General features: G+C 59.1%; 57 protein-coding genes (1 of these 57 only partly in view). 26 read left to right on the plus strand and 31 right to left on the minus strand.

Features of this window, described 5'->3' with window-relative positions; translation table 11 throughout:
- The 8 genes from B149_RS0106115 to B149_RS17855 all read left to right on the plus strand — a co-directional run.
- Positions 1-193: the 3' end of a MauE/DoxX family redox-associated membrane protein gene (locus B149_RS0106115; protein WP_018124296.1), read on the plus strand. It extends 296 nt beyond the left edge of the window; only the last 193 of its 489 coding nucleotides appear in the window; the start codon falls outside the window, past its left edge; it ends in the stop codon at positions 191-193.
- Positions 190-714, plus strand: coding sequence for a rhodanese-like domain-containing protein (locus B149_RS0106120; protein WP_018124297.1), 525 nt, complete (start codon positions 190-192; stop codon positions 712-714). Before B149_RS0106115 ends, B149_RS0106120 begins: the two co-directional genes overlap by 4 nt.
- 224 nt (positions 715-938) lie before the next feature.
- Positions 939-1,988: a glycosyltransferase family 9 protein gene (locus B149_RS0106125; protein ID WP_018124298.1), complete on the plus strand. Its 1,050-nt coding sequence runs from the start codon at positions 939-941 to the stop codon at positions 1,986-1,988.
- Positions 1,981-3,123, plus strand: a complete 1,143-nt coding sequence (locus B149_RS0106130) for a glycosyltransferase (protein ID WP_018124299.1) — start codon at positions 1,981-1,983, stop codon at positions 3,121-3,123. Before B149_RS0106125 ends, B149_RS0106130 begins: the two co-directional genes overlap by 8 nt.
- A 42-nt stretch (positions 3,124-3,165) precedes the next feature.
- Entirely contained in the window at positions 3,166-4,338 is a 1,173-nt protein-coding gene (locus B149_RS0106135) for a glycosyltransferase family 4 protein (protein WP_018124300.1), read from the plus strand.
- A gap of 49 nt (positions 4,339-4,387) precedes the next feature.
- Positions 4,388-5,365 (plus strand): NAD-dependent epimerase/dehydratase family protein, encoded by a 978-nt coding sequence (locus B149_RS0106140; RefSeq protein ID WP_018124301.1) that lies wholly within the window; start codon positions 4,388-4,390, stop codon positions 5,363-5,365.
- Between the two features lie 60 nt (positions 5,366-5,425).
- Positions 5,426-6,340 (plus strand): hypothetical protein, encoded by a 915-nt coding sequence (locus tag B149_RS0106145; RefSeq protein ID WP_018124302.1) that lies wholly within the window; start codon positions 5,426-5,428, stop codon positions 6,338-6,340.
- Positions 6,341-6,362: 22 nt separating this feature from the next.
- On the plus strand, positions 6,363-7,106 hold the full coding sequence (locus B149_RS17855) for a class I SAM-dependent methyltransferase (protein WP_083909164.1): 744 nt from the start codon (positions 6,363-6,365) through the stop codon (positions 7,104-7,106).
- 113 nt (positions 7,107-7,219) lie between these two features.
- Here the strand turns inward: B149_RS17855 and B149_RS0106155 are convergent, their stop codons facing one another.
- From B149_RS0106155 to B149_RS0106210, 12 genes are all read right to left on the minus strand, one after another.
- Positions 7,220-8,404, minus strand: coding sequence for an NAD-dependent epimerase/dehydratase family protein (locus B149_RS0106155; RefSeq protein ID WP_018124304.1), 1,185 nt, complete (start codon positions 8,402-8,404; stop codon positions 7,220-7,222).
- Between the two features lie 104 nt (positions 8,405-8,508).
- Positions 8,509-9,213 carry a sulfotransferase family protein gene (locus B149_RS0106160; protein ID WP_156816765.1) on the minus strand — a complete coding sequence of 235 codons (705 nt, stop codon included), beginning with the start codon at positions 9,211-9,213 and terminating at the stop codon, positions 8,509-8,511.
- A gap of 213 nt (positions 9,214-9,426) precedes the next feature.
- Complete coding sequence (locus tag B149_RS0106165) at positions 9,427-10,476, minus strand: polysaccharide biosynthesis protein (RefSeq protein WP_018124306.1); 1,050 nt, start codon at positions 10,474-10,476, stop codon at positions 9,427-9,429.
- 419 nt (positions 10,477-10,895) lie between these two features.
- Positions 10,896-12,701 (minus strand): ABC transporter ATP-binding protein, encoded by a 1,806-nt coding sequence (locus tag B149_RS0106170; protein ID WP_018124307.1) that lies wholly within the window; start codon positions 12,699-12,701, stop codon positions 10,896-10,898.
- 134 nt (positions 12,702-12,835) lie between these two features.
- Complete coding sequence (locus B149_RS17860; protein WP_018124308.1) at positions 12,836-13,489, minus strand: class I SAM-dependent methyltransferase; 654 nt, start codon at positions 13,487-13,489, stop codon at positions 12,836-12,838.
- Between the two features lie 44 nt (positions 13,490-13,533).
- Positions 13,534-16,410 (minus strand): DEAD/DEAH box helicase, encoded by a 2,877-nt coding sequence (locus tag B149_RS0106180; RefSeq protein WP_018124309.1) that lies wholly within the window; start codon positions 16,408-16,410, stop codon positions 13,534-13,536.
- An 11-nt stretch (positions 16,411-16,421) separates the two neighbouring features.
- A complete protein-coding gene (locus tag B149_RS0106185; protein WP_018124310.1) occupies positions 16,422-17,573 on the minus strand; it encodes an ATP-grasp domain-containing protein in 1,152 nt (383 codons plus the stop codon).
- Positions 17,570-18,949, minus strand: coding sequence for a sigma-54-dependent transcriptional regulator (locus tag B149_RS0106190; RefSeq protein ID WP_018124311.1), 1,380 nt, complete (start codon positions 18,947-18,949; stop codon positions 17,570-17,572). Before B149_RS0106190 ends, B149_RS0106185 begins: the two co-directional genes overlap by 4 nt.
- Before the next feature lie 54 nt (positions 18,950-19,003).
- A complete protein-coding gene (locus B149_RS0106195; RefSeq protein WP_018124312.1) occupies positions 19,004-20,644 on the minus strand; it encodes an AMP-binding protein in 1,641 nt (546 codons plus the stop codon).
- Positions 20,645-20,740: 96 nt separating this feature from the next.
- Positions 20,741-21,295, minus strand: a complete 555-nt coding sequence (locus tag B149_RS0106200) for a helix-turn-helix domain-containing protein (RefSeq protein WP_018124313.1) — start codon at positions 21,293-21,295, stop codon at positions 20,741-20,743.
- 170 nt (positions 21,296-21,465) lie between these two features.
- A complete protein-coding gene (locus B149_RS0106205; protein WP_018124314.1) occupies positions 21,466-23,115 on the minus strand; it encodes an AMP-binding protein in 1,650 nt (549 codons plus the stop codon).
- A 14-nt stretch (positions 23,116-23,129) separates the two neighbouring features.
- On the minus strand, positions 23,130-23,693 hold the full coding sequence (locus B149_RS0106210) for a helix-turn-helix domain-containing protein (RefSeq protein ID WP_018124315.1): 564 nt from the start codon (positions 23,691-23,693) through the stop codon (positions 23,130-23,132).
- A 235-nt stretch (positions 23,694-23,928) separates the two neighbouring features.
- Here B149_RS0106210 and B149_RS0106215 point away from each other — a divergent pair, with 235 nt between their 5' ends.
- From B149_RS0106215 to B149_RS0106250, 8 genes are all read left to right on the plus strand, one after another.
- On the plus strand, positions 23,929-24,735 hold the full coding sequence (locus B149_RS0106215; protein WP_018124316.1) for a tetratricopeptide repeat protein: 807 nt from the start codon (positions 23,929-23,931) through the stop codon (positions 24,733-24,735).
- Complete coding sequence (locus B149_RS0106220) at positions 24,728-25,390, plus strand: ABC transporter ATP-binding protein (RefSeq protein ID WP_245533198.1); 663 nt, start codon at positions 24,728-24,730, stop codon at positions 25,388-25,390. Before B149_RS0106215 ends, B149_RS0106220 begins: the two co-directional genes overlap by 8 nt.
- Entirely contained in the window at positions 25,387-26,172 is a 786-nt protein-coding gene (locus B149_RS0106225) for an ABC transporter permease (protein ID WP_018124318.1), read from the plus strand. Before B149_RS0106220 ends, B149_RS0106225 begins: the two co-directional genes overlap by 4 nt.
- Positions 26,173-26,317: 145 nt before the next feature.
- Positions 26,318-26,941, plus strand: a complete 624-nt coding sequence (locus B149_RS0106230; RefSeq protein ID WP_018124319.1) for an acetyltransferase — start codon at positions 26,318-26,320, stop codon at positions 26,939-26,941.
- A gap of 7 nt (positions 26,942-26,948) precedes the next feature.
- Positions 26,949-28,076 carry a DegT/DnrJ/EryC1/StrS family aminotransferase gene (locus B149_RS0106235; protein ID WP_018124320.1) on the plus strand — a complete coding sequence of 376 codons (1,128 nt, stop codon included), beginning with the start codon at positions 26,949-26,951 and terminating at the stop codon, positions 28,074-28,076.
- Complete coding sequence (locus B149_RS0106240) at positions 28,073-29,932, plus strand: polysaccharide biosynthesis protein (RefSeq protein ID WP_018124321.1); 1,860 nt, start codon at positions 28,073-28,075, stop codon at positions 29,930-29,932. Before B149_RS0106235 ends, B149_RS0106240 begins: the two co-directional genes overlap by 4 nt.
- A 253-nt stretch (positions 29,933-30,185) precedes the next feature.
- Positions 30,186-30,602, plus strand: a complete 417-nt coding sequence (locus B149_RS0106245) for an HIT family protein (RefSeq protein WP_018124322.1) — start codon at positions 30,186-30,188, stop codon at positions 30,600-30,602.
- 24 nt (positions 30,603-30,626) lie between these two features.
- Positions 30,627-30,917, plus strand: a complete 291-nt coding sequence (locus B149_RS0106250; protein WP_018124323.1) for an integration host factor subunit alpha — start codon at positions 30,627-30,629, stop codon at positions 30,915-30,917.
- Here the strand turns inward: B149_RS0106250 and B149_RS0106255 are convergent.
- The gene (locus B149_RS0106255) at positions 30,907-31,497 is read right to left on the minus strand and encodes an SPOR domain-containing protein (protein WP_018124324.1); all 591 of its coding nucleotides are present in this window, start codon (positions 31,495-31,497) and stop codon (positions 30,907-30,909) included. The genes B149_RS0106250 and B149_RS0106255 overlap by 11 nt on opposite strands.
- 287 nt (positions 31,498-31,784) lie before the next feature.
- Between B149_RS0106255 and B149_RS0106260 the strand changes: the two genes are divergently transcribed.
- The 7 genes from B149_RS0106260 (at position 31,785) to acs (ending at position 37,191) form a co-directional block, all read left to right on the plus strand.
- The gene (locus tag B149_RS0106260; protein ID WP_026167481.1) at positions 31,785-32,099 is read left to right on the plus strand and encodes an AtpZ/AtpI family protein; all 315 of its coding nucleotides are present in this window, start codon (positions 31,785-31,787) and stop codon (positions 32,097-32,099) included.
- A gap of 49 nt (positions 32,100-32,148) precedes the next feature.
- On the plus strand, positions 32,149-32,490 hold the full coding sequence (locus B149_RS0106265) for an ATP synthase subunit I (protein WP_245533199.1): 342 nt from the start codon (positions 32,149-32,151) through the stop codon (positions 32,488-32,490).
- Positions 32,491-32,516: 26 nt separating this feature from the next.
- The gene (gene atpB / locus B149_RS0106270) at positions 32,517-33,206 is read left to right on the plus strand and encodes a F0F1 ATP synthase subunit A (RefSeq protein WP_026167482.1); all 690 of its coding nucleotides are present in this window, start codon (positions 32,517-32,519) and stop codon (positions 33,204-33,206) included.
- Between the two features lie 74 nt (positions 33,207-33,280).
- Positions 33,281-33,595, plus strand: a complete 315-nt coding sequence (locus B149_RS0106275) for an ATP synthase F0 subunit C (protein WP_018124328.1) — start codon at positions 33,281-33,283, stop codon at positions 33,593-33,595.
- Positions 33,596-33,696: 101 nt separating this feature from the next.
- On the plus strand, positions 33,697-34,332 hold the full coding sequence (locus B149_RS0106280) for a redox-sensing transcriptional repressor Rex (RefSeq protein ID WP_018124329.1): 636 nt from the start codon (positions 33,697-33,699) through the stop codon (positions 34,330-34,332).
- A 188-nt stretch (positions 34,333-34,520) separates the two neighbouring features.
- Positions 34,521-34,940: a flagellar biosynthesis anti-sigma factor FlgM gene (locus B149_RS17865; RefSeq protein WP_018124330.1), complete on the plus strand. Its 420-nt coding sequence runs from the start codon at positions 34,521-34,523 to the stop codon at positions 34,938-34,940.
- Between the two features lie 274 nt (positions 34,941-35,214).
- Entirely contained in the window at positions 35,215-37,191 is a 1,977-nt protein-coding gene (gene acs, locus B149_RS0106290; RefSeq protein WP_018124331.1) for an acetate--CoA ligase, read from the plus strand.
- 77 nt (positions 37,192-37,268) lie between these two features.
- Here acs and B149_RS0106295 read toward each other — a convergent pair whose 3' ends face one another.
- Both B149_RS0106295 and B149_RS0106300 read right to left on the minus strand, forming a co-directional pair.
- Complete coding sequence (locus B149_RS0106295) at positions 37,269-39,764, minus strand: multiheme c-type cytochrome (protein ID WP_018124332.1); 2,496 nt, start codon at positions 39,762-39,764, stop codon at positions 37,269-37,271.
- Between the two features lie 3 nt (positions 39,765-39,767).
- A complete protein-coding gene (locus B149_RS0106300; RefSeq protein ID WP_018124333.1) occupies positions 39,768-40,808 on the minus strand; it encodes a hypothetical protein in 1,041 nt (346 codons plus the stop codon).
- 146 nt (positions 40,809-40,954) lie between these two features.
- Here B149_RS0106300 and B149_RS0106305 point away from each other — a divergent pair, with 146 nt between their 5' ends.
- Positions 40,955-41,725: a type III pantothenate kinase gene (locus B149_RS0106305; RefSeq protein WP_018124334.1), complete on the plus strand. Its 771-nt coding sequence runs from the start codon at positions 40,955-40,957 to the stop codon at positions 41,723-41,725.
- A gap of 30 nt (positions 41,726-41,755) precedes the next feature.
- Here the strand turns inward: B149_RS0106305 and cmk are convergent, their stop codons facing one another.
- The 3 genes from cmk to B149_RS0106320 all read right to left on the minus strand — a co-directional run bounded on the left by cmk (position 41,756) and on the right by B149_RS0106320 (position 44,032).
- Positions 41,756-42,415, minus strand: a complete 660-nt coding sequence (gene cmk / locus B149_RS0106310; protein ID WP_018124335.1) for a (d)CMP kinase — start codon at positions 42,413-42,415, stop codon at positions 41,756-41,758.
- Positions 42,405-43,508, minus strand: a complete 1,104-nt coding sequence (gene hisC / locus B149_RS0106315; protein WP_018124336.1) for a histidinol-phosphate transaminase — start codon at positions 43,506-43,508, stop codon at positions 42,405-42,407. The genes cmk and hisC overlap by 11 nt, the downstream gene beginning before the upstream one ends.
- An 83-nt stretch (positions 43,509-43,591) precedes the next feature.
- The gene (locus B149_RS0106320; RefSeq protein ID WP_018124337.1) at positions 43,592-44,032 is read right to left on the minus strand and encodes a universal stress protein; all 441 of its coding nucleotides are present in this window, start codon (positions 44,030-44,032) and stop codon (positions 43,592-43,594) included.
- Positions 44,033-44,291: 259 nt separating this feature from the next.
- Here B149_RS0106320 and B149_RS0106325 point away from each other — a divergent pair, with 259 nt between their 5' ends.
- A complete protein-coding gene (locus B149_RS0106325) occupies positions 44,292-44,762 on the plus strand; it encodes a hypothetical protein (RefSeq protein WP_018124338.1) in 471 nt (156 codons plus the stop codon).
- 67 nt (positions 44,763-44,829) lie between these two features.
- On the opposite strand, the gene B149_RS0106330 is transcribed toward B149_RS0106325, so the two are convergent.
- Genes B149_RS0106330 through B149_RS0106340 form a run of 3 tightly spaced genes read right to left on the minus strand, consistent with a single transcriptional unit; the run spans position 44,830 to position 46,534 of the window.
- On the minus strand, positions 44,830-45,480 hold the full coding sequence (locus B149_RS0106330; protein WP_018124339.1) for a hypothetical protein: 651 nt from the start codon (positions 45,478-45,480) through the stop codon (positions 44,830-44,832).
- Positions 45,477-46,043: an RNA 2',3'-cyclic phosphodiesterase gene (gene thpR, locus B149_RS16615; protein WP_018124340.1), complete on the minus strand. Its 567-nt coding sequence runs from the start codon at positions 46,041-46,043 to the stop codon at positions 45,477-45,479. Before thpR ends, B149_RS0106330 begins: the two co-directional genes overlap by 4 nt.
- A 2-nt stretch (positions 46,044-46,045) precedes the next feature.
- Positions 46,046-46,534 (minus strand): CinA family protein, encoded by a 489-nt coding sequence (locus B149_RS0106340; RefSeq protein WP_018124341.1) that lies wholly within the window; start codon positions 46,532-46,534, stop codon positions 46,046-46,048.
- Between the two features lie 101 nt (positions 46,535-46,635).
- Between B149_RS0106340 and B149_RS16620 the strand changes: the two genes are divergently transcribed.
- Positions 46,636-47,034, plus strand: a complete 399-nt coding sequence (locus B149_RS16620) for a hypothetical protein (protein ID WP_156816767.1) — start codon at positions 46,636-46,638, stop codon at positions 47,032-47,034.
- A 65-nt stretch (positions 47,035-47,099) separates the two neighbouring features.
- Here B149_RS16620 and B149_RS0106350 read toward each other — a convergent pair whose 3' ends face one another.
- From B149_RS0106350 to B149_RS0106395, 10 genes are all read right to left on the minus strand, one after another.
- On the minus strand, positions 47,100-48,695 hold the full coding sequence (locus B149_RS0106350) for a sodium:solute symporter family protein (protein WP_018124343.1): 1,596 nt from the start codon (positions 48,693-48,695) through the stop codon (positions 47,100-47,102).
- A 1-nt stretch (position 48,696) separates the two neighbouring features.
- Positions 48,697-48,834 carry a symporter small accessory protein gene (locus tag B149_RS18685; RefSeq protein WP_018124344.1) on the minus strand — a complete coding sequence of 46 codons (138 nt, stop codon included), beginning with the start codon at positions 48,832-48,834 and terminating at the stop codon, positions 48,697-48,699.
- 245 nt (positions 48,835-49,079) lie between these two features.
- Positions 49,080-50,441 carry an FAD-binding protein gene (locus B149_RS16625; protein ID WP_018124346.1) on the minus strand — a complete coding sequence of 454 codons (1,362 nt, stop codon included), beginning with the start codon at positions 50,439-50,441 and terminating at the stop codon, positions 49,080-49,082.
- Complete coding sequence (locus B149_RS0106365) at positions 50,438-51,031, minus strand: flavodoxin family protein (RefSeq protein ID WP_018124347.1); 594 nt, start codon at positions 51,029-51,031, stop codon at positions 50,438-50,440. Before B149_RS0106365 ends, B149_RS16625 begins: the two co-directional genes overlap by 4 nt.
- Positions 51,032-51,178: 147 nt before the next feature.
- Positions 51,179-51,979 carry a tetratricopeptide repeat protein gene (locus tag B149_RS0106370; RefSeq protein ID WP_018124348.1) on the minus strand — a complete coding sequence of 267 codons (801 nt, stop codon included), beginning with the start codon at positions 51,977-51,979 and terminating at the stop codon, positions 51,179-51,181.
- A gap of 33 nt (positions 51,980-52,012) precedes the next feature.
- On the minus strand, positions 52,013-53,137 hold the full coding sequence (carA, locus tag B149_RS0106375; RefSeq protein ID WP_018124349.1) for a glutamine-hydrolyzing carbamoyl-phosphate synthase small subunit: 1,125 nt from the start codon (positions 53,135-53,137) through the stop codon (positions 52,013-52,015).
- Positions 53,138-53,878, minus strand: a complete 741-nt coding sequence (gene kdsB / locus B149_RS0106380; protein WP_018124350.1) for a 3-deoxy-manno-octulosonate cytidylyltransferase — start codon at positions 53,876-53,878, stop codon at positions 53,138-53,140.
- Positions 53,879-53,901: 23 nt separating this feature from the next.
- Positions 53,902-55,191 carry a 3-deoxy-D-manno-octulosonic acid transferase gene (locus B149_RS0106385; RefSeq protein WP_018124351.1) on the minus strand — a complete coding sequence of 430 codons (1,290 nt, stop codon included), beginning with the start codon at positions 55,189-55,191 and terminating at the stop codon, positions 53,902-53,904.
- Positions 55,191-56,099: a D-alanine--D-alanine ligase family protein gene (locus B149_RS0106390; protein WP_026167483.1), complete on the minus strand. Its 909-nt coding sequence runs from the start codon at positions 56,097-56,099 to the stop codon at positions 55,191-55,193. The genes B149_RS0106385 and B149_RS0106390 overlap by 1 nt, the downstream gene beginning before the upstream one ends.
- On the minus strand, positions 56,056-56,697 hold the full coding sequence (locus B149_RS0106395) for an HDIG domain-containing metalloprotein (RefSeq protein ID WP_018124353.1): 642 nt from the start codon (positions 56,695-56,697) through the stop codon (positions 56,056-56,058). Before B149_RS0106395 ends, B149_RS0106390 begins: the two co-directional genes overlap by 44 nt.
- Between the last annotated feature and the right edge of the window lie 87 nt (positions 56,698-56,784).

Raw genomic sequence — 56,784 nt, forward strand, 5'->3', positions numbered from 1 at the left:
GGACGTCGATTGCGGCTGTTTCGGCCCCGGCGATCCGGAAGGGCAGGCATATTCGGGCATGGGCGATTCGATGATTCGCGACCTGATCATGCTTGCAGCCCTTGCCGCGGTGTACTGGCGCCGAAAGGCGATGCAGGAGCCGCCACGCTCCATGGCCGTTATCCTGAAACCATTCGGAGGAGTGAGGCGATGAAGTTGAAAGGAATTTTCGCGGCCCTTGCGGCCATTCTCGTGATGGGTATGCTCACCGGCTGCCTCGGCGAAGACAAGTTCAAGCAGGAAGTTGAGAAGGAAGCCGGAGCCGTCAAACTGGTGCGCGAGGTGCAGCGCGGCGATTACGACGTGATCACCACCGCAGAGCTCAAGCAGCTCATCGACGCCAAAGAGGAAATGGTTATCGTGGATACCATGCCGCTGGAAGCCAGCTACGAAAAGAACCACATCCCCGGCGCCGTCCAGTTCCTGTTCCCGATCCCCGACATGAAGACCTGGAACACCGACGAAACCGCAGGCAAGACCAAGGCCGACTATGAGAAGCTCCTCGGCCCGGACAAGGACAAGCTCATTGTGGTCTATTGCGGATTCGTGAAGTGCACCCGCTCCCACAACGGCGCGGCTTGGGCCCGCAAGCTCGGCTACACCAACGTGAAGCGGCACCCCGGCGGCATCTTCGCATGGAAGGGCGCCGAATACCCCGTGGAGACGGGCAAGTAGCATCCTGACGGTACGATACGACACACAAAGGCCCCGTTCGATGAGCGGGGTCTTTTTCGTTTGCGCGACTCGTCTTGACCTGCAACAAAGCGGCGGGTAATTGAAGCCCTGCGTCGTGCGTGTCCTGCCTGTCCGCCTTTTGGGAGCCGGTTCGGGCTTTGCAGACGCTGTTCCCGCAGCGGTCCGTACCCATAAGCCGCCCGCCTAACCCGTACCACAAGCACATGAAAGATATATCCTCCCTGAATCCCGAGCGAATCCTGGTCTGTCAGTTGCGTCAGATCGGTGATGTGCTGCTTGCCACGCCTTCCATTAGGTTGCTGAAAGAGCGTTTCCCGAACGCGGAGATTGAAGTCTTCACGGAAAAGAAGTGCGCGCCCGTGCTGGAGAACAATCCGCACATATCCAAGGTGTGGGCGCTGGACAAAAACGAGGTTGCCTCTCCGCTGAAGGCTCTCGGGTATTATGCCCGCGTCGGGCGAGGCAAGGATCTGATCATCGATTTCCAGCAGCTGCCGAGAACCCGCTGGGTGGCCATGCTCTCTGGTGCACCCGTGCGCCTGACCTTCACGCCTCCGTGGTACAACAAGTTCGTTTACACGCATTATCGCCGCAACGATGACGGCTATGCAGCCAAATGCAAGGCGAGCATCCTCAAGCTGCTCGGCATAGAATGGGACCGACATCCGCCGGAAATCTTTCTTTCCGATGAGGAAAAGGCCTTTGCCGACGATTTTCTGAAACGCATCGGGGCAACCGAAGGTGTCGTCACCGTGGATCCGAGCCACCGTCGCAAAACGCGCAAATGGCCCGAAGAGCATTTCGCGGGCTTGATCCGTGGCATCCGCGAGGAGCACCCCGGCCTGAAATTCGTTCTGCTCTATGGACCGGGCGAAGTAGACGTCTGCCGCAAAGTGGCCGATCTGGCGGGCGAGGGGGCCGTGATTCCCGAAGACATGCTGTCGCTCCGGCAGATGGCCGCGGTCCAGCAGCGCGCCTTACTGCATATGGGCAACTGTTCGGCCCCGCGCCATATGGCGGTGGCGGTCGGCACCCCATCGCTGGTGGTGCACGGTGCCACCGGGTTCGCCTGGCGGTTCCCGTCCGAAGATCATGTCGGCGTTATCAAGAAGCTGCCGTGCCAGCCCTGCAACGAAAACGAATGCAGCCATATTTCCTGCCTGAAGGAGCTGACGCCTGCCGAATGTCTGCCGCAGGCACTGAAGCTGGTGCGCAACTCGCTTGATGCACAGGCGGAGCAGACTGATGGGTAAACCGGCTACGGAACGGAGACTGAAGGTCGCGCTCGTCATAGGCGGGTTGCCTTACGGCGGCGTGGAGACTTCGTTTCTGCTCGTGGCGAGAAGGCTGCGAGAGCTGGGGCATGAGCCGGTTATCATCAATGTTTCCGGCACAGGCGAGTACGAATCGGTTTACAGGGAATACGGCTTCGACCCCATCCATGCCGGGGAGAGCAAGAAGGTACTCAAGACGAGCCGCCTCGACACGGCGCTGCGGCTTCGCAGGATTTTACGCGACCTGAACCCGGACATCATTCATACCGCGCATTTTTCCGCCAACTATCACGTGCGCATCGGCGCGGTGGGACTCGGCATCCCGGTCATCATGCACTGCCGAAACATCAAGCGGATGAAGTCGTTCCGCCGCTTTGCGGACAAAGTCCTTTCCCGTGTCACCACGAAATACCTTGCCGTATCGAAAGCCGTGGCCGAGGTGGTGCAACAGGATCACAACGTGACGGGCAGGCCGGTTCAGGTGTTGTACAACGCCATTTCGAGTGAGAAAATGAACGTCGAGCCGGCGGACTTGAGTGAATTTCCTCAACTGGAGGGACAGGGGCCGCTGGTGGTCGTCTGCTCGCGTCTGGTAAAGCAGAAGAACGTGGATGTGATTATCCGGGCGTTCGTGCGGGCTCTTGATGCGGTGCCGGACATGCGGATGCTCGTCATGGGTGACGGTTCCGAGCGGGATGCACTCACGGCGTTGGCGGTCGGCGAGGGCGTCGCGGACAAGGTGGCCTTTGCCGGATTCCGCCAGGACGCGCCCGCGTTGCTTCGTGCCGCTGCGGCGAGAAAGGCGGTTTTCGCCATGGTCTCCGACTACGAGGGCTTTTCCAATGCGCTGACCGAGGCCATGTACTGCGGCATCCCTGCGGTGATCAGTGAGCACGTGCCCAACCGTGAGGTGACCGGAGAAGCAGCCAGAGTGGTGCCGATTGATGAAGCATCCGTCGCCGCAAGTCTTGAGACCATCCTGACGGACGCCGAACTCTATGACCGCATGAGTGCCCAAGCCGTCACGGTGGCGGAGCAGTTGACCATCGAACCGCACGTTGACGAGCTGGTTGCCGTTTACCGCGAGTTGGTTGGCGGGGATGGAGCGGCGTAGGCACTTGATCAACTGGCAAGCGACCATCTTTCGGAGGCTGTTTTGAAGATTGCCGGAGTCTTGTGGGATAACCTGTTCAAAGCGGGGGGGCGCGAGGTCTTCACGCTGAACCTTTTCAGCCGTTTTGCAGAAATGGGGCATGATGTCACCCTCTATGTCCCCGAAAGAGAAGGCAGAAAACGAAAGGCGCTTTATGAAAGTCTGCCGTTTGAGGTTCGCTTTTTCCCGCGGTGGCAGAAGCTATCCTTCACCAGGTTTCCATCATTGCTAGGACGTTGGCTGAATCTTGAGCAGCAGCGACACAGGTTTGATGTCTGGCAGGCAATGGGAGCATATCCTGAGGCATTTCTCGCTTCATACGTGAGTTGCCCGAGTACTGTCAGGTTTTACGGAGAGGACATTCAGATTTGCCAGGAGTTGAACTACGGCATTCGGCTTGATCTGAAAAGTGCCGCAAGAATACGATCTTCTTTGCCAAGTTTAGCGGGCATCGTGGCTATGACTCCGTCTCTTGCGAAGGATGCAGAAGCAATGGGGGCCCATAGGGACCGCATCGAGCTGATTCCCAACGCCATTGATTTTCCCCGACTCCAATCCACATCCGATGCGGAATTGCGGCATCGGAACAATATTGGCGAGAACGAAACGGTTTTTTTGACAGTGGGCAGAAACCACCCCAAAAAGGGCTATGATCTGATTCCCGAGATTGCCGCCCGTCTGAAAGGCAGGGGCTGGAAATGGGTTGTGGTCGGAGACAGGGGAGACGGCATACTCGACGAGCTTGAGCAAAAAGGGCTGGCAGAGCAGTTCCGTTTTATTCCCGAGTTGAAGAACGACGATCATGAAATCAGCCAAGGGCGCAGCCAGATGCCGCCTCAGGCACTGATCGATTGGTTCGTGTCTTCGGACGTGATGGTGCTGCCTTCTCGGCTGGAGGGCTTTTCACGTGTCATTGCCGAATCCATGGGTGCCGGCCTGCCGGTGGTGACAACTGATGCTCCAGGGTGCGGCGAGGTGCTGGAGAACGGTGTACACGGTCTTGTTGCTCCAAAAGACGATGTGGATAAGCTTGCTGAGCGGATGAATGCCCTACTGGATTCATCGGAACTAAGATTCAGTCTGGGGGAAAGTGCCCGGCAGTATGCCAACGGAATGGACTGGCCCACGGTTGCAGGACGATATCTGGCGCATTATGAGAAGCTGAGAACATGGTAAGTTTTGACACAAGCTCAATAATCAATTTGAATCCAATGAAGGTGAAGATATGGAAAAATGGCTTATTACTGGCGGATGTGGTTTTATCGGTTTAAACCTTATTAAGCATCTTATAAAACAAGGTGGTGTGACCATCCGCATTGTGGACAACCTTTCTGTTGGTTCTAGGGAGAGGTTACGGCAGGTCGTTGAGTATTCTAATGCAGAACCAGACGAAGAATATGGTCCAGCTGGAAGTGTTCAGCTTGTCGTTGGTGATGTGACTGATATGGAGAGGATGAAAAATATTACAAGAGAAACGGATGTCGTTGTTCACCTTGCGGCGAACACTGGGGTGCCCAAGTCCGTTGATGACCCTCAGATGGATTTTTATCAAAATGTAGAAGGTACTTTTGTTACTCTTGAGGCGGCTCGTTATAATAAAGTAAAAAGATTTATTTTTGCTTCTAGTGGAGCCCCTGCCGGGATTTGTGTTCCACCGATTACAGAACAAATGCCCCCTCGCCCTATATCGCCTTACGGGGCAAGCAAGCTAGCTGGAGAAGGGTATTGCTCCGCATACTATGGTTCTTATGGTATAGAAACAGTTGCTTTAAGATTCAGCAATGTCTATGGGCCATTGTCGGGGCATAAGACAAGCGTTGTTGCTAAATTTATTAATGAGGCCATTCAAAATTCTCCATGGATTGTTTATGGAGACGGGTCACAGACTCGAGATTTTCTTTATATAGATGACTTGGTTCAGGCGATAGTTCAGGCCACCACAGTGGATGATGTTGGAGGAGAGGTCTTCCAAATCGCAACCGGTGTAGAAGTGTCTGTACAGGCTATGCTGGAAAAACTATCTATGGAAATGGTCCGCCATGGATACAAAGGGGCCGAGGTTCAATATCACTCTCCAAGGAAGGGAGATGTGATGCGAAACTATTCTGATGTAACTAAGGCAAACACTCTTTTGAAGTGGAAGGCAGAAACAACTCTTGAGGAAGGTTTGGCAAAGACTTTGGAGTGGTTTTGTAAAAGCTAGAGATAGCTCTTTATGACAATCTTGGTTGCTTGATGACGATAATTGCGTAAAGGAGACCTGATGAATATACTTCTTTCTTTGGATAGGGACTCGAATATAGCCTATGGGTATGAAGACCATGAGTGCAGTTTCGCTGAAATGTATTGGCTTTGGACTAAGATGCTCATACACAGCATCAAGGTGCATCATCCGCAGGCGATTATATATATGAATGGTATAAATTTTAAAGCGAAACATGCGCGTGAACTGCAGGAGGTCAATCCGAATGTAGTCTGTTTATACAGATCTGTGGACATGAGCAGTTGGACCAGAGCTCAGTTTAAGGGCGAAATGCTGATGCTAAGAATGCAGGCTGCTCGGGAGTTGCTTGAGTCCGAAGTTAATAGTCTGTTGTACTTAGATGTTGATGCTTTGATTCGTGACACCCTTGATCCGTTGTATGAAATGGTTGATGGCGTGGATATGTGTGTCTTTACGAGAACCTTTGAGAAGGTAATGAAAGTTGCTGCGGGAACACTTTTATTCCGTAGTACTCAAAAAACATTGGATATGTTTGATACCTACTTTGCAATTATGCCTGATTATAATGATATTTTTGCTGAAGGCAAAAGAGGAGCAGGTCAGTTTTATTTGCACAATGCTATTCAATTGGTCAAACCTGAATTTCGTGAAATGCCCGAAAAATACATTGACATGTTGCGTGTTCCCAGTGGCGTGATATGGCACGCAAATAAAGGAAGTAAAGTGGAAAGATTGCATGAGTTCACCTATGAATTTGAACGCCTTTACGGAGAGACAGAGTTTAGCCATAGAGCTAAAAGCATACTTCCTAAATATATGGGTGATGACTACGTTTATACGACGGGTGATGATGCGGTAAAGTGGGATCGAAAATTAAAGAATGCCATCAAGAACCGTATTGGTGTTTGGAAAATGCGACATTTGTCGGGTGATGCTTCTAATTACCCTTTCTAACGATAGATACTAGGTGTAAAAAATGCATTTAAAAAAAATAAGACCGTATCTTACTGGTGAGCTTTTCCACTCTCCTCTTAATGTGGACCTTCCACAGAAGAAATTTCCAAAGATGGAAAGAGATTCTTTTCTGCGAAAAACTCTAAGCGGTAAGAAAGTTCTCCATGTTGGATATGTGGCACAAAAGAATCTACCAGAGCGAATAGCTAAAGGTTCATGGCTTCATGGGCAACTTTTAGAGGTGACAGAGAGGTGCATGGGGGTTGATATTAACTGTGAAGGTGTGGAGTGGTTAAGAAACGAGCATGATATAGGTGACGCAGTTTGTATTGATGTGGAAAAAGATCACTGTCAGGAAATCGCCGACGGACAATGGGATTATGCTCTACTCGGCGAAGTGTTGGAACATGTCCATAATCCCGTAAGTTTTCTTAAGTCATTCAAGAGATATGATTCTATTAAGCGAGTTCTTGTTACTGTGCCGAACCTGCTAAATATCAAAAACTACCAATTGATGTTTGACTATAAAGAATCAATAAACAGTGACCATAGATTCAGTTTTACACCATTCAATCTGTGCAAGACCTTAACCACTGCGGGTTTCCATGTTGAAGATATTAATTTTTGTGTGCTGACTAAAAACTTACCAGCCCCAGTGAAATGGAAACATAGTTTGGATAAACGAATTGGTAAAGGAGATGGGTACCCTTTTTATGCGTTTGAAAAACTTGTAGTTACTGCTGCAAATGGAATTACCAGTGAATAGAGAATTATGATTGCATACTGATGTCTCTGTGGAGGTTGTTTTGGGGCTTACAAAATAAGGGTTACGCAAGGGCAGAGTTAGGTTTGAGCTTCTTTTGTATTAGAAGGTGATAATCACCACTTAATCCCTTTGAAGATAATCGCTTTTCTGATGGTGGATTTATGCTTTTCCACCACTTCAAACATCTCCCTGACCACCTTTTCGGTAAGGTAGTGCGGGATGACGCCAAGATCGAGAAGGCCTTGATATACTGGGTTGTAGTAGTGCTCTTCGGCTTCTTTTCTTGGGTTTTCAAGTTGCTTGACTTCTACCGCGTGCCCTCGGGTTTTTCCTACGGTTGCGATAAGGTCGGCAATCTGGTTGACGCTCAGTGTTTCCATGATCTGGTTGAAAATGCGCAGTTCGCCAGCCTCAGCTGGAGTCTCCAGCGCTTTGTGGACGCACTGAAGGGTATCCTTGATGTTGAGGTATCCGCGAGTCTGGCCGCCTTTTCCGTAGACGGTGAGAGGATACCCTACAACAGCTTGAACGATGAAGCGGTTCACCACGGTTCCGAAGACTTCATCATAGTTGAAGATTGTTCTTAATCTGGGATCCAGCAGGGACTCGTCGGTATCCACGCCGTATACCGGACCCTGCATGAGGTCGGTCACCTTCAGGTCCCACATACGAACGCCGAACCAGAGCAGATCGGTGTCCATGATTTTGCTCGTGTGATAGATCGACCCGGCCTGTCTCGGGAAAAGAAATTTGTCTTCACGTCCCTTGTGGCTGATGTCAATCCAGCCTTCCTCAATATCAATATTCGGAGTGCCGTATTCGCCCATGGTACCGAGTTTGACAATGTGCACATCGGGGGCCATGTCCTTGACGGCGAACATCAGGTTGTTGGTGACGAGAAGGTTGTTGGTGATCGTGGTGTTCGCGTGATTGTGATCTATCAGCGAATAAGGAGCGGAAGGCTGCTCCGCATAGTGGACAACCGCCTCGGGCACGCCTGTAAAGTTTTCGTTTACAGCCCAGTCGTAGGAAACGTCGCCGGAAAAGAGGTTGCGAACATTCTCGGGCTGGGCCAAATCGGCCAGAACCACCTTGATTTCAAGCCCGGTAAGTTCGTGCCAAATACGTGCGCGCTCAGGCAGCGAGGGGACGTCGTAAAGCATGGCAACATCCAGCTCGCGGCAGCTTTCGCGTCGGAAGTAGTTGTCAACCACGGTTACTTGATGCCCTTTTCTTGAAAGGTACATGGCGGTGGGCCAGCCCAGATAGCCGTCTCCACCAAGAATTACAATATGCATAAGCTGTTCAACCTTTCTTCCGCCTTGGCGGGCTTCGCAAAGGACTGTATGAGTCTTGCTCGTGTTAACGAAAATTTTTAGTAAATGAAGATGGATAATTATGGCTAACCCTGAGAATGCTTTGAAAGGCGAACGTACTTTAAGAGGCTGTATGCCTTACTGTTTTCTGCCGGGTACAAAAAGCCGAGCAAACACCTCATAAGAGAACATAAGAAGCTTTTTCTTTGGCGAGACCGAAACATTCCGGGGTCTCTCGCATCTGTCAATTGGCGGCCCATAAATTTTTGCAGGCGGTTGAACTCTTCGCATCCGTTCATGAACATGCTGTACTCGAAAACGATCACTTGTTCCGGCTGTCGTGTTGCCAAAATGTCATAAATATTAGCATTGTAAAAGGCCCAAGCTCTCAGGACTTTCCAACAAAGGGGAATGAGCCTGTATCCTTTGATAATGCCACTGAAAAAGCTTCGACCAGAAAGAAAGTCGCGTTTGTAACGAAGCCAAAGTTCAACAGGGTCTCGATAAACAGCTATGATGCGATGATTTTCTGGGAGATATGGGAGCCATGCAAAGTATGTCAAACAGGTTCGCGGGTCTTTGAAGCCTTGGTCTCCTTCCTGTATGAAGTCGATTGCATTTTCTATAGTGTTTTTGTCCTTGTTGGCAAGATCCTCCGGATATAACGGATGAAAGACATCGACACTGAACACTCCCCAAGCGTTGAGAAGCGTTTTATTGGCAGCTAAGGTCTCTGCTCGTTCGAATTTGTTACCTTTATCATAAGTTATGCCAGAGTCGAACGTACCCATTTTGACACCGCTCTCGTGCAGAATGCGTGATACGAGTGTCGTCCCTGATTTATGCATGCCAAGAACTATGTATAGCATTCGAAACCTCAATTAATAATAAAGTAGAAGTGGCTAGAGACCAAGATGATTTGATCACTTTAAAAAACCAACCGAAAACTCTTGGTTTAATGATGATGGGAGGTCATGTTTTGTAGTTGAGGCCTCGGCAGAAGTTTAATATTGCGGCAACACATCTATCTCGTTAAGGAAGTCGAGAATTTCATCATGGCTCATGTGCGGCTCATTGCCTGAATGGTATGGGTTGTCTACCTTGTCAGAGACCACTTTCGGGTAATCGAAGCTGATGTCTTTATAGAGCCCCCTGAAGGCGGGCGGGACAACGAAATATTCCTGTAGTTCAATGGCTCTCCTCGTTTCCTCGCCGGTCATGAGTTCTTCGTACATCTTTTCGCCCGGCTTGACCCCTATAACATCTATGGGGATCGAGTCCGGAGAATGCCCATACATGGGCGCGACGGCCTTGACCATCACTTCAGCCAGATCGCGAATGCGCAAGACTGGCATCTTGGTGATGAACACTTCTCCGCCGCAAGCGTGGAATGCGGAATCAATGACGAGCTGAACGGCTCGCTTGATGCTCATGACGAACCGAGTCATGTCGTTGTCGGTCAGAGTGATGGGTTTGCCCTGGCGAATCTGCTCGTGAAAAATGGGAATGACCGACCCCCGGGACCCCATGACGTTGCCGAAGCGAGTAGATACGAGAATTGTGCTGTGCTCGCGCTGGAAGGCGTTGGCTGCCGTTACCAGCCGCTCTCCCATGAGCTTGGAGGTGCCCATCACGTTGGTGGGGTTAACCGCTTTGTCGGAGCTGGTGAAGACGACTTTGGATACACCATTTTCGATTGCGGTTCGGGTAATGTTCTGAACTCCGATGATATTGTTTTGAACCGCTTCGTACGGAGAACGTTCGCAAAGCGTGACGTGCTTGAACGCTGCTGCGTGGAAAACCACATCAATGCCATCCATGATCATGGAGAGGCTATTGAAGTCTCTCACATCAACAAGAAGAAACCGTGCATTCTCAAATTGTTTGAAACGTTGTTCGAGAAAAAACAACTCGGTTTCATTGTTGTCGATACACAGCACTTCAGCCGGAGAGTAGTGATTCAACAGCTGATGTACAAGTTCGTTACCAATAGTCCCGCAGGCTCCGGAAACGAGAATTTTTTTGCCATTCAAAGCCTGTCCAGCGTCTGTCATGAAAAATCCCTTTATATTGGATGATTATATGCAAAATCTATCTTATTCAATTTTTCAAGCACAATGGATTATGTCCAAAAGATTCAAGCGATCAGATATATTGGCACTGTGGGGAGATTCCTTGAATGCCATATGACTGGCAATGTCGATCCGAAGTAAACTGAGCATAAGGCTTCAGGTGTAGACATAAGTGCTTATACTCAGGCGGGGAAAGAGTAACTGTTTCAAAGTTCCTGTTATAATCTGCCAGAGCAAGCAGTCTTGCAATGCTAGTCCTCTATTAACCGGAAACCAGAAGTCCTCAGCTCCAATTGAACCGTCTCGCATATCGAGCTGTCACATGATATCTATCCGTAGAATTCGACGTGTTAGGATGTCGCAAGAGCGTTATTGTTCAGTCATTGCGAACTGTTTCATGCTTACCCCTCATGCTCCATGCCACGCGCCTCTGTTTCCGTCAATTCCGTCTGGAACTGAAGCCGGTGCAGTGTCTGGTAGAGCGAGCAGGACTCGATGAGTTCTTCGTGTCGGCCGGTGGCCACCACTTCGCCCTTGCTCATGACAACGATCTTGTCGGCGTTCAGCACCGTGGAAAGCCGGTGCGCGATGACGATGCTCGTGCGGCTTTCCATGAGGTTGTCCAGCGCCTTCTGGACGATGCGTTCTGCCTGCGTGTCCAGTGCGCTGGTGGCTTCGTCGAGGATGAGCAGCGCCGGATTCTTGAGCAGGGCGCGGGCAATGGTCAGGCGCTGCTTCTGGCCGCCTGAGAGCTTGACGCCGCGTACACCGCAGACCGTGTCGTAGCCTGCCGGCAGACCCTCGATGAATTCGTGCGCGTACGCCGCCTTTGCGGCCTCCTGTACCTGTTCATCGGTGATGTCGTCCTGACCGTAGGCGATGTTGGCCCGGATGGTCGTGTTAAAGAGCATGGCGTCCTGCGAAACCATGCCGATGTTGCGTCTGAGCGAACCCAGTTCGTATTCTTCCACGTTCACGCCGTTGAGGCGGATGGTTCCTTCGTCCGCATCATAGAAGCGGGGCAGCAGGTTCACGAGGGTGGTCTTGCCCGATCCGCTGGGACCAACAATGGCCACGCGCTCGCCGCCGCGCACATGCAGCGTGAGCTCCTTGATGGCGGGTTCCGAGCCCGTGGGATAGGAGAAGCTGATGTTCTCGATCTCAAGGCTCTTGAGCGGTGTTTCAAAGGGTGTGTCCCCGCCTTCTTCGGGCAGGATGGTCTCGGAGTCGAGAAGGCCGAAGACGCGCTCGCCGCTTGCGAGGGACCGCTGGATGGTCTTGTTGGCGTCGTTGATCTTCTTGATGGGCTCGTAAAGCATGATGAGCGCTGCCACGAAGGAGAAGAACGTTCCCGGGGTGGATTCGCCGCTCAGGACACGGGAGCCGCCGTACCAGAGCACGAAGCTGACCGCGACGCCCCCCACCATTTCCATAATGCGAGAAGAGAGTTCGCTCGCCAGCACCTGTTTCTTTGAAAGACGCAGTATGCCGCTGCTTTCCTTGGAAAAGGATTTAATTTCATCTTTTTCTGCGTGGAACGCCTTGATGAGCCGGATGTTGCTGAGGCATTCCTCGGCGACGGAGTTGATGTCAGCGGCCTGCACCTGCAATTTGCGCCCGATCTTCCGCAGCCGCTTGCCGAAGAGAATGACCGGATAGCAGAGCATCGGTAGTACCAGAAGCGCGATGATGGCCATCTTCCAGTCCTGATAGATGACAACGCCGATGAGGCCGATGCAGGTGAAGAACTCGCGGATGACCATGATCATGGCCGGGACGCTCTGGCGGATGCCGTTGACGTCGCCCAGCACGCGCGACATGAGCATGCCGACGCGGCTTTCCTCGAAAAAGCGTATGGAGAGCGTCATCAGCTTGGAGAACAGCTCGCTTCGCAGCTGGTGCAGCACTTTGAAGCCCGTGACGTTCATGATGTACGTCTGGGTGAAGCGCGCGATGTTCTTGAGGGTGATGACACAGAAGTAGGCCAGCGGGATGAGTATCAGCGCGTCCTTGTCGCCCTTGACGAAGATGTCGTCCATGGCGGGCTTGACCAGATACGCTGTGGCGCCGGTGGTTCCGGAAACCACGATGGCCGAAAGGAAGGCCACCAGAATGCGCCAGCGGTACGGCCAGAAATAGGCGACGCACCGTTTCAGCAGGTGTCGGTTACCGAGGTTTTCTATGTTCTTGAGATCGTATTGCGACAAGAGGATGCTCCTCATTCTGTGATAAGATTGGCGGCCGCCGCCAGCCTGAGCCGGGCGCGCGGAACCGGGTGCAGATTTATCGCATCGCACCCGGTGGAGCAACCTTCTTTTTGGTTGCGAAAAAGGGGTGTGATTCAGGGCACGAGCACGTTCAGGCGCAGGGTGTCCGTCATGCCCAGCGGGGAGTCGTTGCCTTTCTGGCCGAGAAAGTCGCGCATTGCCCTTCGTTGGGATTCGTTGTCCTTGACGCCGTAATACCCAAAGGCATAGTCGGCCACATCCTCGAAGTCCTTGAATGTCCAGTCGGTTTCAAAGTGTTCGGTTGCGATGCAGTGGTCCTTCCTGCCTGCAAGCGTGCCCAGCGCGCGCTCAAGCCGATGGTTCTCGTTTTCGAAAATGTTGCAGAGCCGCTGGATTTCGCTCTCGGCGCAAGGTTCCAGTACCAGAATCCTTCCTCCGGGCCGAAGCAGCCTGCAGGCTTCTGCGAGCGCATGGTCCGAATCCGGGTGGTGATGCAGTGAGAGTGTGAAAAGGACGATGTCGAAAGAGGCGTCCGCGAAGGGCGCATCCATGCCGGAACCGCAAAGAATGTGGGTTTTTCTCAAGATGCGCGAGGCGTCGCCAGCAGCGATTTCATCGGGTTCGATACCCACCGTGAGGGCGGGAATTGGCTCATACATGGCGGTGACACGACCGCCGCCGCAGCCGATCTCCAGCACGCGGGCTTGTTCGAAAGCGGCGTGGCGCAGGAGCATGGCCAGTGTTTTGCGTTCCTGATCCTGAATCATGAAGGAACCTTACAGGGGCTGTTGCATAATGGCAAATCGGGCCGCTACCACTGGACCGGCAGCTTGACCTTCTGGCCCGCCTTGTTGGTGAAGAAGACGTGCCCGTGCTCGCGGCCGAAGAGGTACAGGTCGCGCGTCACCGCCACGTCCTGCCGACAGTATTCGGTGATCAGGTCGAGCCTGCCTTCCTGCCACCACTTGAGGGCCTGAAGCCCGTCCGCAGACTTGGCGGCGTCGAGGGTGGCCTGTGCCGCGTTGTCCAGTTTGATGGCGTAGCCGAGCCGGTTCCTGATGTCCGCGCACAGGTCCAGCGAAGGCAGCTGCCGGAAGCGGAACGGGTGCAGCCCGCCCAGCACGGCGTAGTCGAACTTGATGTGGTTGTAGCCGATGACCAGATCGAACTTGCGCAGATGCTCCACCAGTTCGCCCATCTGGTGCTGCTCGTAGTCGAAAATCCTGTCGTGCTTCTGGTCGTAGAGACAGGCGATGGAGACGCCCATGCGGTCGGCACGGCCCCAGCCGCCCACCTCCTGGGCGGAAAAGCGGGTTTCAATGTCCAGCACGCCGTAGCGCTTGGGCGCGGGTGTTTCGGAAACGGTCTCGCCGACTTCGATCTCCCGCAGCTGCACCGAGTCGGGGTCGCCGCTGCGGATTGCTTCAAGGGTGAAGATGGCCGCGCTTTTGTCGATGGGGCGGTTGCCCGATCCGCACTTGGGCGAATGGACGCAGGATGGGCAGCCCAGATCGCAGGGACAGTCGCGAACTGCCTTGAGAGTGGTCTCCACCAGCTCATCTGCCTTGTGGAACGCCTGACGCGTCAGTCCGGCACCGCCGGGAACGCCGTCGTAGACGAAGACTGCCGCACCTCCGGCCTGCTCGTGATACGGCGTGGAGATGCCGCCGAGGTCGTTGCGGTCAGTCATGACCAGAAGGGGCATGATGCCGATTGCCGCGTGCTCGAAAGCGTGGATGCCGCCCATGAAGTGGCGGTAATCCTCCTCGCAGCGACGCCGGATTTCCTCGGGGATGTCGAACCAGATGCCCTCGGTGGTGAAGACGCTCGGCGGCGCGTCCAGCGGGATGACGCCCATGAGCTTGCTGCCGCGCACGCTGCGCTTCTCGTAGCCCGTGACCTGTTCGGTGACGCGCAGCTTGCCAAGAAAGACCCGCGTACCGAAGCAGACGCGCTGGTCGAGCACTTCGAGGATTTCGGTGGATTTCTCCCGTCGCACGCGGGTGTAGTAGCCGACCTTGCGCTTGAGGGCGCGCACCGTGCCGTGGGCGTCATCCACTTCCTGAATGACGTAGGTATTGCCGCGATGCAGATACACCGCGCCCGGATGCGTTTCCAGCCATGCGCGGTGGTTGTCGGTGGTGCCGATGACCGGCGCCTTTTCCGCACCGCGCGTGATGTCCTCGATGTGCAGCGTCTTGCCGGAGCTGCGCAGGTCCACCTCGCGGTGCGGGCGCTTGCGGCTGGTGACGATACCGGCCGGGAGTCCCGGCGCGTCCGGCTCCGCCTCAAAGAGCGCGCCCTGTTCGATCATGGTCTCCACGCGCTCCAGCACCTGCGGCTCGGCGAGGAATTCGTCGCTACGATACAGGCTGAGTTCTGCGGCGGCGCAGACCAGATGCCGGTCCATCACCGCAGGGTTGAACGGATTGAGCATGACGGATTCGGGCGGACGGGAGAAGAAATCGTCGGGGTGGCGCATGAAATACTGGTCCAGCGCGTCCTCCTGCGCCACGAGGCAGACGGCGGAGTCCTGCCGGGCGCGCCCCACGCGTCCGCCGCGTTGCTGGGTGGCCATGACCGTGCCCGGGTAGCCCACGAGGATGCACAGGTCGAGCCCGCCGATGTCGATGCCAAGCTCCAGGGCGCTGGTGGAGATCACGGCCAGCAGGTCGCCCTCTGCCATGCGGTGCTCGATGTCACGCCGTTCCTCGGGCAGAAATCCGGCGCGGTATGCGGAGATGCGGTCGCGATACTTGCCGGAGCGTTCCGCGCACCACAGGGAGATGAGCTCCGTGAGTTTGCGTGACTGGCAGTAGACGATGGTTCGCATCTCGCGGGCCAGCGCGGCCTGCAAGAGTTGGATGGCGGATTGGGAGGGGCCTGCCTCGGGGTTGAGGAAGACCATGTGCCGCTGGCCGGTTGGTGCGCCGGATTCGCGGATTTCCTTGACGTCCAGCCCGGTGAGCATGGTGCACAGTTCGGCCGGGTTGCCAACGGTGGCGGAGCAGAAGATGAACGTCGGGTTGGAGCCGTAATGGCGGCACAGCCGGATGAGCCGTCGAAAGACCATGGCCATGTGCGAGCCGAGCACGCCGCGATAGGTGTGAACCTCGTCCACCACAATGTGCGTCAGGTTGCCGAGCAGCTCGGCCCAAGAATCGTGATGCGGCAGCACGGAGAGGTGCAGCATCTCCGGGTTGGTCAGCAGGGCGTTTGGCGGACTGGTGCGGATTTTCTTGCGGAAATGCGGAGTGGTGTCGCCGTCGTAGGTGGCGGCGGTGGGCCGCCGATGCTCGGGCATGTACGTGGCCAGGTCATTGAAATTCTTGAGCTGATCCTGCGCCAGCGCCTTGAGCGGGAACAGGAAGATGGACCGCGAGTCGGGATCGCGCAGCACCTGTTCCAGAATGGGCAGGGTGTAGGTCAGGGTCTTGCCGCTTGCCGTGGGTGTCGCCACCACCACATGCCTGCCCGCGCGGATATGATCGTGCGCCTGCACCTGATGCGAATACAGGTCGTCGATGCCCATCCGGCCGAGCGCGTCCACGATGGGCCGGGGCCACGGTTCGCGCGGCTTTTCAAAGTGCGCATCACCGCCCGGAAGGACGCGGTGGTGCGCCACCTGGTGGCCCAGCCGCTCGGAGTCGAGCAGGGCGCTGACGTATTCCTGAACCGGCGACTGCATGGCTGCGCAGTCTACAGCAACAGCTTGCGGAAGTCTTCCCTGAGGATGTTGAACAGCTCGGGCACGTTGGCGTTGGCGGTCTGGGAGAAGGCCAGCGCGAAGACTGGATATTTTTTCCAGTCGATGTCCCGCAGTTCCAGCACCTTGTCGAACAGCGCGGCAAAGGCGTCGTGATCGTAGCCTGTCATGGCCTTGCGGTCCACGTCCTCGGGCACGTCACCGATGGTCATGGCGGTGGTCACGCCCGCGCGGGTCTCCAGCAGCCGGGGCCAGTCCGGGCGCTGGTTGGTGAAGTAGAACTCGTACGGGTCGAAACCCCATGCGTGCCGGGTGATGTCCGCCACGCACCAGCCGGCGAAGCGCAGCGGGTTGGCCTCGATGGGCAGCATGGAATTCTTTTTGCGCCGGAACTCCACATGCGCCGGAAAGTTGCGGAAACCGCAGGTCTTGCCGAGCTGGGCCGTGAACTCCGTCACCGGGCCGAGCATACGGTGCATCACTTCGTCGGACGTGTAGTAGAGGCGGTCGCTCACGTCGTCGTCCGAGCCGAAGGGGTGGTGCAGAATGTTGATGATCACGGGCCAGCCGCCGTCGTCCCAGTAGACGTCAACGGCGTACTCCTCGCCGCCTGCGGCCTCTTCAACAATGTAGGTGCCCGCATTGACAACTTCCGACGGGTATTGGTCGTTCAGCCGGTCCTGCTCGCGCAGAATGGCTTCCTTCACCTCGGGCCAGTCGTCATCATCTTCCACGCGGTGTACGCCGAGGCTGAAGAAGCCGCGTGCAGGCTTGATGATGAACGGCAACGGCATGCTGGAGGGATCGAAGTCGTCCAGCTCGTCCACGTCGAGGCGGGTGTACTGATAGTCGGGGTACATGTCCGCGATGGTGTCGCGGAACAGCGCCTTGTCCTTGCAGGTCTCGATCATCTCCGCCACCGGGCTGTCGCCCAGCTCGCGCATGATGAGGTCGAGGCTGTTTTCGGAGTTGGCGTAGATGCGAGAGGTTCGCGCCTCCGGGAAGAAGGAGGATTTGGGCGTGAAACGCAGGTCGGCGTCGCCCGCCATGGCGCGGGCCTGCGCGGTGTCGAGCACCGGCAGGTTCTGACGCGACGCGCTGCATTTCAGAAAATTCGAGACGTAGGGCTTGTCCAGTATGATCATTTACTCTTGCCTGCCAGGCCGTATTTTTTCAGTTTATACTGCAGGTTGGATTTGGACAGGCCGAGCATCTCGGCTGCCTTGACCTGCACGAAGTCGGCCCGGACGAGGGCGCGCCTTACCAGAGCACCCTCTATCTTGTCCATGGTTTCGGCAAGGTTCAATCGCGCGGGAAGCAGGTCCACGGCGCTCTTGAACTGGGACTCCTCGTCCTTGATCTCCGGGGGCAGGTCATCGGCCTCGATGATATCGCCGCGCGCCAGAACCGTGCACCGTTCCACCACATTTTCGAGCTGACGCACGTTGCCGGGCCATTCGTAAGCGGTGAGATAGTCCATGGCCGAGCCGGAGAATCCGGAAAACTCGATCTGGTTTTCCTTGGAATATTTGTCGAGAAAATGCTGGGCCAGAAACGGGATGTCCTCGCGGCGCTCCCGAAGCGGCGGCAGGAAAAGGGAGACTACGTTCAGGCGGTAGAAGAGGTCCTCGCGGAACTCGCCCTTGGTCACGGCCTCCTGAAGGTTCTTGTTGGTGGCGGCCACCACACGCACGTCCACATCAATGGTCTCGGCACCACCCACGCGCTCGATCTGATGCTCCTGCAGCACGCGCAACAGCTTGACCTGCACCTCCTGGCTCAGTTCGCCGATCTCGTCGAGGAACAGGGTGCCGCCGGAAGCCTGCTCGAAGCGGCCCTTACGCATGGAGGTGGCCCCGGTGAAGGAGCCTTTCTCATGTCCGAACAGCTCGGACTCCAGAACGCCGGCGTTGAGCGCCATGCAGTTCACGGAGACGAACGGCTTGTCCGCACGCGGGCTGGACTCGTGGATGGCGCGGGCGATGAGCTCCTTGCCCGTGCCGGACTCGCCCTGAATGAGCACGGTGCTCTTGCTCGGCGCGGCGCGGTGCACCATCTCCAACACCTGCTGCATACCCCGGCCGCGGGCGATGATGTTGCCCGAGCCGAAGCGTTCCTTGATCTGCTGGCGCAGGCGGACGTTCTCCTGCTGGGTGCGTGCGTAGGACGCGGCCTTGGACAGGGTGAGCAGCAGCTCTTCATTGGCAAAGGGCTTGGTGATGTAGTCGAAGGCGCCGATGCGCATGGCCTCCACCGCCGACTCGATGGAGCCGAACGCGGTCATGATGATCACCGGAATGTGCGGATAGCGCTTCTTGACGTGCTCCAGCACGTCCTGTCCCGTGAGCTTGGGCATCTTCATGTCCGTGAGCACCACGTCCACCTCGGAGTCTTCGAGGTAGGCCAGACCCGTTTCCGGGTCCGAGAGCGCGGTCACGGAGTAGCCCTCGTCTTCGAGCAGGCTTTCCAGGATCAGAAGGTAGTTCTTCTCGTCGTCGAGGATGAGAATGTTGTCGGCCATGCTTGCCTCCGCGGTTTTCCCGGGACCGGATCGCTCCGGTCCCGGGTGACGCCGCTACTGATATTTCTTCAGATCCGCCTCGCGGATCTCCTTGCGCTTGATCTTGCCCGAGATGGTCTTGGGCAGGTCCTTAACATATTCCACGATGCGTGGATACTTGTACGGTGCGGTCACGGACTTCACGTGAGCCTGAATGCTCTTGGTCAGCTCATCCGAACCCTCGAAGCCCTTGGCGAGCACCACGGTGGCCTTGACCGCCATGCCCCGGACCGGATCGGGAACGCCGGTGACGGCGGCCTCCACCACGGCCTCATGGGTGATGAGCGCGGATTCCACCTCAAAGGGGCCGATGCGGTAGCCGGAGCTCTTGATGAGGTCGTCGGTGCGGCCCATGAACCACATGAAGCCGTCCTCGTCCTCCCATGCCTTGTCGCCGGTGTGGTACCAGCCGTCGAATTTCACCGAGGCGGTCTTTTCTGGCTCGTCCATGTAGCTGTCGAACAGGCCGAGTACCGGTTTGTCAATGCGGATGCAGATTTCGCCTTCTTCGCCGCGCGGCACGGGTGCGCCGGTCTCGTCGAGCAAAGCGATCTCCCAGCCGGGAACCGGACGGCCGATGGAGCCGGGCTTGGGTTCCATGAACTTGAAGGTGGCGATTTGCAGGGTGGTCTCGGTCTGGCCGTATCCTTCATAGATGGGCAGGCCGGTGGCCTCCTTCCAGTTGTGGAATACGGACTCGTTGAGCAGTTCGCCCGCAGTGGTGCAGTGGCGCAGCTCGGAGAGATCCCAGCCGCTCAGGTCCTCGCGCACGAGGAAACGGTAGACCGTGGGCGGCGCGCAGAAGGTGGTGATCTTGTTCTCGCTCAGGATGTCCAACAGGTCCGAAGGTTCGAACTTGCCGCGAAAGTCCCAGACGAAAACGGCGGCCCCGGCCATCCACTGGCCGTAGAACTTGCCCCAGACCGATTTGGCCCAGCCGGTGTCGGACAGGGTCAGGTGCAGGTCGCCGGGTTCGAGGTCGTGCCAGTGCGCGCCGGTGGTGAAGTGGCTCACCGGATAGTCGAAGCGGTGCAGGACCATCTTGGGCAGCCCGGTGGTGCCGGAGCTGAAGAAGATGACCATGGGATCGTCTCCGCCGGGCGCATCCTCGGTACGCGGGAAGTCCGGCGTGCCCTCGGTGACGACCTTGCCGAAGGATTCCCATCCGTCGGCGGGCTGGCCGTCGAGCTGCAGCAGCAGGTTCAGGTCCGGACATTCGTCCCGAGCGGCCTCCACGCGGTCGGCCACGGTGTCCTCGCAGATCACGCAGGAAATGTTCGCGTAATTGACGCGGGTGACGATGTCTTTGGTGGTCAGCAGCGAGGGGGAGGGGATGGGCAGCGCGCCTATGCGGTGCAGGGCGAGCATGGTGGTCCAGTACTCCACGCGGCGGTAAAGGATGATCATGACCCGGTCGCCCCTTTTCACGCCGCGTTTGACCAGCGCGTCCGCCAGCCGCATGGACTGGTCGCGGAAAAAGGCGAAATCGTATTCGGTGCGGTTGCCCGCGTCGTCCACGTGCACCAGCGCGGTGCGCGTCGGGTCGGCCTCGGCGGTCTTGTCGAGGAAGTCGTAGGAAAAGTTGAAGTTCTCGGGCGCTTCGAGCGTGTAGTTTTCGCAGAAGTCCCTGTAGTCGGCGTATTCGTTCTTATTCATCGTTTCTCTCCGTGATTCCGTAGGGTTGACTCATTGTCGGGTCGCAGTCGTACCAATGGTTGCGGGGCTTGGTGCGGGCGGACCTAGCGGCCAGCCCTATAGAATCACGTCGAGGAAAACGGCGTCGGCGTCGTCGAGTCCACGCAGGGCGTGCGGGGATTCGGAGTTGAAGTACAGGCTGTCGCCCGGTTCCAGCGCGATGGACTCGCCGTTGATGCGAATTTCAAGGCGTCCTTCGAGCATGTAGATGAACTCCTGCCCCTTGTGGCTGACTTCGTTCATCTCGGCTTCGGACTTGGGCGGCACGCGGATGTGGAAGGGTTCCATTTCGCGGCCCACGAACTTGTAGCCGAGGCTCTTGTAGTCGTAGTCCTCGCGCCGGTCCACTGCGAAGCCCTCTCCCTTGCGGACCACCGCATAGGATTTGAGGTGCGGTTCGCGGCCGGAGATCAGGGTGGTCAGATCCACCTTGCACAGCCGGGACACGTCGAGCATGTAGCCCACCGGGATTTCCTCGGTGCCGGATTCGAAGCGCGTGACGTCGCCTTCGCTTCTGCCGAGCTTCTCGGCCATTTCGCCGACGGTCCAGCCCATGTCGTCGCGCAGGCCCGAGAGTCTCGCGGCGATCTCCTTGTATTGCTGTTCGGCCATGGTCGCTCCTTTTGAGCGGTTCGGGTTCCTGTGCCGGGCCATGTGGCCCGGATGCCGTTGCCGTGAAACGCCGCCCCGGAGGGTCCCGGGGCGGCGGTATCGTCTCTTTTCAAATGCGGGCCGGACGCTGGGTGCGCTTTTCTGCGCGCGTGCCGGAGCGGTCCCGCGGGCTATGCATCGGGGAACAGGTCCCCGGCGATTTCCCTGAGTTTGTATTTCTGGATCTTGCCGCTGGCTGTCATGGGATATTCGTCCACGAAGGCCACGTACCGGGGCGTCTTGTACCGCGCGATCTTGCCGCGGCAGTAGTCCTTGACGTCCTCCGGCTGCATGTCGGCGTTTTCCTGCAGGATGATGAACGCTCCCACCTCTTCGCCGAAACGTTCGCTCGGAACGCCAGCCACCTGAACGTCCTGCACGCCCGGCATGGTGTACAGGAATTCCTCGATCTCGCGCGGGTAGATGTTCTCCCCGCCGCGGATGATCATGTCCTTGAGGCGGCCGGTGATGGACAGGAAGCCGTCTTCGTCCATGACGCCGAGGTCGCCGGAGTGCAGCCAGCCATCCTGATCAATGGTCTCTTCCGTGGCCTTTTCATTATTGTAGTAGCCGCGCATGACGTTGTAGCCCCGGCAGCAGACCTCGCCCTGCACCCCGGCCGGACATTTCCCGCCGGTCTCGGGGTCCACGATGCTGACCTCGATCTCGGGCATGGAGCGGCCCACGGTCTCGGTCATCTGGCGCATGGTGTCGCCGATGCGGGTCTGGGTCATGACGGGGCTGGTCTCGGTCAGGCCGTAGCAGATGGTGATTTCGCTCATGTTCATGCGGTCGATCACCTGCTTCATGACTTCAACCGGGCAGGGGGAGCCGGCCATGATGCCGGTGCGCAGCGAGGAGTAGTCGAACTTGTCGAATATCTTGTGCTGCAGGATGGCGATGAACATGGTGGGCACGCCGTAAAGGGCGGTACACTTTTCCTGCTCCACGGCCACCATGACCTGCAAGGGATCGAAGTCTTCGAGGATGACCATGGTCACCCCGTGGTTCACGCAGGCCAGCACGCCAAGAACACAGCCGAAGCAGTGGAACAGAGGCACGGTCAGGCACAGCCTGTCCTCGGCGGAATAGTTCATGTTCGCGCCGATCCAGTAGCCGTTGTTGCCGATGTTGTAGTGCGTGAGCTGCACGCCCTTGGGGAAGCCCGTGGTTCCCGAGGTGTACTGCATGTTGACCACGTCGTGCGGGTCAAGCGACTCCTGCCGTTCGAAGTACTCCTCGTCGGAGACCACGGCGGACATGCCGATGACCTCGGGGATGTTGTACATGCCCCGGTGCTTCTCAAGGCCGAGATAGAAGACGCGCTTGAGGTGCGGGAAGCGGTTGGTGCTGAGCCTGCCGCGTTCCTGCGAGCGCAGTTCGGGGATGAGCTCGTAGGTGGTGGAGAGGTAGTCGTGGTCGCGGTACTGCCCGATGATGAACAGGTTCTCGCACTCCGAGTTCTGGAGCAGGTACTCCAGCTCGTGGGTGCGGTAGTGCGTGTTCACGGTCAGCAGCACGGCGCCGATCTTGGCCGTGGCGAACTGAAGCGCCACCCAGTAGGGCACGTTGTTGGCCCAGACGGCGACCTTTTCGCCCTTTTTCACGCCGAGTGCCATCAGGCCCTTGGCGAGGTCGTCCACCAGTTCGCCGAACTCTTTCCACGTCAGGCGGAACTCGCGGTCCACGTAGACCACGGCCTCCTGATCGGGATACTGCTCGACGGTCTCGTCCAGAATCTGGCCGAGCGTTATTTCGCGAAGCGGTTGTTCTCGATGCATTGCTGCTCCTTCGGCTATTCGGGGAAATAGAGCACGGCGTATATCTCGACCTTTTCATCGCCGTGGGCCGAGACGTTGTGCGGCACTATGGAGTTGAAATAGATGCTGTCACCGGGACCGAGCACGGATTCCTCCTTGCCGTAGGTCACGGAGAGCTGTCCGGAGTGGACGATGATGAACTCTTCGCCCTCGTGGGAGGACAGGGTCTTGTCCTCGCCGGATTCCGGAAGTATTTCAACGAAGAACGGCTCCATGTGGCGGTCGCTCTTTCCCTTTCCGAGGGAGTAGTACTTGAATTCGGCCACGTCCTTGTGGCGGTGCATGGTCAGCTCTTCCTCGCGCTCGTCCAGACGGACCACCAGCGGGTCGCGGCTGACTTGGTCGTCGAGGAAGGTGCCCAGCCGCACGCCGAGGGCGCGGGCGATCTTGAGTAGCGGTCCTAGGGAGGGGTACATGTCGTCGCTTTCAACGGCCTTGAGGAACTCGGCTTCGAGTCCCGTGCGTTCGGCAAGCTCATCAACGCTGATGTCCTGCTTTTCCCTGAACGACTTGATACGGTCGCCAATCTTGCTATCCATGTACGGATCCTCCTTTTCCACCGGGCCCCGCCCGGTGACCGGCACCTGCCGGCGTTTATCAGTGAAACCTCTACCGTAAGCAGGGCGTTTACCCGAATCCGTGGCAAAAGTCACGAGGGGGCAACCCCTCTTGCCGGGGACGAATTGTTACTTTACCATGCTTGAACGGGCGGTCGGATTGCGTATAATCCGACCCTGCAAGACCGCACTTCACGGCATACTCAGGAGAGCACCAGTGGGCAGGGAAAACGTTGCCGGCGATGACGCCGCGAGCATGGAAGCGACATCCGAAAACGGTGGTCAGCGCATGATCTCCGGCCTCTTCTCCACGCAGAACGTGGAGAAGGTGGGCACGGGCACCACCTCGCGTAAAACCATCAGCAAGATGTACTGGTACGCCATCGAGCGCCCCGACGGCGAGACGGTGGAAGTGCAGCCGCTCAACAAGCACAACATCCCTTCCGGCCCCAAGACGGAGGTGCCCAAGGAAGACTTTCTCGAACGGTTCAGCCCGGAGCCGGAATATTATCAGAAGGAAGTCTACCCCTGCATGCGCGAGCTGGACGCCACGCTGGAGCGCGCCGAGCAGCAGCGCAAGGACGGCGCACTCTACAGCGCGCAGTTCGAGTACGAGCAGGCGCTGGACATCGACGAGGACAACGTGCGCGCCAACTTCGGCCTCGGCCTGACCTACATGGAACGCGGCGACACCAACAGGGCCAACGACATATTCAAGCGCCTCGTCACCCTCGATGCCGCCTTCTCGCCGGAGCACAAGCATCTGTTCAACGAGTTCGGCATCAACCTCAGGAAATCCAAACTCTACGATCAGGCCGTGGACTATTACACCCGCGCCGTGGAAATGACGGATTCCGATGAGAACCTGCACTACAATATGGCCCGTGCCTTTTTCGAAAAAGGGCAGGCCGAGGAATGCAAGGACCAGCTCCAGCAGGCGTTGCTCATCAATCCCGACCACGAGGAAGCTGCCAAATTTCTTGACTTCATAGAGAAGCGCATGGAGGCCGCACAGGGTGCCTAGCGTGATCCGGCTGGAGGACGTCTCGTTCGCCTATCCCGGCGGGCGTCCCGTGCTGGATCATGCCGAGCTGTCCATCCCGCAGGGCGCGTACGTGGTGGTCCGCGGTCCGTCCGGGGCAGGGAAATCCACCCTGTTGCGCCTGCTCTGCCGCCTTGAGGAACCCGAATTCGGACGCATCCTTTTCCGCGAGACCCCGTATCCCGACATGAAGCCAACCGCATTGCGCCGCTCCGTGGCCTATGTGCATCAGACCCCGAACATGGTTCCGGGGACGGTGCGCGAGAATCTGCTGCTGCCTTACGGGTTCCGGGCCAATGCCGACATCCCGGTGCCGGACGGCGAGAGCCTGCGTTCCATGCTGGATTCCCTGCTCCTGGACGATATTTCACTGGACGCAGAAGCATCGGGCCTGTCCGTGGGGCAGGCGCAGCGCCTCTGCCTTGCCCGTACCCTGATGACCGTGCCGGACGTGCTTTTGCTGGACGAGCCCACGGCGTCGCTGGATGCGGACAGCGCGGAGGTGGTGTATGAGGTGATCGAACGATTCTTCAGTTCTGATCGAACGGTAATCACGATTTCCCACTCCGAGCGCGAGCCTGCGCAAACCACCCATCGGCTGACCATCGCCGAAGGGCGCACGGAGCTTTCGTCATGAGCACGCAGGTCATCGACATCGGGCTGTGGCAACTGGCCCTGTGCCTCGTATTCGTGCTCACGGCCGGGGCCGCGTCCCTGTGGTACCGCCTCGGACTGGGGAAGGATCTGCTGGTGGGGACCGTGCGGGCCGTGGCCCAGCTCTTTGCCATGGGCTACGTGCTCAAATTCGTGTTCGCGCTGGACATGGCCGGGCCGGTCATCGGCCTGTTCCTGATCATGACCGCCACCGCCGCGCATCTGGTGCGGGGGAGGGTGAAGGGATATGCCGTGCCCGTGGCCATCCCGACCTTCCTGTCCATGTTCATCTCCTATGGACTGGTCTCGTTTCTGGTGGTGGGTGTCATCGTGGGCGCAAAGCCATGGTGGACGCCGCAGTATTTCATACCGCTGGCGGGCATGATCGTGGGTAACTCCATGTCCGCCATTGCCCTGTCGTTGGAACGCATGTTCTCCGAGCTCAAGGCGCGCCGGCAGGTCATCGAGATGCAGTTGTGCCTCGGGGCCACTCCGTACGAGGCGTCGCGCGGCATCATGGCCGATGCCATTCGCGCCGGGATGATCCCGTCCATCAACTCGCTCATGGGGGTTGGGCTGGTCTTCCTGCCGGGCATGATGACCGGACAAATCCTTGCGGGCGCGGATCCGCTGGTGTCCATCCGCTATCAGATTGTGGTCATGCTCATGCTGGTGGCAGCCACGGCCATCGGTTCCGTGCTGGTGACGCGTCTTGTCTTCAGGCGGTGCTTCAGCGCCTCGGGCCGTCCCGTGCTGCGCGGATGAGGGGGCGCACGCTTCCATCGCGGGGCTCCGGGCGGCAAGTTCGTTGCCTGATTCACCCTGTTCTGGTACCTGTTTGTTCGTTCATGAATATTTATGCGAGGAAGACTGGCCGTTTCGGGCGTCTCCCTTGCGCCGGAGGCTCCACATGCGGATCGTGATCGTGGGCAGCGGAGGCCATGCGCAGGTCTGTGCGGACATCCTGCTCGCCATGCAGGCGGCGGGAGATGCCGTCGAGCCGTGCGGATACATTTCCCGCAGGGATCACGGCCGCGAACTGCTCGGCCTGCCCGTCCTCGGCGACGAGGACGCCCTTGATCCCAAGCAGCACGACGCCCTTGTGGTGGCCGTGGGGGACAACCGGGTGCGAAGCGAGGCTGTCCGGCGTCTGGCCGAAGGTGGCTGGCCTTTCACCGCCGCTGTGCACCCCCGGGCCGTGGTCGGTCGTGAGTGTGTGCTGGAGCCCGGCTGCATGGTCTGCGCAGGCGTCGTCATCAACCCCGGAACGAGGGTGGGCGCGCACGCCATCCTGAACACCGGCTGCTCCGTGGACCATCATAATGAAATAGGCGCGTTCGCCCACGTGGCCCCCGGCGTCCGTCTTGCAGGGGATGTGCGGCTGGGCGAGGGAGTGTTCTTCGGCATCGGCGCATGCGCTGTGCAGGGCGTCAGCGTTGGCGACTGGGCCACCGTCGGAGCCGGAGCCGCAGTGATTCGCGACGTGCCCGCTGAAACCACCGTTGTCGGCGTCCCGGCCCGCCCGCAGGAATAGGCAGAGAATGGAACGCAAGCGTATATATCTTTCGCCGCCGCACATGGGCGGCACGGAACTCGATCAGGTGCACCGCGCCTTTGACTCCAACTTCATCGCGCCGCTCGGTCCGCAGCTTGCGGAATTCGAGCAGCGCTTTTCGGACCTGTCCGGCTTTGGCCACGCGGTGGGCCTGAGCAGCGGGACCGGCGCGCTGCATCTGGCGCTTCGCTGCCTCGGAGCCGGAGAGGGCGATGCGGTGATCTTCTCCACGTTGACGTTCATCGGATCCGTCACCCCGGCGCTGTTCCTTGGTGCCGAGCCCGTATTCGTGGACTCCGATACCGAATCATGGAACATGGACCCCGCGCTGCTCGAACAGGCGCTTGACCGCCTTGCTGCCGAGGGCCGTAGGGTGGCCGCCGTGATTCCCACGGATATCTACGGTCAGAGCTGTGATCTGGATGCCATCCTTGAAGTGTCGGGGCGCCACGGTGTCCCCGTGGTCTGTGATTCCGCAGAGGCCGTGGGCGCGCTCTACAAGGGGCGGCACGCTGGAAAGGGCGCGCTGGCCGCGGCTTATTCCTTCAACGGCAACAAGATTATCACCACCTCGGGCGGTGGCATGCTCTGCACTGACGACGAGCCGCTGGCAGAACGGGTGCGCTGGTTTTCCCAGCAGGCCCGCGAGCCTGAGCCGCACTACGAACACAACACCTTCGGCTACAATTACCGCCTGAGCAACGTGCTGGCGGGCATCGGCCTCGGTCAGCTGGACGTCCTGCCGGAGCGGGTGCGGCGCAAGCGCGAGATTTTCGATTTCTACAGGGCCGAACTGGGTGAGCTGCCCGGCGTGGACTTCATGCCCGAGCCGGAGTGGAGCACCGCTACGCGCTGGCTGACCGTCATGACGTTGGACGGTTCGTTCGGCGTGCAGCCCGAAGACGTCCGGCTGGCGCTGGAAGAGTTCAACATCGAGTCGCGTCCGGTCTGGAAGCCCATGCACATGCAGCCGCTCTTCGCTTCGTCGCGCATCTATGGCGGCGGCGTGTCCGAGGATCTGTTCCGAAGGGGGCTTTGCCTGCCCTCCGGCACCGCCATGAGCGAGGACGACCTTGCGCTGATCGTCGAGGTCATCAAGGGGTGCGCTGCATGAGGCGGCTGGCGAACTTCGGGAACATGAACTTCTGGCTCATGCTGGCCGGGGACATGGTGGTCTTCACCCTGTCCGTGCTGCTGGCGTTCTCCCTGCGGTTCGATTTCGACATCCCGCCGCAGTATGCCGAGCGCATGTTCCAGATGATCGCCTTTGGCGTTCCCCTCAAGTCACTGCTTTTTCTCTTCTTCGGCATGTATCGGGGCATGTGGCGTTATACCAGTCTCGACGATTTCTGGCGGCTGATCCGGGTTACGGTCCTGCAAAGCGGCCTCGTGATCGCGGCCGCCGCGTTCGGGCAGAATTTTGAGGGGTATCCCCGCAGCGTCTTCCTGCTGGACTGGGGGCTGACCATGGCCATGGCGAGTAGCCTGCGCCTCGGCATCCGGGCTATGTATGCCCGGGGTGAGTCTCTGCGTCTGCCCAAGGCCACCCCCCGACGCCTGCTGCTCATCGGGGCCGGCGATTCAGGGGAGCGCATCCTGCGAGACATTCAGTCCGATCCGTCCGTGGGCGTGGTCATCGGTTTTCTCGACGATGACCGCTCCAAGCTCAGCCGAACCATCCACGGCGTTTCCGTGCTGGGTACCGTGGACGACCTGCCGGAAATGGTGCGGTCGCACGATCCCGACGAAATCTTCATAACGGTTTCCAACAATCTTTCCGCCGAGCGGATGCGGCGACTGGTGGATATGTGCAAGGCCACCGGCCTGCCGCACAAGGTGCTGCCGCCCATGAGCGAAATCGTGGACGGCAAGGTCAGCCTCGGCAGTCTGCGTGAAGTGAACTACCGCGACCTGCTCGGCCGCACGGAAGTGCGCCTTGAGACCGGGCGCATCCGCGGCTACATCGAAGACCGCGTGGTGTTGGTGACGGGCTGCGGTGGTAGCATCGGTTCGGAGCTATGCCGCCAGATCGTTCGATTCGGCCCCGCCCACATGGTGCTGGTGGACGCCTCGGAGTACAATCTGCACTCTATCGAAATGGAGCTGCGGCACGAATTCCGGTTCACCCGATATTCCACGGTGCTGGGCAACATCGCAGACCGTTCGCTCATGGATGCGGTCTTCGGAACGCACCGGCCTTCCGTCGTGTTTCACGCGGCCGCGTACAAGCATGTGCCCATGCTGGAGCGTTGCCCGTGGCAGGCGGTGCACAACAACGTGGTCGGCTCGCGCTGCGCCATGGAGGCCGCCGTGGAGCACGGCGTTGACCGCTTCGTGGTGGTATCCACGGACAAGGCGGTACGTCCCACCAACGTCATGGGTGCCACCAAGCGCGTCACCGAGCACCTTATGCGGCATTATCAGGGCCGCGACACCAAATTCATGGCGGTGCGCTTCGGCAACGTGCTGGGTTCCAGCGGTTCCGTGGTTCCGCTGTTTCGCAAGCAGATAGAGCAGGGCGGCCCCGTGACGGTCACGCATCCCGACGTGACGCGCTATTTCATGAGCATCGCCGAAGCGGCGCAGCTGATCCTTCAGGCTGGGAGCATGGTGGAAAATGGGCGCGGTGGTGAAATTTTCGTGCTTGAAATGGGCAACCCGGTTCGTATCGCCGACATGGCCCGCGACCTGATCCGTCTCTACGGCATGGAGCCGGAGAAGGACGTGCGGATAGAGTACACGGGCCTTCGCGAAGGGGAGAAGCTCTACGAGGAGCTCATAACCGAAGGGGAGGACGTGGTCCGCACCGAGCATGAGAAAATCATGGTGCTTGATACGGATCGGCACATCGCGCCCGACGCGTTGCTCGATCACCTCTCCTGTCTCGCGGATGCGGCCAGAGACCACGACGCCCAGGCCATTCGTAGCGTCCTGCGAAAAATCGTTCCCGAATACCGCCCGCTTTTCTGATCGCAAAGCGCAAAGCCCGGTCCGGACACCTAAATGGTTGACTCCGGAATAGTTCCAGTTTATCCAGACCATTATAGAACGCTCTCGCCTCGGCGCAAACGATATGTGATCATGTTTCGTGCGGCTGCGAGTGTTTGTGATTATTCCGGAAAATTTTCCACACGGGCTTGCTAAAAACAGCCCGGTCGGTTAACACCTTGATTAACTGCCTATTTTCTCTCGTTTTGAGCGAAGGGCGGAAGCGAGGAGCATCATGGCCCAAGACTGCATTTTCTGCCGCATAGCGGCCGGGGAAATCCCCAGCGCAAAGGTGTACGAATCGGAGACGGTGCTGGCCTTTCTGGACATCGCACCGGTGAACGCGGGGCACGCCCTCGTTCTTCCCAAGGCGCACTACGAAACGCTGTGGGACCTGCCCGCCGAACTCGGCGAGGATTTGCTCAGGGCCGTGAAGTCTGTCGCGGACGCCGTGAAAGTCGAGACCGGGGCTCAGGGCCTCAATCTCATGCAGAACAACTATGAAGCGGCGGGTCAGCTGGTGCCTCACGTGCATTTTCACTTGATCCCGCGCTTTGACGACGACGGACTGAAACTGTGGCCGCAGAAGCCCTACGGGGACGAAGCGGAGATGCGGCAGCTTGCCGAGCGCATTGCCGCACGTGCCAAATAAACCACAAGAAACGGAGGCCACCCCATGACCGGGCAGACGCTCACCAAAGCCGGCATCGTCGACTACATCTACGAGCGCACGGACAAGAACCGGGCCGAGATCAAGGATCTCGTGGAATCCATTCTGGACATCATGAAGCTGTCCATCAAGAAGGACCACGCGCTGCTGGTCAGCGGGTTCGGAAAGTTCGAGGCCTACGCCAAAAAGGCGCGCAAGGGTCGCAACCCGCAGACCAATGAGACCATCACCCTGCCGCCCCGCAAGGTCGTGGTCTTCAGGCTCTCCCGCAAGTTCCGCGCTGAACTCAACGGGTAAGGAAGCTTCCCGGATACTGTTTCCGGAACCGTTGCAGACCGTCTCTGGCGCTCTGCTCGTCGGTAAAGCCTCCGGCCTGAACCTTGTAAAGGCCAGCGTCCTTGATCATGCGTGATCCGGTATAGCCGTCCGACATGAGGGCGGCGAGGATTCTGCGAGCTTTTGCCGGGTCTTCAAACGCGCCGACCTGAATGAAATAGAGTCCTTCGCCTGTGATCGATTCACCGGCGTCGGGCTCTTCTTTCGTCTTGGCTTCGAGCAAGGGGGCGGATGAGCTTTCCTCCGTATCGACGGCGACCATCTGGCCAGAAGGCTTTGTCTCATCTTTCTCAACGATTGCGACCTCTTCCTCTATGCTGGATTCGGTGAAGGCGGGCTCGTCGGATTCGACCGCGTCTGCTTCATCGCTGCCTGTCTGAATTGTGGGCGCATCGGTGGTAGCAGCCTCGTCGGCATGACCCATGGATTTTTCCGTAGGAACGGGGCTTGCCTGTCCGGGCCCGCTGGAGTAAATGTGCTGGCGGGCGCAGCCGAATGCCAGACAGAAAAAAAATGATGCCATGAGAATTCGAAAAGCCATTGAATGTCTCCTTGCCGAGTCTAAATTTTCTTTAGAGTATGCTTCCGCGGAAGGATTTTCAAGTGCCACGGGTGGATCGTGAAAATTTTCTCAATAGTTTCGATGCAGAAGCGGCGCCAATCGCATCGGCTCGGATGCATTCGATAAATGCCTGTGTGAAACGAAAAAACGCATTGACGCGAATCGGTTGCCTGTGGTAGTTCCAGTCAACTTGTGAAGGATTGCACGAACCGGTTTTTCTCCGGTCGGGTTCGCGCCGGTGAAAGGTGAAGGTCGGGCAAGACGACATGTTCTTTAAAAAAGACAGATTGCAGGACATGATGAAAGTGGGGGGCCCCGCAGGGGTGCTCGGGTTTCATATAGTGTCCTCGACATTTGTCGGGCTGGCCATGGGATACTTCCTCGGCGACTGGCTGGACGAAACGTTCGGCTGGGGGGTCAGGCCCTGGATGATCATTATTTTTCTGATCCTCGGCATCGTTGCCGGTTTCAGGATGGTCTTTCAGGACTTGAAGAAGATCGAGAGGCAAGAGGAACGTGGCCGTGAGAGCCTGCAAAAGCGGGAAACCGAAGACGGGGACGCGGATGATCCGGGCGCTTGATCGATTCTTGTTCAGGCACGGATTTCAGCATGCGGAAGTCCGCGGTCTCATGAGAAGTCAACTGATGGTGGCGACAACGTCATCACTGGCTCTGCTTGTTATGGGCATGTTTTCGGTATGGTCGCTGGCCTTCATGGCGGGAGCCGTGATTGCCACGCTCAATTTCTGGGCCCTTGCCCGAGTGGGTCAGATCTTGGTGCATGTTCGCAGCGGAGCGACGCTGACCCTGCTTTTGATATTCTACGGAAAGCTGATTCTGAGCGGCATCGCCCTGTATGTGCTGATCGGAATCTGGCAGGTGCCCATCTGGAGCCTGCTGCTTGGGCTTTCCACCGTGGTGGTGACCATCACCGCCTGGGGGCTGGTGCATTTCGGGCGAACTAAAGGCTAGTTTTTAAGGAGGCAAAGGATATGGCAATAGGTGGCGGACTTCCGCATCCCCTTTTGTACATGGAAATCCTGCGCAACGCGCTGCATTTGGAGTTCATTGAGCTGCACGTCTGGTACACCTGGCTTGCAATGCTCATCCTGTTCACCCTTGCGCTGCTCGTTCGCGGTCGTCTGCAGTTGGTCCCCGGCGGCCTGCAGAACGTTTTCGAAGTCATCATCGGCGGTCTTGAGGACTTTGTCGTCGCCAACATCGGCGAGGAAGGTCGTCGCGTTTTCCCCGTGCTGATCACCCTGTTCCTGTTCATTCTCACTATGAACTACATCGGGCTGGTTCCGGGCTGCGACGCGCCTACGGCAAACCTGCAGACCAACGCTGCGTTGGCTATTTTCCTTTTCGCTTACTACAACTTCCACGGCCTGCGTAAATGGGGTCCTGGATACATCAAGCACTTCATGGGCCCCATGCCCGCCATGGCTCCCCTGATGCTGATTCTCGAACTTATCTCCCACCTCGTCCGTCCGCTTTCGCTCACGCTGCGTCTGTTCGGCAACATCCGTGGTGAGGAAATCGTGCTGGTGCTGCTCTTCATGCTGGCGCCCATCTACAGCACACTGCCCATGTACTTCCTGTTCCTGCTCGCGAAGACCATTCAGGCCTTCATCTTCTTCATGCTCGGCATGATCTACCTGCAAGGCGCTCTGGACCACGCGCATTAGGAACAAGGATTTCATCCAAATTTGGGGAAACGGTCATTTGACCACAATCAATAATAATCTTTTGGAGGACTAAAATGAAAGCTCTCAAGACTCTCTTCGCCACCGTGGCCATGACCCTGGTTGCTACCGCTGCCTTCGCTGCTGACGGCGCCGCTCTCGGCTCTTCCGTCGCATACGCCACCGCTCTGGGCATGGGCCTGGCCGCCGGTCTCTGCGGCATCGGTCAGGGCATGGGCCTCAAGGGCGCCGTTGAAGGCACCGCCCGCAACCCGGAAGCCGGCTCCAAGCTGACCACCACCCTGATTCTCGGTCTGGCGTTCATCGAGTCCCTGGCAATTTACGCCCTCGTTGTCTGCCTGATCCTCCTCTTCCTCAACCCGTTCGCATAACGGGACTCGGAAAACGGATTATCGAAGGGAGGCTTCGGCCTCCCTTTTTTCAATATAGACTTGTTACATGTTTCACATGCTTGCGTAGGCAATACGAGATAATGAAAAGCGAACACATACCCAAAGCGACTATCGGCAGACTTGCCGTATATATTCAGGTACTGGAAAACCTCCTGCGAGACGGGGTCGAGGTCATCTCATCCGAGAAACTGGCCCGGGCCTGTTCCGTCAACTCTTCCCAGATCCGCAAAGACCTCGCCTATTTTGGCGAGTTTGGCGTTCGTGGGGTGGGGTATTATGTGCAGGAACTCATCTCTTCCATCAAAGAGTCGCTAGGCATCGACCGCGCATGGAATTGCGCGCTGATCGGCGTGGGAAATCTCGGTACGGCCCTGCTCAAGCATCAGGATTTCGCTCGACGCGGCTTCCATGTGAAGGCTGCCTTTGACTGTGATCCTGACAAGATCGGTAAGGAAATTACCGGTATGGAGATCGTCTGCCCGACGCATCTCAAAGAGCGGGCTCCCGAATTGGGGCTGGAAATCGGCATCATCACCACTCCGCCCGACCGCGCCCAGCGCGCGGCCAACCATCTGGTGGAGGCGAATATCCGAGGCATCATCAACTTTGCTCCCGCCCGGATTCAGGTGCCGCCGCACATCCCTGTCGAGTATGTCGATTTCTTTGACCATCTCTACTCTCTGGCCTTTCAGGTCTCGCTCGGCGACAATAACTAGACCGATTCAAAGCCCCGCTTCATGGCGGGGCTTTTTGATGGGGCTGTCATGGACTTCCATGACAGCCCCATTTTTTTGATACGCCCGATGACATCTGCCTGGTGATAATAACTGCGTTGTAACGACTCTTTTCTAAAGAAAACCGAATCTCCGCCGATATGATTTGCGTTAACTTGACGGAGGAAACAATGAAAATCGAAAACAGTCTGAGCAACAATCTCATGCAGGAAGTCGAATCCACGTCAAAACTGCACGTGGGCTCCACCGGATATGGCAGCGAGGAAAATGCGGACAAGACCAATCCTCTTGGTATTGACCGTGTCAGTCTTTCCGAGGAAGGCAGACGCCTTGCCAAGCAGGGCGAGCAGTATGATACTGGCGGTGATCCCATGGTTGAACGTATCAAGGAGCGCATCGAAAAGCTCAGAAAAGAGATAGAAGAGCTTGAACAGAGCAATCTTCCCGAAAAGCAAAAGCAGCAGCAGATTCAAGCCAAGCAGTCCGAGATAGCAGAACTGCAGCATCAGCTTGAAGAGATTCAGAGCAGGGCAGGCATGGCAAAAGGCGGAGGCACTCGTGCCGAAGGAATGGGCAACAGCCTGACCTAGCTTGATATGATAGATTTGAGCCATCGCGGCGGTCTTGTTGAAGGCCGCCGTTTTTTGTTGTCCGCGGTTTGATTCATGGCTGTGAGGTGCCGTTCGGCTAGACCGGGACCGTTCACCCCATGATTTTGAACCGTTCACCTAATAACAGTCATGGCTTTGAAAAACCTTCATATAGAAGTAGAGTCAGCAATGATGCCCCGTGGCGTCATGACTGGAGGGATTGCGGTCCACCGTTCGGGCCGGTTTTCATAACGGCAAGACTTGAGGAGTTGCAATGAGTGAAGAACGCACCATTGAGAGCATGATGAAGGAAGGGAAAACCTTTCAGCCGCCGAAATCCGAAACCGCCCACGTGCAAGGGTACGACAAGCTGGTTGAACTGGAAAAGCGGGCGGAAGAAGACCCGGAAGGCTTCTGGGCCGAAAGGGCCGAGGAGCTGGTCTCATGGTTCAAACCCTGGGACAAGGTGCTGGACTATGATTTCCACAAGCCTGAAATCAACTGGTTCAAAGGCGGGAAGCTGAACGTTTCCTACAACTGTCTCGACAAGCACATCGAAAACGGCCGGCGCAACAAGGCCGCGCTTATCTGGCAGGGCGAGCCGGACGAGGACGTCAAGGTCTTCACCTATCAGATGCTCTACACCGAGGTCTGTAAGTTCGCCAATGCGCTGAAGAAAATGGGCGTTCGCAAGGGTGACCGCGTGGCGCTCTACCTGCCTATGGTCCCGGAGCTTTCCATTGCCATGCTGGCCTGTGCCCGCATCGGAGCCATGCATTCCGTGGTTTTCGCCGGCTTCTCCGCCATTTCGTTGCAGTCGCGAATTCAGGACTGCGAAGCGAAGGTCCTTGTCACTGCTGATGCGGTCATTCGTGCCGGAAAAACCATTCCGCTCAAGCCCAACGCGGACGAAGCATGCAAGAACTGCCCGTCGGTCGAGCAGGTCGTGGTGGTCCAGCGCGGTGGAAACGACGTGGAAATGGTCGAAGGCCGCGATCGCTGGTGGCATGAGGTTGTCGGCGAGGATGACGTGCGCGGCGACTGTCCGCCCGAGGAAATGGACGCGGAAGACATTCTTTTCATTCTGTATACTTCCGGATCCACGGGCAAACCCAAGGGTGTTGTCCACACCACCGGTGGATACCTGACCTACGCGGCTCATACCCTGCAATGGGTTTTCGATCTTCAGGAAGACGACGTATACTGGTGCACTGCCGATATCGGTTGGATCACCGGGCATTCATACATTCTGTACGGTCCGCTGTGCCTCGGGGCCACCTCGCTGATGTTCGAGGGCGTTCCAAGCTATCCCAAGCCGGATCGCTTCTGGCAGATCGTCGAGAAATTCAAGGTCAACCTGTTCTATACCGCTCCCACCGTCATTCGTGCTCTGATGCGCGAAGGTGAGGCGTGGACGCAGAATTATGACCTCTCCACACTGCGCATCCTCGGTTCCGTGGGTGAGCCGATCAACCCGGAAGCGTGGCGGTGGTACCATCAGAACATCGGAAACGGTAAGCTTCCCATTGTGGACACGTGGTGGCAGACGGAAACCGGCGGATTCATGATTTCGCCGCTGCCGTATGCAACACCGCTCAAGCCGGGTTCTGCCACGCGCCCCATGCCGGGCGTCTCCGCCAAAGTTGTTCGCGCCGACGGGTCGCCCGCCGATCCGGACGAGGGCGGACACCTCGTGGTGGACAAGCCGTGGCCCGGAATGCTTCGCGGCGTCTTTGGCGACCCGGAGCGGTTCAAATCAACCTATTTCCAGCGGTTTCCCGGCATGTACGAATCCGGTGACGGCGCACGTTGCGACAAGGATGGGTACATGTGGATCATGGGTCGCCTTGACGACGTGATCAACGTCTCCGGTCACAGGCTGGGCACGGCAGAGATCGAATCGGCGCTGGTTGCGCACTCGGCGGTCTCCGAAGCCGCGGTTGTGGGTATGCCGCATCAGGTCAAGGGCCAGTCAATCTACGCCTATGTCACGCTCAAGTCCGATGAAGAGGAATCCGACGAAATCCGCGCCGAGCTCAAGAAGTGGGTTCGCAGCGAGATCGGCCCCATCGCCACGCCGGAAGTCATCCAGTTCGCCGACGGGCTTCCCAAGACCCGCTCAGGCAAGATCATGCGCCGCGTGCTCCGCAAGATCGCTGCGGATCAGGACGACTTCGGCGACACCTCCACGCTGGCGGATCCCGGTGTCATCACCGACCTCGTGGAAGGAAAGAAGGACCTGCTCGGTTAGCAACTGCCGACCAAGTCTTGCCGCACCAAAAAGCCCCCCGCGACAGGAGTCGCGGGGGGCTTTGCATTTGGTTTCTACTATTCCAGTCCCATGCCGGGATGGTGGGCCGGGTAGTCCATCTCCATGGTGTGACAGACCGAGCAGTTTCCGGCGCCGATGGGACGGCGATTGTCCTGATACTGCAAGGGCTGCATGTTGTCGCGGTCGTACATGGCGGGATAGACAGCGTGCGGGGAGCCGTGGCAGGCGGCGCAACGCACGGCGCCAACGTCACCGTAGCGCTGGCTGTAGAGCTGGGCTTTTTCCTCGGTCCACTGGTTGGCCGCGTCCACATTGTAGGGAGCGGCAAACTCTTCGTGGCAGGACAGGCAGTCAGGTTCCTGATGCCACGGTTTGCGCGGCTGAACGAACTCTTCATCGGGTTCGAGAACTGCAAGCAGTTTGTCGGCAGCCTCGATGCCCGCTTCCCGCTCGGCAAGCAACAGCGAGCCTGCGTGGGTGGTCATATCGCCGTGGCAGGCAACGCACTCAAGCCCCATGTCGGCGTGAATGCCTCGATACATGGGCGTCTCGTGACAGAAGTTGCAGGCGTCCTGTCCGCGGTCCTTCAGATAGACCGAGTGGAACCCGTGCATGGCTGCGGACAGGTTGAGCATGTCGTCCCTACCTTCTTCGCCAATGTCCGGATCGGCGTGACAGGCGGCGCAGTCCACCACCTCGCCGGACTTGGCTTTCTCGGTGAGGGCGGTGTCGTTGATGCGGTCATGCACCATGAGGATGTCCATGGCCGTATCTGCGGACATTCCGGCCTCTTCCTCATTGTTCTGCCAACCGCCGCCGTGACAGTTGTTGCATCCCATGCGCATGCCCACCGGCAGGACGGCCTTGGTCTGCGCGACCACCTCACCGGTTTCATCCTTTGCGGTGACGGTTGCGATGGGGTAGGGCGAGTAGCCTTCATCGGAGTACGGCTCGACCTTGATTCCTTCGGCCTTGAATCCGCCATAATCGCCGGGCGTCATGGTGCCCGAGGCTTCGGGATATCCTTGCTCCAGTTCATACTCCACGCTCATGCCCTCGGAGACGATCTCGGGCAGCATGCCGCGATAGATGAGCGAGGCATTGAGGGTTTCGCCGCTGGGGCGCAGGCGGATGATGCCGGATTCGGAGACGAACCGCAGGCCTTTGTCCGCCCAGGCGAACAGGACGAACTCGGCCTCTTCGGGATCATATTCCGGCACGTCGGCTTCACCGGGTTCGGCAAAGGCCAGTTCGCCGGGCTCAAGGCCGTGCAGGTCGCGCACTATGTACGCCGAAAGTGCGGCGCGTTCATCCGGCGTTCCGGCAAAGGGCGGCATGTAGCGGCTGATCTTGCCCATGCCGGAAAGGAAGGCGTCAAAGCCTGCCTCGGTGTACTTGTCGGTGTGGGGAAGAATGTCGTTCATGGGGCCGCCGATGGAGTGGCAGGAGGCACACTGATACTGGAAAAGCCAGCGTCCGGCCTCAAGCTCGTTCTCGGCAGTGACGTCACGCAGGTCGGCGGGGATCCATTTGGCGGCCTTGAGGAACCCCTTTTCGTTGATTTCGGGCATCTGTTCCGGGAGGATGCTGTTGGAATAGCGTTCGCCCCAGATGATGTAGGGCTTGCGCGCTGCCTCGCGGATGGATTCGAAACTGCCGGTGAGCCCGAGGCCCAGAAGCAGCACCACGAGCGCGACAGGAAAGCCGAGGCTGCGGGGCATACGGATGCCGAGCAGCAGGCCGCCCACCAGAACCGCGATGCCGACCCACCAGAAGCTGTTCATGAACCATTCCACACGGGCGGATTCTTCCATGGCGAGCTGGTACTGCGCGGGGGGCAGGGAGTGAATGTACCACATGCCCGTGAGCGCCACGAGGGCCATGCCCGCAACGGTCCATGCCGCGCAGGTGCGAACCACGGTTCCGCGTGATTTTTCTTCCTTGATGAGTGTTCCGGTGACAAAGCCGAACAGTCCGGCAAAGGTTACGGAAAGAGCTGTGCGGAATACCAGCTGCGGCCAGAATGTCGGGTTGAAGAACCCGTCCCAGAAGTTGCCGGTCTCCAGCCATTCGCCGGGGGTGAGCATGTAGCCGATGATGCCGTTGATCATGAACAGCGACATCCAGCCGAAGAAGAAGTACAGCCCGCCGACGATCTGGTGGTCACGCGCGCTGAGGCGTTCCCAACCGTAATAATAGACGAGCAGGGAAACGATCTCCGCCAGGAAGAAGACCCATTCTGTAGCCCAGCCGAAAACGAATTGATGAATCAATGTCAGGGCCGCATCCGGTGCGAGCAGGGCGATGGTGAACCAGATCGCCACGCCGGTGACGGCGCCGAAGACCATGGTCAACAAAAGGAAGAATTTGGAGTTGCGCTTGGCGTAGTCCATGAACTCCTTCGAACCGGACTTGCGCGCCATGCGCTCGATGACCACGAGGAACAGTCCGCCGCCCACGGCGAATTGCGCCACGTAGACGTGAACCACGGAAATAAGCGCTATCCAGAACCCTCCGCCGAGGGTCGTCAGTTGCCATACGGGAAATTCCATGGCTTAGGCCTCCTTGCCGGATTTCAGGTACAGGCGGATCATCCATGCGATGACGCACATGCCAAGCACGAGGGCTACGAGGAACATGACGAGAGGCGAGGCCTGCCCCGTCACTTCGAGGTCCGTCACGCTGTAATACGGTTCAAGCATGAGCTTGCGCACCGCGTGGCGGGCCAGTGCCATGGCCAGAACCGTGAGCGCGGCCCACAGGATGGAGAGCCTGAGGTTTCGGCGTCCGGCCGCATGAATGATGAGCCCGGCGCCGAAAAGGGCTGCCAGCAGCGAGCCGGTGGCAAGCGCGTCGCCACCCATGAAGGCCAGCATGACGCGCTCCGGCAGGGCCACGAGAAACCAGAAGCCGAAACCGATGTTGATTACCGTCGCTCTGGCGAACCACTTGAGGCCTGTTGTCACCTGGGATTCCTTTCCGGCCCGTTTGCCGACAATGGCGACGGCCACGCCGCCGATGGCGAGCGCACCCGTCATGAAATGCAGATAGCGGGGCAGCAGCGTGGGATCACCGAAGTTCAGCATGGTCTCGCCGCCGTTCTTGAGATAGGCCGTCCACTCGCCGGGCACGAGCATGAGCGTCATGTTGTTCACGAACATGAATCCGATGAACAGCATGCACCCAAGGGACAAGGCGAGGAAAATGTTGCGGGACGTTCCAAGGGACTTGTATTTGAAGTCCCATATGTAGAAGCCGTAATACGCGATGAGCAGGAACGGGATGACCGCCAGCCACCAGCCGCCCATGAGCACCGTTCCGGCATAGTCGAACTGACCGTAGTTGACCTGCAGAAACAGCAGCGGCGCTACACCGAAGTTGATGGTGAGCGCCAGCATTGTAGGAATCTTCTTGGACATGCCGCGGGCAAGCGGTTCGGTTTTCCCTCCGGAATTCAAAAGGGAAATGACACCGCCGCCAAAAACGGCGTTCATCATAAGAATATGGGCCCAGAAGCCCAGAACGAGCAGCACGTCGAACCAGACCCAGCTCACGGGAATGGTCTGCGCCACAGGAATCAGGGAGCTCGGATTCATAAGTCACCTCCAGTGCCGGATACGATAACCCGATTTTTCGGAAAAAGTCACCCGGATCCGATTATTTTACGTTCAGGCACCGCTTGCCTTTCCCGGCAGAAGGGGTACACACTTGCCCCATTCGATATTTTCAAGGAGGCGAATCCATGTCCACCGCACTGCTCATCGATGCCGGGAACACCAACACCAAGCTCTGCATTGCAGACGAGACCGGTCTCAAGTCCAGCTACACCCTGCCCACGCGACCACGAAACACGGCCGACGACTGGGGCTTCAAGCTCATAGAGATACTTCGCCGGGAAGCACTGAACCCGGAGGACGTGGAGATGTGCGCCGTTTCGTCGGTGGTGCCGCCGCTGGACCCGCTGCTTTCGGAAATGAGCAAACGTTTCCTGAACGTGCGCGCCCGGTTCGTCCCCAGGGACCTGCCGCTGGCCATAGAAAATCGCTACGCGCGCCCCGAACAGGTCGGAGCAGACGTGCTGGTCACCGCCCTCGCGGCAAGACGCCTGCGCGAGGAGCGCTGCATCATTGTCGTGGATTACGGCACCGCCACCACGCTGGCCTGCATCGTGGACGACGCTTTCATGGGCGGCCTGATCTGTCCCGGCGTGCTCTCCTCCATGCGTTCTTTGCATGAAGGAACCGCCAAACTGCCTGCCGTGGAACTCGAAGTGGCCTCGGATGAACTCTCATGGGGAAGGACCACCTCGGAATGCCTTAATCAGGGCCTCGTGTTCGGCTTTGCCGAAATGACCTCCGGGCTTTGCCGCAAGCTCGGCAAGCAGATGGACGACACTCCCTATGTGATGGCCACCGGAGGGCTCGCTCCCGGCATCGCCCGCGTGTGTTCCGAGATCCGCGAAGTCCGCCCGGACCTGCTCATGGAAGGTCTCTGGATGGCCTGCTTCGAGTAGGGGATAGGGTGGGCAAGACGCTGGGTGGAGTTATTTCAGGCTGTCCAGCATGACCTGAAACACGTCTTCACGGCTAAGGTCGGAAGTGTCCACCACCACGGCGTCTTCGGCCGGACGCAGGGGGGCGACGGGCCGGTTGCGGTCCTGTTCGTCGCGTGCGGCGATCTGTTCCTTGAGTTCTTCAAGGTCTGCGGGAGAATTCATCTCCACGAGCTGGTCGTAACGGCGTTTGGCACGAACGGCCACGGTGGCGTCGAGGAAAAACTTGTCGGTGGCTTCGGGAAAAACCACGGTACCCATGTCGCGGCCCTCTGCCACGAGGTCGAAGCGCGCGCCGAGATCCTGCTGGGATTGCTTCAAGAAGGTACGGATCACCGGCAGCACGGCCACGTTCGAGGCCCACATGCCCACCTTCTCGGTGCGAATCTCGTCACCGATCGGGCGATCGTTCATGTGCAGCACGGTCTCGCTGCCGGAGCCGGAGAGGGCGAAGCGCAGGCCTTTGAGCTTTTGTTCGATTTCCTCGGCGGGCAGTTTCCAGCCGTTTTCACCCAGAAACAATGCTGTTGCGCGAAACATGGCGCCGGTGTCCAGATAGGCGATATCCAGTTTCGCTGCCAGCAGTTTGGCCATGGTGGATTTGCCGACCCCGGCGGGGCCGTCGATGGTCACGATTCGGTTAGGCGCCATCGATGATCTCCCGCATGGTCCTGATGAAGATTTCGTTTTCCTTTTCCGTTCCCATGTTCACGCGGATGTAGCGGCCGAAGCCGAAGCTGGCCAGCGGGCGTACGATGATGCCGCGCCGCAGCAGCTCACGGAACAGGCGCTGGGCCGAAGTGGGCGGCAGAAACATCAGGAAGTTGGCCTGACTCGGCAGCACCTCGCAGCCAAGTTTCTCCAGCTCCGCGCGAACGTAATCACGACCGGACATGACCGTGGCGAGGGTGGCGTTGTAGAAATCCTCATCTTCCAAAGCGGTGATGGCCGCTTCCTCGGCCAGCAGGTTCACCGTGAAGGGAATGCGCGCCCGACGCAGGTATTCGGCAATCTTTTCGGGCATGACGCCGTATCCAACGCGCAGCCCGGCCAGACCGTAGGCCTTGGAGAAGGTCCGCAGCACGACAAGGTTCTCGAATTTTTCAAAGGCCTGAAGGGGCGTATAGGACTCGGGCGGCCAGACGAAGTCGATATAGGCCTCGTCCACCACGAGCAGGCAGTCCTTGGGCAGCACACCGGCGAGCACGGAGAGTTCCTCCACCCCCGCGGCGAGGCCGGTGGGATTGTCCGGGCTGGTGACGAACACGAAGCGCGTGTTCTCGTCAGCGGCTTCGGCGAGCCTGTCCAGCGGCAGTTCGAAGTTTTCGCCGCGTTTCACCTCGCGGTATTCCACGCCGCAGAGCTTGGCGGTGTGGCGATACATGCTGAAGCAGTTGGAGTAGCACAGGATGTTGTCCCTGCCCGGCACGCAGCGCATGCGGATGAGCATGTCGATGATCTCGTCGGAGCCGTGGCCGGTGACGATGTTGGCTTCCGGCACGCCCAGATGCTTGGCGAGGGCGGTGGTGAGCCGCGGGGTGTGGTTCTGGGGATACCGGAAAGTGCGCGCACCTTCGCGGGCGATGACCTTCTGGACCCTCGGGGACGTGCCGAGGGGGTTCTCGTTGCTGGCGAGCTTGACGACGTTGGCGATGCCGTAGCGCTCCTTGATCTCCTCCACCGAGAGTCCCGGCTTGTAGGGGTCGAATTCGAGGATTTCCGGACGCATGGAGAATTCGCGCATGAACAGGTCTCCTGTGCTTTTCTGAAAAAAAGAACGGCCTTAAGGCCGTTCTTTGTACTGTCTCGCCTGACGGAGGTAAAGGGTTATTCCGGGCGCACCGTCAGCACGGGGCACTTGGCGGTCTTGACCACCTTTTCGGCCACGGAGCCGAAGAGGATGCGGTCGATGCCCTTTCGCCCGTGGGTGCCCATGACGATCATGTCCACATTCTCGTCCTTGGCGGCTTCCAGCACTTCTTCGGCAGGATAACCGGTCACCACGCGCCCTTCGGTTTCAAGGTCGCCGAAGTTGGTGTTGATGAAGTCGTTCATGGTGTCCTCGGCGCCGGTGACGATCTCGCCCACGAAGTTCTCGATGGAACTCGGCGGCACGTGGAATCCGACGTACTGGCTCATGGACGGCGCCACGTACAGGCACAGAATTTTCGCTCCCGAGCACTTGGCCACGGTCTTGGCGTAATCGGCCACGACCGAACTATAATCGGAAAAGTCTACAGCGCAGAGAATCTTCTTGATTTCCGCCATGATGCTACCTCCTGACTTAATATTATGTTCGCACCCCTGCGAACGGGTATTCCAATTACATTTTATGCCAAACATGCCGGGTATGGACAAGGGTTTTGTGATTTCTTACCTTATGAAAGACGAAGAGGAGCAGTAGGAAGAATTTTCCGCGATGGATTTCTCTATAAGTGACTGTTAAAAATGAATAAAAGCGCTTTGTCGCCGAGTTGGCAAACGGTTTGCATCAAAAAGGCAAACCGCAGCGTTGAGGAGTGATACCATGAAGATCCGTCCCGACATGATCGACGGGGTTCGTCAGGACCAGCAGGACAAGACGAACCGGATCAGGAAGCCCGGCACCGATTTCGGGGATATTCTGAACAAGGAGATGCAGGGGCCCGAGCAGGCGCAGAAGTCGCAGGCCACGGCGCCCCCCATCATGAATCCCCTGTTCGGAGTCGGTCAGGCAGCTCCCGTGTCCTCCGTTTCCGCTGTAGACCAGACCGCCGCCAGACAAGTGGACGGACTGGTGGACCAGATGGAGCGCTACGCAGCGACTCTCGGCGACCCGTCCGCCTCCCTGAAGGATGCGTACGGCGAACTGGAGCAGCTCTCGCAAGGCGTGGACCGGATCAGGGAGCAGCTCCCGGACCTGGGCGAAAAAGCACCCGGCCTCAGTGCCGTGGTGGACGAGATGGACGCCCTGGCCGCGACGGAGCAGTTCAAATTCAACCGGGGCGACTACCAGTAGCAGTCGCCCCAGCGGGCGCAGTAAATCCCGGCTCGGCGAAAGCCCGGCCGGGATTGCTCATTTGAGGTTAGAGTCGCCGCACAATGATGCTCAGGCCGTCCGCTCCGAGCCGTTGTTCCAGAAATCGTATCAGCTCCGCGCCGCGTCTCCAGCGCAGCGGCAATGCAGTCTCCGGCCGCGGTGTCATGCCGTGGGCCTCTGCATATTCACGCTCAAGGCGTAGCCGCAGCGCGCCGCCGTAGGACATCCATACGGGCAGCAGGATCAGGTCCGTCAGCCGGTGCAGCCCGGCCCGGAGCAGGCCCGAGTCGAAGCAGGCCATGCCCAGCGCCGCGGCGATTTCGGGAGAGCCGTCCGTTTCGCGCACTTCCACGATCTTCCTGCGATGAAAGATCAGGGCGATGGGAAAGACCAGCAGAAACGCCACGCAAAGCCCCACCCAGAACATGAGCCACGGATCGAACGAGTCGGCCCACAGGGCAAGCAGCAAGGTCCAGAGCGCTCCGGCAATCAGGCTGCGAAGCGCGCACTCGCCTGCGCCGGGACCTCGCAGGCAGTCCACGTTGTCTTCCAGCAGATCGGGCACGGGGTGTTCGTAGAAATGAATCTGTTCGATGGTGGCCGGAACGCGCCGGACGCCGTAGCGTTCATGTTGCCACTGGCAGCAGTGCTCAAGCAGCGCGAGACGTTCGTAGTCGTCCAGACGCGCAGCGTTCATCCGCGGGCTCCCGGACCGTAGGCCGCCAACTCGGTATATAGCGGGCCGTTTGAGCGCAGCGTGCTGCGGAACAGGCAAAAGCGGCGTACCGTGAAGGAGGGCCATTCCACCTTGCGCAACTCCTTGAGCAGCTTGCGCCAGTCGTCGCCTTTCTCCAGCTTGACGCGGCCCAGCGTGAGGTGCGGCAGAAAGGGTCTTCCCTCGGGGAATCCCAGCGGAGCAAGTGCCTCGTTGATGCCTCGGGCCAGTGCGGCGCATTCGGGGCCGCCCGCATTGAGCCCGACCCACAGGACGTTGGGCTTCTTCATGCCCGGAAACACGCCGCCCCCGCCGGGCTGGATCGTGAACGGCTCGAAGGGAACGCCCTTGAGCGCGTCCTTTGCGGCGGTGACCCGGTCCGGTTCCAGCTGGCCGAGAAATTTCAGGGTGAGATGCCAGTTCTCGGGCCGGGCCCATGTCATGCGCGACTTCACTTCCCGTCCAAGGCCCGGCAAAAGCTTTTCCAGCCTCGCCCGGCACTTTTCGGCGACCTCCACGGCCACGAACGCTCGCTGACCGGACACGGCTACCTCAGGATGGCCATGAGGCCGTTGACCGCATGCATGACGGTCTGTTCCTTGACTTCGTCGCGCGAGCCTTCGAACTGGTTGAGCTTGGTGCGCACCACGGTGCCGTTGATGCACCACGCCATCCAGACGGTTCCGACAGGCTTGTCCGGCGTGCCGCCAGTAGGTCCGGCCACTCCGGAAACAGCGACCGAGACATTGGCGCCGATGGCCTTCTGCACGCCCTGCGCCATGATCTTCACAACTTCTTCGCTGACCGCGCCGTGGGCATCCAGTACGTCCTCGGGAACGCCGAGCAGGTCGCGCTTGACCTCGTTGGCATAGGCAACCACGCCGCCCCGAAACCATTGGGAGCTGCCGGAAACATCCGTCAGCGTGCTGGAGAGCAGGCCGCCGGTGCAGGACTCGGCAGTGGCCAGCGTATCGCCTTCAAGGCCGAGCAGTTCGCCCACTTCGGACACGGCCCGTAAAATCAGTGTCTTGTCCATCAAATCCTCCGCGTTTTCCATGCTCTACAAAATGGAGCGCGCTGTTGCAATACGCACGGGGTGCCGATACATTCCCACACATGTTCACGCCGCGTCAGTTATTGAATAAAGCCCTTGCCAACCGCCGGAATCCCTGGAACTGGCTGCTGCACCTGCTCGGGCTCGTTTTTTTTCTTCTGGCGTTGCTGTTCCATTCCTCGACGCTGTTCGGGCTGGCCATCGGCCTTGGCGGCATCGGGCTTCTCAACCTGCACCTTCCGGCCGGGGCGGACAACGCCTTCACCAAACTGGCGCAGGCCGGGCTCGAACTCGAAGATTCCTTTCGCGCCATGCCGCGTGGCTGGCGCAAGTGGTTGATTCTTTCCGGGCTGGTCGTCGGGGCGTTCTTCAGCGTGTGGGCCCTGTGGACGCGTGCGGTGCTGGCTCTGTGCCTGCTGGCCGGGTTCGGCATTCTGGCGCGGGTCGCGGCTCTGAACCGCGCCAAGGGCATCAGGCCCTAACCGACAGCGCAGCCGAAAAAGGCCGGGATCTTTCGACCCCGGCCCCTCCGATGCGGGCTCCGCGACTAGCGGATATTCTCGAAACACAATTCCACGTGCTCTCGCTGCATGGTCTGCGTAGCATAGGCCGCGCCCACGGCCAGCAGCATGGCCACGGGCAGGGCGATCACGTTCGGGTCAACCCACTGCATGAGCCACATGGCCGAGCCCTTGGGTGCCAGCGATGCCAGCGAATCCACGCCGAACAGGGCCTTGCTCAGGCCGATGACCTTGGCCTCCTTGAGGTGCACGAAGAGCAGCCAGAACATGGAGGTGGCGAAACCGCCCACCATGGAGATGACGGCCGCACCTTTGGTCATGCGCTTCCAATAGAGGCCCAGCAGGTAGGCGGGCAGGAACGAGGCTGCACACAGGCCGAAAAAGAAGGCCGTGGCCCGTGCGATGACGGAGGGCGGCAGCACCCATGCCCAGATCAGCGCCGCGAGAACGGTGGCGGCCACGCCGAAGCGGGAGGCGGCCACAGATGCCTCGCGTCCCTTGATGTTCTCCCATATGTCGCGTGAGAGCGAGGTCCCGCCCACATGGTACTGCGAGGAGAGCGTGCTCATGGCCGCGGCGAACATGCCCAGCAGGAAAAGTCCCGCGAACCACGGCGGCATGATCTTCTCAATGTACAGCGGTATGATTTTGTCCATGTTTCCGGCGGCCATGGCGATGGAGATCTTGCCGAACTTTTCCATGAACACGGCGTTGGACAGCGCGCCCACGGTGAAAGCCACGCCGGTCATGATGGGGATGAAGATACCGCCCACCAGCACGGCGCGGTTCAGTTCCCTGTCGCTGTGCACGGTCATGAACCGGACCGCGAGCTGCGGCTGGGCCAGCACGCCGATGCCCACTCCGTAGACGATGGTGGTGTAGATCACCAGCCACAACGGGGTGCCGAAGCGCGCACCCTGCGTCCAGCCTTCCATGCCGCCCAGCTGGAGCTTGGAGGGCATGAGGTGCGCCATGGAGGCCAGCGTGGAGTGGGCCTCGGTCACGCCGCCGAGCATGTAGTAGGTGCCGCCCAGCAGCATCAGCATCATCATTCCCATGATGAGCGCCTGAAACGCATCCGTGTACATGACCGCCTTCAGGCCGCCGGTGATGACGTAGGCCGCCAGCAGCAGGGTCATGAATACCAGCGCGGCTTCATAGGGCACGCCGAGGGAGATTTCCAGAATCCGGGAGATGCCGATGAGCACGGCTGCGGCGTAGATCGGAATGAAAAGAAAGATGATTCCACCCGCGAAGCGCTGGATGAAGCTGGAGCGGTAGCGCCTACCGAGCAGCTCGGGGAAGGTATGGCTGTTCAGGGACAGCCCCATGCGCCGCGTGCGTTTGCCGAAGCCGACCATGGCGATGAACACGCCCACGAAGATGGTCAGGAAGGTCAGCCAGAGCAGCGGAAAGCCGAACAGTCCTGCCGCGCCGCCAAAGCCGACGATGGCGGAGGTGGAGACGAAGGTCGCCCCGTAGGACAGGGCCATGACCCACGGGGACATGCGGCGGCCTGCAAGCATGTAGTCGGTGGGTCGCTGCGTGGTTTTCCACCCCTTGTAGCCGAGGTACATGACCACGGCCAGATAGAGCAGGATGGCGATGACTTTGGAGATCATGCTAATCCTCCTGCTTGCGGGGTTTGGCTTCATACCCCTTGTTGTTCCAGTTTCTGAGTCCGTAGCCCACGCACCAGACGGATGCGGCAAGGCACAGCCAGAGAGCGGCGGCGGGTTCAAAGGTGTCGAATCCCAGCATCGGAGTCTCCTCGTACTTTGAGGGCCTTGGCGGTGCCGGGGGCAAAAAGAAACGGGCCGCCGGCTTGTCGCCTGCGGCCCGTTGTTTGCGTCGTGTTCAGGTCTCTATGCCTGAGTCGCAACCTCCGGTCCGCAGGTGCCGGTAAAGAAAAAAAAGAAAAAGAAACCGAAAAATTCGGGTAGCTGGAAGGTGCTGAACCGGAGACTGCGGGACTCGTTGGTTGCCATTCCTGAGCGATACCCGAACTATACCGGATCGGTCAAGTAGGTTTTTGCCATGATCTGGGATGACCGGGCCATGAGCCTCGGCAGCAGGCCGCCCGAAGCGCGGACGTTGTCGAACGTATCCAGCAGCTCTCGCAGCTTGTCCGGGAAAGGTCCCAGATGACGGCGCATCACTTCGCGAACCGCGCGCTCCGCGGCTTCGTCCCGGTCCTGATCCGGCAGCTGTACGGACGGCAGCCCCTGCGGCATTTCGTTTTTGCGAGCCTGTTGGGCCGCCGCAATCCCTGCGCGCCTGCCGAACACGAGGCACGCGAGCACCATGGCCCCGCCAATACGCTGTGCGCCGTGCATTCCGGTGGCGCATTCCCCGGCAGCGAAAAGATTCGGAACCGTGGTGGCGCCGCGCTCGTCCACGACGGCACCGCCGTTTCCGGCATGGGCCATGGGCGCGGCCTCCACCATGCCTTCATGTGTGCGAACCCTGACGAAGCCGTCATCTTCCGCGCGCTCCAGCAGCCAGCGGTCAATGACGGCATCCTCATGGAACGGAAAAGTCGGGCAGTGCCCGTATCTGGTCGTGAGCAGTTCCGGGGCAAAGTCGGGCTGGTGTTCCTTGCCCTGGTGCAGAATCGTCCGTCCGTTCTTGGTCAGACCGGCTGGATTGATATAGGCACCGTGCCGATCATGCCAGAGGAACTGCATGTATCCCGCGTTGGCAATATCACAGCCCGCGCCATGGAGCAGGGCCAGCGATATTCCCCGGTTTGCCGGACCGCAGACGCGGTGTTCGTAAAGCGGGGCCGAACCGCCGAGGGCCATAACCACGCTCCGGGCTCGGATGGCAACGGGTTTTCCAGCGCCGTTCAGTCCCCACGCTCCGGTGCAGACGCCGTCCTCCACAGTGAGGCCGCGAATGTCGAGGTCCGCGTCGATCATGCCGCCGAGCAGTCGCACCCGGTTCTCCAGCTTGGCGTGCGCCTGCCGGAGCCCGTCGAACACGAAAGAGCGTGGGCATCCACTGCCGCATCCGGCGAACCGTTGCAGCGTGCCCTCCCTGCGTCGGAAATCGAGTGAGGCTGACCAGAGTTCGCGAAATCGTTCGCGTGCCTCCCCGGCCATGATCCGGACCAGTTCGGGACGAACGAAACCGGGATCGGCGAGTTCCAGAACTTCATGGACGAAAGCGTCGCGCTCCTCGTCCGTCAGCGGAACCTGAATGCCCAGCGCATCGTTTCGGTTGGCGAAGGACGACCCCGCAGGGCCGGGACGAAGACAGGCAGAGAGAACGGAAATGTCCGGTGCCGCCTCATGCGCGGCCTGTGCCGCACGAAGTCCCGCAAGCCCTGCGCCGAGCACGAGAACATCAGTCTCGGCGCGGATCATCCAAGAACCGACTTGGCAAGCGTCTCACCAAGCTGGGCACAGCGGCCCATGACGTCCTCGCGCTCGCGAACCTTCCCGGCCTTGAACACCTCAAGGACGGGCAGCTCGCCTACTATCTCGTAGTCGTGCGACTCCAACGGCATACGCATGGCGGGCATGGCGAGGCCGAGGTTCTCTTCCTCCACCTGCTCACCGATGCAGGAAATGACGGCCTTGCGCCCCTGACCTGCCAGACGGCTGGACCACTCGCGCGGGAAGCCGTCTGAGAAATTGTAATAACAGTACATCCGGTCGATGAACGCCTTCATCATGGCCGTGACGTTGTAAGTGTGCACCGGGGTGACCAGGATCAGGCCCTTGGCTTCCTCAATGAGCGGATAGATGAGCTGGAATCCGTCCTTGAGGCCGGTGCAGGCCTTGTCCTTGCGGCAGGCTTCGCAGCCGATGCAGGAGTCGAAGGTATAATCGCGAAGCCGGATCACTTCGGCCTCGGCCCCTGCCTTGCGGGCCTGTTCCGCCATGGCTTCGGCCATGCGGTCACTGTTACCGCCCCGTCTGGGCGTGGCACTCACTGCAAGAATGTCAGGCATGGGTCGCTCCGTGGTTTCTGGTTACATCCGATGCTGACAATACCCTGTCAGCGGCTTTCGCTCAAGCCGGGCGGTGATGGAACAAGAAAAGGCCGGATCGGAAAACTCCGACCCGGCCTTGTATCCGATATGAAAGGGAATGCCCGTCTAGGACATCTTTTTCTTGGCGAACTGAAGCATCTTGGCCGCTTCCTTGAAGTTCGGATTGATGTCCAGCGCACGCTGTGCGGCCTGACCCATCTTTTTCCATTTCTTCCAGTCGTAATAGAGCCTGCCCACGTTGAAGTGCAGGTACTCGTCGTCGGAAGTGATGGCCAGCGCCTTGAGGTAGTATTTCTCGGCGGTCTCGAAGTCGCCCATCTTCCGCAGCACCATGCCGATGCGGTTGTAGAGGAAGATGGCATTGGGATCGTCGCGGAGCGCTTCGTCCAGCAGCTTGAAGGCGTCCTGATACCGTTCGGCCTTCAGGTAGCGGTCGGCGATGTCGGCCTTGAGGTCGGAATCCGAGCCGAATTCCTTCACCAGCTGTTCGAAAATCGCCTGCGCTTTGTCGTACTCTTCCCTGTCGAGGTGGTCCTGACCTTTCTGGAGCTCGTTCTCCTTGCGCTGCTGCATGGCCGCGAGGTCTTCCTTTGCCTCGTCGGTTACCTGCTCCTGAAGCGCCTTGAGCAGCTCGTTCATGGATCCCAGCAGCGCCTTTTCATTGCCCGGCTCGTACGTGATGACCAGCGGGTAGACCTTGCGCAGGTTGGCGTCGGCGTTCAGGGCATAGGTGGCGTCGCGGATCATCTGCTCGAATTCCTGACGCTCACCCTTCATGAGGGATTCCTTGAGCATTCCGAGCACGGCGTCGCGCACGGCCTGGACCGCGGGCATGTACTTGCCCTTTTTCAGCGACGAGCTGACCGAGTGCAGTTTCTTTCTGCTGTTGATGAGCGAATTGGACATGAACGGCTCCAGCCTCTGTTTGACCCCTGCGGGCTATTTGCCCGTCTTTTCGCGCACCAATTCCCGGAAACGGCTGAAGAAGTAACGGCTGTCGTGCGGGCCCGGGGCCGCTTCCGGATGGTACTGGATGGCCAGAATCGGCTTTTCCTTGTGCGCGAATCCCTCAAGCGTGTCGTCATTGAGGTTTTTGTGGGTGGGTTCAAGGAAATCCAGTCCGGCTATATCTACGCAAAAACCGTGGTTTTGGGAAGATATTTCAATTTTTCGCGTAGTCAGGTCCATAACGGGATGGTTGCATCCGTGGTGGCCGAATTTGAGCTTGTAGCTTTTGGCACCCATGGCGAGACCGAGAATCTGATGTCCGAGGCAGATGCCTGCCACGGGATGGTCCTCGGTGAGGTCTCTGGCTGCTTCCACCGCGTTTTCCACGGCGGCGGGGTCGCCGGGGCCGTTGGAAAGGAAGATCGCGTCCGGCTTCAGGTTGCGCACTTCCGCGGCGCGGGCGCTGGAGGGCACCACGAGCAGGTCGAAGCCCTGATCCGCCAGCAGGCGCAGGATGTTGAACTTGATGCCGAAGTCGTAGACCGCAAGGCGCGGGCCGTTGCCCTGCCATTCGGCCTGATCGATGGACTCGAAAAATCTGGGACGTCCGTCCACCCAAGCGAAGGGGCGGTCGGAGGAAACGCCGTCGGCGAGGTTCAGGCCTTCCATGTCCGGCTGGCCCTGTGCACGCCTGACCGCTTCTTCCTCGGAGATGTCCTCGGTGGTGATGTAGCCGCGCATGGCGCCGTTCAGGCGCAGGTGACGCGTCAGGGCGCGGGTGTCGATGTCCTCGATGCCGGTTACGCCGTTCTCGCGCAGGTAGTCCGGCAGGGACTTGGTGGCCCGCCAGTTGCTCGGCGTCTTGCAGCATTCCTTGACGATGAGCCCGGCCGCCTTGACGGACAGGGACTCCACGTCCACGTCGTTTACCCCGTAGTTGCCTATGAGGGGATAGGTCATGCAGACGAGCTGTCCGTTGTAGGACGGGTCGGTGAGAATCTCCTGATACCCGGTCATGCCGGTGTTGAAGATCACTTCGCCGCCGGTTTCGCCTTCGCCGGTGAAGGAGGTCCCGTGAAAAATGGTGCCGTCTTCAAGGGCAAGGATAGCTTTCATCTATTCCCTCTCAAGGATTGCGGTTACTGTCTCAAGGTCTTCAGGCCGGTCCACGCCGTGGCAGGCGTGTGCGGTTTCGGTCACGTGGATGTCGATGCCGTTTTCGAGAAAACGCAACTGCTCCAGCTTTTCCCGCCGTTCCAGCGGGCTCGGCTCAAGCTCGCCGAAGCGCATCAGCGCCTGCATCCTGAAGGCGTAAAGGCCGATGTGCAGGTGGTAGTCCCCGCCGCTTCCGTCGCGGTCGAAGGGAACCTTTGCCCGCGAAAAATACAGTGCGCGTCCGTCCGCCGAGATCACCGCCTTGACGCGGTCCGGACTTTCGGCCTCGTCCGGCGCCATGCGGCTGGCCAGCGTGGTGACCATGGCGCGGCAGCGGCTGAAAGGACGCAGCAGATCGTCGATCATGCCCGGATCGAGACACGGCTCGTCACCCTGAATGTTCACGATCACGGATTCCGGATCGGCCTCGATTTTCCGGGCTGCCTCAAGCACGCGGTCCGTGCCGCTGGCGTGTTCGGAAGAGGTCATGACCACCGGCACCTCGTGCCGTCTCGCCGCCTCGAAAATGCGCTCGTCGTCCGTGGCCAGCGTGACGCTGGTCAGGCCGTCGCACAGCCGGGCCCGGTTCCAGACGTGCCAGAACATCGGTTTCCCGAGAATCTCCGCAAGGGGTTTTCCCGGAAACCGCGACGACTCATAGCGTGCGGGAATTATGGCGTGACATTCGGGAAAGGTGCTCATGGTTCCATCCGCGCGATGCCCGTTTACTCGTTAATGAGGAATTGGGCAAGCCGTTTGCGGACGGCGTCAGCGCCGCCCGTGCGTGATCGAATGTACTCCGCCGCGGCTTTTGCCGTGCCTTCACGGTCCACCGGAGCCGAAATCGCTTCCAGAAGCAACCGTAAAACGTCGTTTTCGTCCTCTGCAACATCAACAAGGCCGGATTCGACGATTTCTCCGCCCACCCAGTGAAAACTGCTCCAGTATGGACCGATCACCGGACGCAGGCCGCAGGTCAGCGGTTCCAGAAAGTTCTGCCCCTTCAGGCGCGGATCGAGGCTGCCGCCCACAAAAACCGCGTCAGCCCGCGAATAGGCAGGAATCAGCTCTCCGAAGGTGTCCCAGAGGATCACCGTTCCCGGCTTCACCGGCCCGGCAATCTCGGAACGGGCGATCCATTCGGCCCCGAGTTCGTCCAGCCGCTCCCGCCAGCGCTCAAGCCGCTCCATGTGACGCGGGAACAACCCGGTCACGGCTTCAGGAGCCCTGCGCCGAAGGCCATCCAGAAGCGTGTCGATGCGCTCTTCCTCCTGTTTGCGCACCGAACCGAGCACCACGAACGGCTCGTCCCGGGGCAAGACGTCAGAGAGCAGATCGCCGTCCGGACAGGATGCGCCTGCACCGACCATACGGTCGAACTTGATGTTCGGCATCACCGAGACCCGCTCATGGCCGAACAGGGTGCCGAAGCGCGAGGCGTCGCGGTCGGAGACCGCCATGACCGCATCCGGCGCAAGGTCGCGGAACAGGCCCGGCCATGTCAGGTACCCGGCGAGACTGCGCGGATTCATCCGCCCGTTGGCAAGCAGCACCGGCACGCCAAGGTTTCGGCATTGCGACAGGAAGCCCGGCCATATCTCGGTCTCCAGCAGCAGGGCCAACTTCGGCCGTACCGCGTGAAGCGCCTTCTCCATTATACCTGGCGCATCGAACGGAAACATCCGCACCTGCACGGAAAGGCCGGCACCGGAGCCGTGCACGTCATCCGCCAGCTTACCGAGAATGTCCCGGCCCTGACGAGTATTGGTGGTACACAGCACGCGAAGCGGTCTGTCTGTCCACGGGCTTTTCATGTCGCAGAGTATTTCCCGTGCCAGATAGGCCTCGCCGGCGCTGGCGGCCTGAATCCAGACGTCCGCACCGGCGGGGACCCCGGCCTGAAGGGTGCGTTCGTCCCACCCGTCGCGAAGGCGACCGTTGGAGCGCAGCACTGGAACCGCGGCCTTCCACAGCAGCGAATAGGCCCTCATGGCGGCCCGGACACTGCGCCGCATCAGCCGCGCTCCCGCATTCCGGTGCGGATCAGCTCGGCAATGAGACCCTCGAAGGTCAGACCGAGCTCGGCGGCCGCCTGCGGCAAGAGGCTCGTGGGCGTCATGCCCGGGAGCGTGTTGACCTCCAGCAGCCACGGCTGCCCGTCGCTCAGGATGAAATCCGCACGGCTGTAACCGGTCAGCCCGAGCGCTTCGTTGGCCACAAGCGTCATGCCCTGAACGGCCTCGGTAATTGCGTCGTCCACGGGTGCGGGGCAGATCTCCTCGGCCCCGTCCGCGTCGTATTTGTTCGCGTAGTCGAAGAATTCGGAGCCCGGCTTGGGCTTGATCATGATCAGCGGCAGTGCGCGCCCGCCCAACATGCCGCAGGTCAACTCCACGCCCGGCATGTACGGCTCGATGATCGCCTCGTCGCACAGGTCGAAAACCGCATTGACCGCAGGCAGAAGCTGCTCCGGTTCGCGCACCAGCCCCATGCCCACACTGGAGCCGCCGCAGTTGGGCTTGACGAACACGGGCAACTCAAGTTCGCACTTCCAGGATTCGTCTGGACGCGACGTTACCAACTGCCAGTCGGGCGTAGGGATTCCTGCGCGACGGAACAGCTGCTTGGAGGCGGCCTTGTTCAGCGCCATGAAGGATTCGGATGCCCCGGCGCCCTGATACGGGCAGCCAACGGCATCGAGCATCGCCTGTACCAGCCCGTCCTCGCCGGGAGAGCCGTGCATGTTGATGAAGGCGAACTCCGCCTCTTCGGCGGCCTCGGTGATGGTGTCGAATTCGAGCGCGGGATCGAGAAAACGAACCGAGTGCCCGAGATTTTCCATTGCGGTGTGTATCTTGCGGGCGCCCGAAAGCGAGACGTCACGCTCGCTGGACCAGCCCCCGGCTATCAAGAGTAAGTTCATTCAGATCAACCTTGAGTTTGGTGGAAAACATGTTCTCAACGGCAACGACCTGATCGTGCATGATATGCATGCGCTGACGGATCAGGGCGGATTTTCCGTAACGGTCGAGCAGGTCCTCGAAACGGTCGTCGATGTCCACCAGACGGTCGTGCGTGACCCGCTTGTCGCCGTAAAGCACGGCAAGTTGCAGGAAATAGCGGCCAAGGTCCAGATCGAAAGGCCAGAAAACGTGATGCGTGACCCCGGAAGCGATATACGGATTGCCCGTCATCTCCGCCGCCCAAGCACCGCCAAGCTGGCTGTGGTTGCCGCCGTGGACGATGCAGTACGTTTTGGCGATGTCGTGCAGAAGGGCCGAGGCGCGAACAGCCTCAACATCCGCCTCCATGCCCACCTCGCGGGCGCGGCGCGCCAGAAACGTCGCCACACCGGCCACCGCCATGCTGTGCTCGCGAATGTTCTCCAGCATGTCCGTACGGTCCCAGATCGCAAAGCACGCCGCATCATCGGGCACCGGCAGTTCTCCGCAGTCGGAACCGGGTGGAACCGGCAGCTCGCGCCCCGGAGGAAAACTGTACTTCTTCTTGACGCCTTTCATCTGCAGAAATCCGTCGCTGTTCGGGTTTGATTCAAGCTATCAGCCGCCGGGCGAAAAATAAAGACTCATTCCGCCACGCACCGACCT

Source organism: Desulfovibrio oxyclinae DSM 11498 (genome assembly GCF_000375485.1).
Classification (GTDB): Bacteria; Desulfobacterota; Desulfovibrionia; order Desulfovibrionales; family Desulfovibrionaceae; genus Pseudodesulfovibrio; species Pseudodesulfovibrio oxyclinae.

Bases quoted from the DNA above. Each gene is read 5' to 3' on its own strand.
- B149_RS0106120 (WP_018124297.1), top strand. From the start codon at position 190: ATGAAGTTGAAAGGAATTTTCGCGGCCCTTGCGGCCATTCTCGTGATG.
- B149_RS0106125 (WP_018124298.1), top strand. From the start codon at position 939: ATGAAAGATATATCCTCCCTGAATCCCGAGCGAATCCTGGTCTGTCAG.
- B149_RS0106130 (WP_018124299.1), top strand. From the start codon at position 1,981: ATGGGTAAACCGGCTACGGAACGGAGACTGAAGGTCGCGCTCGTCATA.
- B149_RS0106140 (WP_018124301.1), top strand. From the start codon at position 4,388: ATGGAAAAATGGCTTATTACTGGCGGATGTGGTTTTATCGGTTTAAAC.
- B149_RS0106145 (WP_018124302.1), top strand. From the start codon at position 5,426: ATGAATATACTTCTTTCTTTGGATAGGGACTCGAATATAGCCTATGGG.
- B149_RS17855 (WP_083909164.1), top strand. From the start codon at position 6,363: ATGCATTTAAAAAAAATAAGACCGTATCTTACTGGTGAGCTTTTCCAC.
- B149_RS0106155 (WP_018124304.1), bottom strand. From the start codon at position 8,404: ATGCATATTGTAATTCTTGGTGGAGACGGCTATCTGGGCTGGCCCACC.
- B149_RS0106160 (WP_156816765.1), bottom strand. From the start codon at position 9,213: ATGGGTACGTTCGACTCTGGCATAACTTATGATAAAGGTAACAAATTC.
- B149_RS0106165 (WP_018124306.1), bottom strand. From the start codon at position 10,476: ATGACAGACGCTGGACAGGCTTTGAATGGCAAAAAAATTCTCGTTTCC.
- B149_RS17860 (WP_018124308.1), bottom strand. From the start codon at position 13,489: ATGATTCAGGATCAGGAACGCAAAACACTGGCCATGCTCCTGCGCCAC.
- B149_RS0106180 (WP_018124309.1), bottom strand. From the start codon at position 16,410: ATGCAGTCGCCGGTTCAGGAATACGTCAGCGCCCTGCTCGACTCCGAG.
- B149_RS0106185 (WP_018124310.1), bottom strand. From the start codon at position 17,573: ATGATCATACTGGACAAGCCCTACGTCTCGAATTTTCTGAAATGCAGC.
- B149_RS0106190 (WP_018124311.1), bottom strand. From the start codon at position 18,949: ATGGCCGACAACATTCTCATCCTCGACGACGAGAAGAACTACCTTCTG.
- B149_RS0106195 (WP_018124312.1), bottom strand. From the start codon at position 20,644: ATGAATAAGAACGAATACGCCGACTACAGGGACTTCTGCGAAAACTAC.
- B149_RS0106200 (WP_018124313.1), bottom strand. From the start codon at position 21,295: ATGGCCGAACAGCAATACAAGGAGATCGCCGCGAGACTCTCGGGCCTG.
- B149_RS0106205 (WP_018124314.1), bottom strand. From the start codon at position 23,115: ATGCATCGAGAACAACCGCTTCGCGAAATAACGCTCGGCCAGATTCTG.
- B149_RS0106210 (WP_018124315.1), bottom strand. From the start codon at position 23,693: ATGGATAGCAAGATTGGCGACCGTATCAAGTCGTTCAGGGAAAAGCAG.
- B149_RS0106225 (WP_018124318.1), top strand. From the start codon at position 25,387: ATGAGCACGCAGGTCATCGACATCGGGCTGTGGCAACTGGCCCTGTGC.
- B149_RS0106230 (WP_018124319.1), top strand. From the start codon at position 26,318: ATGCGGATCGTGATCGTGGGCAGCGGAGGCCATGCGCAGGTCTGTGCG.
- B149_RS0106235 (WP_018124320.1), top strand. From the start codon at position 26,949: ATGGAACGCAAGCGTATATATCTTTCGCCGCCGCACATGGGCGGCACG.
- B149_RS0106240 (WP_018124321.1), top strand. From the start codon at position 28,073: ATGAGGCGGCTGGCGAACTTCGGGAACATGAACTTCTGGCTCATGCTG.
- B149_RS0106245 (WP_018124322.1), top strand. From the start codon at position 30,186: ATGGCCCAAGACTGCATTTTCTGCCGCATAGCGGCCGGGGAAATCCCC.
- B149_RS0106250 (WP_018124323.1), top strand. From the start codon at position 30,627: ATGACCGGGCAGACGCTCACCAAAGCCGGCATCGTCGACTACATCTAC.
- B149_RS0106255 (WP_018124324.1), bottom strand. From the start codon at position 31,497: ATGGCTTTTCGAATTCTCATGGCATCATTTTTTTTCTGTCTGGCATTC.
- B149_RS0106260 (WP_026167481.1), top strand. From the start codon at position 31,785: ATGTTCTTTAAAAAAGACAGATTGCAGGACATGATGAAAGTGGGGGGC.
- B149_RS0106265 (WP_245533199.1), top strand. From the start codon at position 32,149: ATGAGAAGTCAACTGATGGTGGCGACAACGTCATCACTGGCTCTGCTT.
- B149_RS0106275 (WP_018124328.1), top strand. From the start codon at position 33,281: ATGAAAGCTCTCAAGACTCTCTTCGCCACCGTGGCCATGACCCTGGTT.
- B149_RS0106280 (WP_018124329.1), top strand. From the start codon at position 33,697: ATGAAAAGCGAACACATACCCAAAGCGACTATCGGCAGACTTGCCGTA.
- B149_RS17865 (WP_018124330.1), top strand. From the start codon at position 34,521: ATGAAAATCGAAAACAGTCTGAGCAACAATCTCATGCAGGAAGTCGAA.
- acs (WP_018124331.1), top strand. From the start codon at position 35,215: ATGAGTGAAGAACGCACCATTGAGAGCATGATGAAGGAAGGGAAAACC.
- B149_RS0106295 (WP_018124332.1), bottom strand. From the start codon at position 39,764: ATGGAATTTCCCGTATGGCAACTGACGACCCTCGGCGGAGGGTTCTGG.
- B149_RS0106300 (WP_018124333.1), bottom strand. From the start codon at position 40,808: ATGAATCCGAGCTCCCTGATTCCTGTGGCGCAGACCATTCCCGTGAGC.
- B149_RS0106305 (WP_018124334.1), top strand. From the start codon at position 40,955: ATGTCCACCGCACTGCTCATCGATGCCGGGAACACCAACACCAAGCTC.
- cmk (WP_018124335.1), bottom strand. From the start codon at position 42,415: ATGGCGCCTAACCGAATCGTGACCATCGACGGCCCCGCCGGGGTCGGC.
- hisC (WP_018124336.1), bottom strand. From the start codon at position 43,508: ATGCGCGAATTCTCCATGCGTCCGGAAATCCTCGAATTCGACCCCTAC.
- B149_RS0106320 (WP_018124337.1), bottom strand. From the start codon at position 44,032: ATGGCGGAAATCAAGAAGATTCTCTGCGCTGTAGACTTTTCCGATTAT.
- B149_RS0106325 (WP_018124338.1), top strand. From the start codon at position 44,292: ATGAAGATCCGTCCCGACATGATCGACGGGGTTCGTCAGGACCAGCAG.
- B149_RS0106330 (WP_018124339.1), bottom strand. From the start codon at position 45,480: ATGAACGCTGCGCGTCTGGACGACTACGAACGTCTCGCGCTGCTTGAG.
- B149_RS0106340 (WP_018124341.1), bottom strand. From the start codon at position 46,534: ATGGACAAGACACTGATTTTACGGGCCGTGTCCGAAGTGGGCGAACTG.
- B149_RS0106350 (WP_018124343.1), bottom strand. From the start codon at position 48,695: ATGATCTCCAAAGTCATCGCCATCCTGCTCTATCTGGCCGTGGTCATG.
- B149_RS18685 (WP_018124344.1), bottom strand. From the start codon at position 48,834: ATGCTGGGATTCGACACCTTTGAACCCGCCGCCGCTCTCTGGCTGTGC.
- B149_RS16625 (WP_018124346.1), bottom strand. From the start codon at position 50,441: ATGATCCGCGCCGAGACTGATGTTCTCGTGCTCGGCGCAGGGCTTGCG.
- B149_RS0106365 (WP_018124347.1), bottom strand. From the start codon at position 51,031: ATGCCTGACATTCTTGCAGTGAGTGCCACGCCCAGACGGGGCGGTAAC.
- B149_RS0106370 (WP_018124348.1), bottom strand. From the start codon at position 51,979: ATGTCCAATTCGCTCATCAACAGCAGAAAGAAACTGCACTCGGTCAGC.
- carA (WP_018124349.1), bottom strand. From the start codon at position 53,137: ATGAAAGCTATCCTTGCCCTTGAAGACGGCACCATTTTTCACGGGACC.
- kdsB (WP_018124350.1), bottom strand. From the start codon at position 53,878: ATGAGCACCTTTCCCGAATGTCACGCCATAATTCCCGCACGCTATGAG.
- B149_RS0106385 (WP_018124351.1), bottom strand. From the start codon at position 55,191: ATGCGGCGCAGTGTCCGGGCCGCCATGAGGGCCTATTCGCTGCTGTGG.
- B149_RS0106390 (WP_026167483.1), bottom strand. From the start codon at position 56,099: ATGAACTTACTCTTGATAGCCGGGGGCTGGTCCAGCGAGCGTGACGTC.
- B149_RS0106395 (WP_018124353.1), bottom strand. From the start codon at position 56,697: ATGAAAGGCGTCAAGAAGAAGTACAGTTTTCCTCCGGGGCGCGAGCTG.